We start from the raw sequence: 57,671 nt of genomic DNA on the forward strand, positions 1-57,671 counted from the left end.
GCTTCAGGTACGATGTCCGCAGCATCGATCTCAAATAACTCTTCAAGTGCGTCTTTTACTTGAGAAAATACCTGTTCTTTAGTTACTTCTGTCATTGGGTGTACCTACGGATTATTCACTAACTTGTGAAGAAATATACTTCGCTAAGCTGCTCACTGAGGCAAAGTGCTCGCGAGTATTAGAGTCATCGGCATCAATGACAATGTTGTATTTCTTCTTAATAGCTAAGCCTAGCTCCAATGCGTCGATCGAGTCTAGACCTAGACCATCACCAAATAGTGGAGCTTCTGTCTCAATATCTTCAATCGTTAAATCTTCTAGATTGAGTGCATCAATTATAAGTTGTTTTATTTCGTTGTGTAGTTTTTCCACTGGGGCCTACTTGTTCACTATCAATTTTAGGAAAAATCGTCTCTGATAAATGCTGCTGCAAACGGCGAGCTGCAATTGTTGGGGACGTAGTTTGCTCTATAAATGGCTTAACCTCAACTTTATCCTTAACTTCGACAAGGAAAAAAGGTTTAGTTGGAGGTACTTGATACCACTTTTTCTCTTTTGTGAGAAAGCTCGGAGATACAGTAATATGAATAACGCGCAAATCTCGCTCAGTTCGTACGGCGATTTGTGCCGAGCCTCTTTGCAGTTTTGATTGAATACCTGGTGTTGTGCGGGTACCTTCAGGGAAAACCAACAGCACGTTACCCTGTTCAAAGCGCGTTTCGCATAATGCCAATAGATCATCAGGTGTCTCATTGGGAATATAGCCTGCAGCTTTGACAATGTGCTTCATAAACGGATTTGCCCAGATGGCAGACTTGACTAAGCAATCACAGCGTTTTAATTGTGAAGCGATCAGTACATAGTCAATGAGACTAGGGTGGTTGGCGACGATCAAACAGTCCCTATCTTGCTGCAAGATCTCACTACCAATTATTTTGTAGTCAATAGCGCCAGTGAGTCTCATCAGTTCGCAAAATAAATTAAACGATCGCTGGATTGCGCCTTGGACTCTATACTCCCTAACGGTTTGACTTTTAGTAAAAAGGTGTATGGCTGGAATCACAACAAAACTGAGCGTGAGCCCCCCAAGTCCAAAAACAGAAAAACAAAAGCCTGTTGCGAAAACACGCCAATATTGATCGATTGTTTTCATTACTTTCTTCGCCAGCTCCATGTGTTCCTAGGAGATTCAATAGACCACTGGCTACGATTAGATAAGAAGTGACGGATAAATTCTAGCCCTTGGGGAAGAGTTGTGGGTGATGTCTCTTTTGCCTCTCGTTGTGACAGCGAGAAATCTTCTCCATTGGAGAGCACTAGTCCAAATCCATAACCTTGGTAGTGTTGTGCTTCATATTTCGCGTAAGCTTCTGGTACGGGTTCATCGAAGTCGATGACCAATACTTTGTGCTGTGGATTAGCGTCTAGGTATAGCCATGCTTCAACGATGGCACTTTGGAACGTATTCTCTGAGGCCGCGATAGAGGTTAATGGAATCGGCTTTTTTGTTGCGATTGTTGCTAAACCAGCAGCGGTATTGTGAACAGATTGAGAAAACGCCATAGGTGAGGCTTCTTCACCATGTAAGATGTCATCGATTATCTGTGTGCTACGGTGTAGCTCACCGTGGCGACTAGCAAAGACGAGATAGTCAATCTCATGTTCACTCAATAACTCAATGGTGGTTTGAACAGCAAGCTTACTTAAATTGCTCATTCTACGGCGCATCATTGGGGGAATGGCTGTGGTAATCAGCTTACCTTCTTCAGGCCATTGCAGGTTATTTGCCCAGTTTTCCCATTCATGAGACAGCGATAAGCCGTTAGAATGCGCACGCCACGCGTCGATGTTAAATGAGATGTTGATATCTGAATTTAGCATAAGATATTGAATTGTCGTTTTTTTAGCGAAATACTAATAGAGTCTGTTGACTCTATAGACTTAAACACCTAATAAGGAACTCTTAATATGTCACCATTAAAGTTACTCAGCTCGCTATTGCTAGCTTTATTACTCGTTGGTTGTGGTCGTGTTCAGCCAGTTATGAATGTTGAGGATACTCCAGTTGTTTATGATCTTCAAAATAAACAAGTTAAGATGGCGATCATACAAGCAGCCATGGATCGTGGCTGGGTTGTGGAAGAAGTCGCTCCGAATGAGTTGAATGCGAAATTGCATGTTCGTACACACTTTGCGGAAATAAAAATCCCATACAATGATAAGTTTTATTCAATTATTTATCTCAACTCAGAAAATTTAAAAGCGAGTGATGGCAAAATTCACCGCAACTACAATCGTTGGATTAACAACTTAAATGTAGACATTAAAAAGCAGCTTGCTTTAACCGCTTCTGCACAGTAATTCATTTTAAATAACTTATAGTTAGGTTTTTCGTGGTACAAAAAAATAAAGATCCGTTTAATGCTCTAGAAGCAAAATCGGAAGCTCAAAAGCTATCATTTGCTCCAATTGTGTTCCAAACTGCACGAACTTTGCGTGACTTAGGCATTTTGTCTGCTCTTGATAAAGCCGGAGAAAAAGGCTTAAGTGCAGTAGAGTTGGCTCAGCAAACTCAGGTTTCTGAGTATGGTGTTAAGGTATTGCTTGACATGGCAATCAGCGCCAATATCGTGCTGTGGGAAAAACCTAACTATTCTTTAGCTAACTTAGGTTTCTTTATCCTCCATGATGGAATGACAAATGCCAACATGGATTTCACTGCTGATGTTTGTTATGCCGCGATGATGCATCTGACGGAGGCTATCGTTGAAGGTAAGCCAGCAGGTTTAAAAGAGCTGGGGGAATGGGAAACTATCTACCAAGGTTTATCTACTCTACCTGAGCAAGCGAAAGAGAGCTGGTTCAAGTTTGATCATTTTTATTCTGATCGCTCGTTCCCAGTTTTGCTTGAAGAAGTATTCAAAAGCCAACCCAAGACACTTGTCGACATTGGTGGCAATACGGGCAAGTGGGCAATGCAATGTTGTAACCACAACCCAAATGTAGAAGTGACGATTGTTGACTTGCCTCAGCAACTTGAAATGGCAATGAAAAACGCCCAAGAACAAGGCTTTGCAGAGCGTGTTCATCCTCACCCTGCCAATATGTTAGATAAGCAGCAATTGTTACCCAAACAGGCCGATGTTTGGTGGATGAGCCAGTTCTTAGACTGTTTTTCTCCGATGGAGATCTTAAACATTCTTAAGAAAGTGAAGGCTCAGCTGCGCGAAGGTGATGCGATTTATATTCTTGAGTTGTTCTGGGATGCACAAAAATACGATGCGGCATCTTATAGTTTGAACGCGACATCGCTTTACTTTACCTGCCTAGCAAATGGCAATAGCCGTTTCTATCGTAGCGATGATTTCCTAGAGATTATTGAGGCGGCAGGTTTAACAGTAGAACAAAGAACAGACAATATTGGCCTTGGTCATACGTTACTTAAACTAAAATCACAATAACCCTTAAAAGTTGCCAGACAGTCAGGAATTATGATTAAAGAGTCAACTCAAGTTGTCATTGTCGGGGCCGGGCCATCGGGTTCTACGGCTTCTGCATTGCTTCATGCGCAAGGTATTGAGGTGATCGTTATCGAGAAGGCGCGATTCCCGCGCTTCTCAATCGGTGAGAGTTTACTTCCTGCTTGTATGGAGATAATTGAGCAAGCGGGTATGCTTGATGCAGTTAATCACTATGGCTTTCAGTACAAAGATGGCGCAGCGTTTCGGTGTAATGGGGTATATACCGAGTTTGAGTTTACCGATAAGTTTAGCGCAGGGCCTGGAACGACGTTCCAGGTACAACGTGGCAACTTTGATAAGGTACTGGCTGATAGTGCGCAACAACAAGGCGTGGAGATTCGTTATCAGCATGAGCTAGCCGAGTTGAAATTTGTTGGCAAACGCTCTTTATTGACAGTCAAAGATCAAGCCGATGATAGTTACCAGATTGAGGCGGACTATATACTAGATGCGAGCGGATTTGGTCGAGTGTTGCCGAAAATGCTGGATCTAGAACAACCTTCTTGCTTACCTCCGCGCAATGCTATCTTCACCCATATAGTTGATAATATAGACTCGCAAGATATCGAATATGATCGCAACAAGATTCTAATTTCTGTTCACCCAGACAATCATGATGTTTGGTATTGGTTGATTCCATTTTCAAATGGCGTGTGTTCTTTTGGTGTGGTGGGAGAACCAGAGTTCTTCGAACGTTACCCTGAGGATAAGATTGCAGCGATCAAACAGCTTGCTAGTGAAGAAGCAGGCCTAGCTAAGCTACTGGTAAATGCCGAGTACCCTAACCCTGCTGGGGAGTTGGGCGGTTATTCGGCAAATGTAAAGCAGCTTGCCACTCAGCACTACGCGTTGTTGGGCAATGCTGGTGAATTCTTGGATCCGGTGTTTTCTTCTGGCGTAACCATTGCGATGAAATCAGCTCAGTATGCTACCGAGTGCGTTGTTAAACAGCTTAGCGGCGAAGAGGTTGACTGGGACAAACAATACGCTGAGCCACTGATGGTTGGTGTCAACACTTTTCGTACCTATGTAGAAGGTTGGTATAACGGCGATTTACAGGATGTTATTTTCTATCAGAGCCCGACCCCACGCATTAAACAGATGATCAGTTCTATCTTAGCGGGATACGCCTGGGATCAAGACAACCCATACGTTAGAAATAGTGAGCAACGTCTTCGAACTTTAGCCGAATTGGTACGCGAGAATACAAACGCTTAGAGTTTGATTTATCTCAAGGGTTTAGTTGGCGAAAACCTCCAAGTTTGCTCATACTTCTAAGAGTGAAGTCGGTGCCCATCTAAACGTCACGATCCTTGTTTGGATGGTAACAGGAGGTTAGCGTATGAAAAATGAACTCGACCCAACCAAAGTTTTACAAGCTTATGAAACCGTTATGGAGAATGGTTCCCCAACAGAACATGGTAAGATCTATGAAGGGGTAGAAGCTTTCTCTGATTACGATGGTTATAACGTTTATATGCGAGGTAACGGTGTGGAACTTAAAATTGGTTTCCACAATACCTATCATTTGGAGTACGACCAAGAACACCTTCGAGATAGTTTTCTGAAAAAGGTCGCCATGCTAGCTAAATAAGAAAAGCCCAGAAAGCGAAACGCTCAGGGCTTTTCTGTTTGACAACGGCTATCGAGTCAACTCGAGCAATTACCTGTACTTATGATTAATGGGGTTAGCTTTCTTCAGCTAAGCTAACTTCATCTGAATAGTCCTCAATGCTATTGGTATCAATTCTGTTGCGACCATTAAGTGTGTGGAAGCGTTTTCGGCCACGAGCCAGTTGAACGTATTTCAGCCACACGCGTTCTAACTTAGATTTGGCTTTACCTGGGTTAATCAAGACTTTGACGAAGTGTTTTTCTTCTGCATTCTCGGGTTGAAGAGCGCCAGACTCCAAACCAAGCATGGTATCCCCATAAAGGGTTAAGATATCTTCTTCGCCGATCGTAAAATCACCAGACTTAGCAAAACCGCGTGGAAACTTAGCGTTGTCGTAAAAACGTTTTTTGCCATGACGAAATTGAGTGTCAGACATTTTGGTAGCCTCTATAAAAACCTACATGGGTGAACTAAAGCGAAAAGTAGGCGCAAAATTCATAAAAGAAAAACAAAACATTTCTATCGTAACTATCGAATAGTTTTATGAAATCTAGATAACAGTTTCGTGACTTGAAGATGATTAATATTTATTGTTCTTTCTAAACTTCCAAGATTGTCGGTAGAGGAAATCCAATGGACGTAAAAGTCTTTAGAACGTTTTTAGAACTGGCTCAAGTTCGGCACTTTGGCAAAGCGGCAGAAAATTTATATATCACCCAAGCAGCAGTGAGTGCACGGATCAAGCAGCTAGAGAGCTACTTTGACACACAACTGTTTATTCGTGACCGCAATAACATCAAGCTCACCTCGGCAGGTGAGCGACTCATTGGTTACGCAGACGTCATGGTGAGCACCTTACAGCAAGCGAAACTGGAATTGTCGTTGGAAAGCGGTAAGGCGTTGCAATTGACACTTGGCGGTACGCCTAGTGTTTGGGATGCATACTTGCAAAACTGTTTAAGCTTGGTGACAGATGAATTCGACGGCTATGGTTTTATGGCTGAAATCATGGGGCGCGAAGTGTTATCCCGTAGCTTGCAAGAGCGTACCCTTGATATGGCGTTTGCTTTTGATCAAATCAAAGCGGACGAGCTTACCTGTAAGAAAGTGGCCGACGTGATGTTAATTTTGGTCTCTACCCAACAACACGGACTTGATACCGTATTCCAAGACAAATATGTCTATGTGGATTGGGGCACTAAATTTGCTTCGGAGTACGTTGAGCGTCATCCCAAGATATCAGCGCCTTACCTAAGAACATCAACTGCTCGTATTGCTTTGGACTTTATTCTAGAAAAAGGTGGTAGTGCATATTTACCGGTGTCTTTGGTGGAACCTTTTCTTGCTACCAGTCAGTTATTTAAGGTTGACGGTGTGGAAGGTTGGCAGCGTCCAATTTATTTGAGCTACCGTAAAGCGAGCACTTCGATAGAAGCGATCGAGCAAGTCGAAGAGCTAGTCAAAACCATCGACCCCGTAACTGCATTCAGTCTTCAACAGATGGCTGAGTGTCCTGTAGAGAATGAATAGCTAATCAGTTTTTATGTAGCACGCCTCGATTGTGTCGAGGCGTTAATATTTCGACCACTCCAAATCGATTGATACCATGTAATCACGTAACCCAACGTAGCTTTGACACTTTATTTGGGTGACAGCGATCGCCTCTAGGCCTTTCTCAAAGACTCATTAAACTTTCTATGGATTCTTCAATACTGAGTTCATGATAGCTCTGGATGGACCGTCCATCATGAGCATCGATCAAGATGCGTTGTATGTTGGTGGGGCCGTGATGATCAATGAGACCTAATGTTTGTTCCACATTGTCACACGTCATGGTGAGCTCATCATTGAGTACAATGGTGCAAGAGTGCAGGTTCATAGCCAACTTCCTTATTATTTTTTGGGTCTGCATAAATAACTTTAGAAGAAGAAAAACAGTTGGCAAATTCGATTGAGTTCCGAAAATGGCTAGTAATTGTTGTGTCACGAATTAGACTGTAGATAACAGTTTGAACAATATTGGAAAACCGCATGGAAAGTGGCTTTGCTATCTTGACACAAAAAGATTGTCACAATGCCAGAATCGCGCGTGATAGCCGATTTGATGGGCGTTTTTATGTGGCAGTTAAGACGACGGGGATTTTCTGTCGACCTATTTGCCCGGCCAATCTGCCAAAGGAAGAAAACGTTGAATATTACTTCGACAAGGCACAAGCGTTGCAAGCTGGTTATCGTCCTTGCTTGCGCTGTAGGCCCGATAGTGCGCCAAGCTCTTGGGCGTGGAAAGGGGTCGAAGTGACTTTTCAGCGTGCTGTAAAGCTTATTGAACAAGGGGCTTTGCACCATTCCTCTTTAGTTGAACTCTCGGAGAGACTTGGCATTAGTGATCGCTATTTGCGCAAATTGTTTAATCAGTATCTTGGTATGTCTCCCAAACAATATTCGCTTTATTACCAGCTGATGTTTGCTAAACAACTGCTACATACTAGCCGTTTGTCGATTACTGATGTCGCTTTGGCAAGCGGTTTCAATAGTGTTCGCCGCTTTAATGATGCCTTTAAACAGGTAATGAAAATGCCACCTTCTCAGATAAGGAAAAACTCCGCAGTGCGAATTGAATCAAATCATATCGACCTTGCATTTCGTGGCCCGCTAGATTGGCAGCACATGTTAGATTTCTACCGACTAAGAGCGATTGATGGATTAGAAATAGTGACGGATGATAGTTACCAAAGACACTTCGAGTTTGATGATCACTCCGGATGGTTTTCTATATCAAATCCCAAAGCTGGTGTTATGCGAGTGGAATTTAGGTTGGATGATATGGCATTACTACGCAGCTTGGTCAATCAGGTAAGGCGTATGTTTGATTTAGACAGTGATATCTTACAAATTGAGCAACACTTATCTCAGATCGAACCGCAACTGGTCACGCATTCTGGGATTCGGATTCCGGGTGTTTGGAGTACCTGGGAGGCAGGCGTTAGGGCAGTTTTAGGCCAACAAGTGTCTATCAAAGCCGCGATTGGTCAATTAAACTTACTCGTCCGCACCATGCAACCTGAAGGAATCACACATTTCCCCACTCCTTCGGAAGTTGCAGGTGCCGATCTGAGTTTTCTGCGTATGCCAAAAAGTCGTAAAGAGACCTTAGCGCGTTTTGCTCAGTTTATGATTACGCACAGACAAGCTCCGCTTGAAGAGTGGCTAGAACTAAAAGGCATTGGCAGTTGGACAGTCAATTACGTCCGTTTGCGAGGTGCCTCAGAGCCCAATTGTTTTTTAGACGGTGATCTTGTGGTTAAAAAAGCCCTTATGCAGTTTCCCAATTTATCGACGACGAATGTGTCTCCTTGGGGAAGCTACGCGACCTTTCATTGTTGGAGCCATGCATGAATAAAAGATACACGACCTATACATCACCACTTGGCATTATGACATTACAAGCTGATGATGACGGATTGCTTGGAGCCTGGTTTGAGACTCAGACTACACAACCTAACAACTTAGGTGCATATAAGGAAAACGATCCTATACTTACTAAAACAATCAAACAGTTAGAAGAATATTTTTCCGGATTTCGTACCGAGTTTGAACTTCCTATTTCAGCCAAGGGAACAGTATTTCAACAGAAAGTCTGGCAAGTGCTCACCACAATTCCTTTTGGTGAAACGTGCAGCTATCAGGATCTTGCCAACGCGATTGGTAATCCCAAAGCAGTGAGAGCCGTAGGACTAGCAAATGGTAAAAATCCTGTATCGGTAATTGTTCCATGTCATCGAGTGATAGGAAAAAGTGGTAAGCTAACAGGATATGCTGGTGGCGTTGAGATAAAAGCGAAGCTTTTGGAGCTTGAAAAAAGAGGTAGTTAGATGACAAAGCAGCGGCAAGCAATATTAGTAATGATTGGCAGTTTAATGTCTACTGTACTGCTTGGCTGCTCGGAAGAAAAAACCGAGCGTATGCTGAATCAAGAAACTTACTCTTTTACAGGTGTGTTCGAAAATGAATTTAATGGTGATTTGCTTGAATTTAAAGACGCCAAAGTCACCATCATTAAGGAGGAAGGGCTCGATTATACTAAGCCCTTTGAGGTGGAAGATAACTACCTAACTATTCAGATGCGCAATAGCTCTAAAGAAAAGCGCGAAGACATTGTGATGCGCATCCATGGTCAGCAAGAACTTCTTACTTGTAGTATTTGTGCCAAGTACCAGCTATCTAGTACTTGGCAAAAACGAGATTTTGTCCCGTTGCCACGTAATTAATTTAGGTGAATAGGCCACCATTCAGCATCATATGGACGGCGATACTCGCGGCATACCCTATTGAGATAACGGGCATCCATTTTAAGTGACCGAAGAAGGTGTATTTACCATGGGCAGCTCCCATCAGTGCTACCCCCGCGGCTGAACCAATAGACAGTAAGCTACCCCCAACCCCTGCCGTTAAAGTGACAAGTAGCCAATTGCCCATACTCATGGTTGGTTCCATGGTAAGTACGGCAAACATCACAGGAATGTTATCGACAATCGCAGAAAGAATACCCACCATGATGTTGGCCCATACTGGATCCCATTGGGTATACATAACTTCAGAAATCATTCCAAGGTATCCGAGCAAACTCAAACCGCCGACACACATTACTACGCCATAGAAGAACAATAGCGTGTCCCACTCGGCATGTGAAACACGGCGAAAAACATCAAATGGCACCACCGAACCTAAACGTTTTAGCGCGTTATCATCGCGGTTTTCAATGGCAATCAGGGACTTCTTGTGTAACGAAGCTTTAAGTGTTCTGCGGAGGAAAAAACCGAAGAATTGAAGATAGGCTAACCCCATCATCATACCGATCACAGGAGGGAAGTGAAGCACAGCGTGGAAGGCAACCGCTGTAGCAATAGTAAGAATAAATAACCCGACAATACGTCTTGCGCCGCGCTTCAGTTCAACATGTTGGTGAACAACATTTGGACTCGCATCCGGTACAAACATCGACATAATAATCGCCGGCAGAACGTAGTTAACCACTGATGGAACAAACAGCGGCATAAATTCGGCAAAAGAGACATGGCCTGCCTGCCAAACCATTAGGGTGGTGATATCTCCAAATGGGCTGAATGCGCCACCAGCGTTGGCTGCGATAACGATATTAATACAAGCAAGGTTAATAAATTTGGTGTTGTCGCCTGCAACTTTCATCACCACGGCACACATCAGTAGCGCTGTCGTCAGGTTATCGGCAATGGGGGAGATGAAAAACGCTAAAATACCGGTTAGCCAGAAAAGGGTTTTAAAGTTAAATCCTTTGCCCACCATCCAGGCTTGCAAAGCATCGAACAGCCGACGTTCTTCCATCGCGCTAATGTAGGTCATGGCAACGAGCAAGAACAACAATAGCTCTGCGTACTCTAACAAATTGTGTTCAAGGGCGGCCTTGGCAACCTCAATTTGCTCATGTTGAGAGTAGACATAACCGATCATCGCCCAAATCACGCCTGCAGCGAGTAATACGGGCTTAGATTTTCTGAGCTGTAGATACTCTTCAAGCATGACTAAGGTATAGGCGATAGCGAAAATGACTATCGCGGCATAACCAATCGTCGATTGGGTAAGAGGAATAATTTGGTCAGAAGATGGTGCTGCGAATGCTGAAAAGGGCAGAAAAAAGAGTGTTACAAAGATCGACCACTGTAATTTCATACTTTCACTCCTTTGAAAGCTGATTGTTGTTTTATGTTTTGTGGATACATTCTAAAGACGAATTGATTTTCGGTATGTGAGGTAGGTTTGATCTGCTTGAATTGTCAGGGATAAATTAACAGATTATGAATCTTTATGATATGCAATGTTGATTTTATTGGTTGGTTGTATCTTCTATCTATGCGAGTAATCACAAAATATGATCGTGACCAACAGTTAAAAGTTTGTTCGAATTACTACTTGATACGGATCATCATACTGCGGGTAACTTTAAGTCAAGATCTTATGTGTTCTGTTCCACATATGAATACATAGGTGACTTATGTCTAATCCAACTCAAAAAGAGCGTAAGGTGACATGGGGTTGTTACGCCGCATTAGCCTTCGCAGTAGTGTTTTTCTCTGGCTTGATGAAGTCAAACGAATGGTATGGTGTACTTGACTTTACCACTCTGAACGGCTCGTTTGGTTCAGTGGCTTACGATGTTAAAGAGACAGCGGAAGGCGTTGCAGCAGCAACCACTTCGTTGCGTGGTAAAGGTGGTAGCGGAGCTCGTGACGGCTTTATTTTTGCTTTGACTTTGATTCCAACCGTCATGTTTGCGCTTGGAGTAATAAACGTACTTGAACATTACGGCGCACTGGACGCTGCTCGTAAACTTCTATCTCCTCTACTACGTCCTTTGATGGGCATTCCTGGCAGCTCAGGTCTTGCATTAATCGCTTCTTTGCAAAGTACCGATGCGGGTGCAGCCATGACTCGTCAGCTTAAAGATGAGGGCCGCTTGACCAAGCGTGAAACCGATGTCTTTACCATGTTCCAGTTCACCGCTGGTGCTACGATTGTGAATTTCTTCTCATCGGGCGCGGTACTTTTCACACTCACCATGACAGACGGCTCACTCGCCGTAACTTCGTCTATCGGTTTGGCGGTCGCCATTATGTTTATCTTTAAGTTTATCGGTGCGAACTTGTTCCGTATTTATCTAAACATTACGGAAGGTAAAGAAGACAAACAAGATAAAGACAATGCGCAAAACCTAAAACAGGAGACAGCATAATGAGCGAAGTCAAAGCGAAAAAGCCGATGGTGACAGATATCTTCGTTGAAGGTGCAAAAAAAGGCTGGGTTATTGCGACAACCTCAACGGTTCCCAATGTTTTGATGGCATTTGTGATTATCAAAGCGCTGCAAATTACAGGTGCACTTGATTTAATGGGGACCGTGTTCTCACCCATTATGGCGGTATTTGGCCTGCCGGGAGAGGCGGCGGCAGTACTTATCGGTGCGTGGATGTCGATGGGTGGCGCTGTGGGTGTGGTCATCACGCTATTTGATCAAGGTATTCTTAACGGCGCTCATATTGCAATTCTTGCCCCTGCGATATACCTAATGGGCTCTCAGGTGCAGTACATGGGGCGCATTATGGGCCCCATCGGAACTGAGGGTCGTTATATCCCGGTTATGATTGCGATCTCTGTGCTAAACGCATTCGGTGCAATGCTAGTCATGAACCTATTTGTCTGAGGGTAAGTATGAGATTTTCTTTAACTGACTATTTAGAAGAGTTGCGTACATTAATTGATGTTGACTGCGGTACTTACACAATCAATGGTATTGAGTTTGTGGCATCTCAATTTGAAACTAAATTCACAGCATTGTCCGGTTGGAGCATTAAGCGTGTTGATTGTGGTAAAGCAGGGGTGGGTCTAGAAATTCGCAACCAGCCGCAAGCTGAGCAGATCGACGTGATGCTGATTGGTCATATGGACACTGTATTCCCAGTTGGCACAGCGGAACTAAGACCGATGACATGGGATGCTAAGAAAGCCTATGGCCCTGGGGTTTCAGACATGAAGTCTGGGTTGCTTAACATTGTTTATGCAATGCGCAATCTTGAAAAAGCAGTTCTAGATAAGCTTTCTATTTGTATCTGTATGAACCCTGACGAAGAGACAGGCTCATTAGACTCTGTTGAGTGGATTCAGTCGGTCGCCAAACAGGCAAAAAACGTTTTGGTAGCTGAAGCGGCGCGTGCTGATGGTGGTTTAGTCAAAGCCCGTAAGGGTATGGCGCGGTACAAGATTAGTTTTAGTGGTGTGGCTGCACATGCAGGTAACGAGCCAGAGAAAGGTCGCAGTGCAGTTACTGAAATGGCTAACTGGATCCTAGCCATCAATGGTATGACGAACTATGAGTCGGGTACGACGCTCAATGTTGGAATTGTTTCTGGGGGCGCAGGCGCGAACATTGTACCAGAGCACGCGGAAGCGATTGTTGACGTCCGTTTCTGGAATAATGTGGAATACGATGACGTGGATACGCAGCTTCATGGTTTGGTGAAAACGCCGTTTGTCGATGGCGTGAAGATTGAACTAGATAGAGAAGCGTATAAACCTTCGATGGTGCCAAGTGCTGCGACTGAGTCTTTAATGACTTTGGTCGAGCAGTCAGCGCAAGAGCTGTCGATTGATATCAACTGGAAAGAAGTCGGTGGCGGCTCTGATGCTAACAACGCGGCTATTCTGGGTGTCCCAACATTAGACGGCCTTGGCCCGATTGGAGCAGGTTTTCATAGCGACCAAGAGTACTTGCTTTTAGAGTCGATTGAGCCACGAATCAAGATGTTAATGCGAGTGATTGAAAAGCTAGCAAACTAAGATCGATTCAAAGCCTACTCAATCCCCAGAAATTACTCTGGGGATTCGTTGGTTTGGTGGCAGAGTCGATTTTCATAGTTGTGTGCGAGCGTTGAACTGGGTTGATTCAATAATCTTGACTGTTACACCCTCGATAATTTCTGGTATCTCTTCTAGTAGATAAGCTGGCCGCGAGCTATATATCACCAAGCACGCTTCTCCATTAGTTTGACCAATAGCGACACCAGTGACTCCGTCTATTTTCATCCACTCACTTTGCCACTTCTTTTGTAGCCTTTCTAGCTCAGACATGTCAGTTGAAGTTAAAGCCCAGCCAGTGCTGGGCTTTCTGTCATTAGAAATGAGTCGATGTGGTATTTGAACATGTACTGGTGCCAGTTTCACAGACCTTGTGGCTATAGCTAGCTCCGCCTTTACTATTAATATGATCGGTATAGAAACCAGAATTACTAACCGTATCGATAATTGCATCATCTCGGTAAATATCCACGATTGCAGCTTCACTACCAGACCAATCCAAGTTCACCTTGTGTAGCCCTTTCACCTTGTATCCTGAGGCCGTTAAGGAAAAGTCACCGCCCGGAGGTGGTGGAGCTGAGTCAACCGTTACTCCAAACCGAGTCAATACAGGTTGAATAGGTGAGGCAATAGTGTATGAGGAGGAACCCGCAAACAGCAATCCGACAGGATCATCACTACTCGTTACGATCAAGGAACCAGAGTCACCACCTGCGCTAAATGTCCCAGGGGTAACAACAATTTGGCCAACAAACAGAGCCAATTTGGTACAGGTCGACGAGCCTTCATAACAAACATTAACCGACGCATTAACAGCATCAACAGTCCCTTGGGTAAAGCCCGTAGTCCGACCATACTTTTTAACTGCTAAACCAACAAAAGCGGTCGCTACTGAGCTATTAGGAATACCATAGCCATCTTCTGGTGTGGAAGTGGTTAACTCTCCTGGGCTTGTTATTGCGATAGCCGCATCCATGATGTTACTGGAGCCGTCAAACCATATCGGCTCGTAATCTATCAATGTGGCAAAAGTATCATTTTCTTCTGTGCCGCCATCAAAAGGTCCTGGCTGGAGCATGTTTTCAGGAATGTTGGTGTCATTTGAGTTAGCAAACACATGATTGTTACTTAGTGCAAAAACATTTGTACCGTCTGTGACGCGAGCGCCTATGGTGCCCGCAGTAATGGCTGGATGGCCAGTAGAGACCCCAATAGGCACCGGTCGTTCAAAACGTGCCGTTGGGTCGACGGGATCAGGATCAGGGTCTGAAAAACACTCAGGTGGGCGTTGCGACGGCGGACCTCCACATGTGGGTGGAGCTAAGGAATAGAATTTTCCTGTATAGATTTCTTTAACTGCGACGCCATCTAACCACTTAGGGGTACCTCTTGGGCTGGGACTATCGGTAAATACAACAATGATTCCCTGCCCATTTTCATTAATGGAAAGACCGTGTCCAACGACACCAGATGTCTCAAGGAGTGAGTTACCGTGCTTGGCTTGGGCTTGTGCGGCAACCGCTAATCCAGGAGGCACGTCAAATGGTGGGGAGGCTACTGTGGTTAGCGACCACAAAACACTAGTGATTAGGGCAACTAGCGATATAAACCAATGATTGGATTTCATGAAGCGTACTCCCCAATTAGTTTAATTGATTCATTTATCAATTATGGTATTAATTGAGAGTTTTTGCCTTTGAATACGCAAAGAAATGAAGGAATCCAGAAGGGGGGGGGAGAACTGTTTGAGTAGAAAGAGAAAACCCGAGAAACAAATCTCTCGGGTTTATAGTAATGAAAGTGCGGTTAAGCTTGAGAATGTTTCAGATGAACTTCTTCTTCTTTTACGCCCGCCATAGGGTCGTTAAATCGAGCCTCATCCAGCGCACCTTCAGACTTAGCCACAATTACAGTAACTGCGCTGTCACCTGTGATGTTTACTGCAGTACGAATCATATCCAGTAAGCGGTCAACACCCATGATAAGTGCGATCCCTTCAAGTGGTAGACCAACTTGGTTAAGCACCATTGCTAGCATGACTAGACCAACACCTGGGACACCTGCAGTACCAATAGATGCAAGAGTGGCCGTCATGATCACCATCAGGTAATCACCCATGGTAAGATCAATGTTGAATGCTTGTGCGATAAAGGCTGTCGCAACACCTTGCATGATCGCAGTACCATCCATGTTAACTGTGGCACCCAATGGCACTGTGAAGGAGGAGACGCGGTTCTCGACACCCATGCGATTCTTAGCGGTTTCCATGGTTACTGGAATCGTTGCGTTTGAAGAAGCGGTTGAGAAGGCAAACATGACGGCATCTTCCATTTTCTTCAAGAAGGTAATTGGGCTAAGACCAGTAAAGCCTTTTAGCATGACACTGTAGGTCACCAAACCGTGAAGTACCAAAGTTCCCGCAAGTACCAAGAAGTATTCCGCAAGGTTAACGATCGCGCTTAAACCTAACCCAGTGAATAGCTTCGCCATTAGGAAGAACACACCGTAAGGGGCTAGATTCATTAGAATAGCGACGAGCTTCATGATCACTTCATTTAGATCAGTAAAGAATGCAGCAATACGTTCGCCTGGCTTGCCTGCGGCACTGATTGCAACACCGAATAGTACTGCGAATACGATAACCTGTAGCGTTTTACCTTCTGCCATCGCGCTGATCGGGTTAGTCGGGAACATATCAATGATGACCTGACCAAGAGACGGCGCTTCCGCTGATTTAAACGAGCTAGCGGCAGTTAAGTCTGCGCCTGCACCCGGTTGGAAAAGATTACCCATGGTGAGGGCTAGTGTGATTGCAACGGCTGTGGTTGCAACATAGAACGCGAGCGTTTTACCGCCCATACGACCTAGTGTAGAAAGGTCTTTAAGTGAGCTTGTACCGCAAACTAGTGATACAAAAACTAGTGGGACAACAAGCATCTTCAAGCTAGCGACGAAGATCTGGCCGCCGACTTCAAATAATCCATTTACAATGTATGCATCGACAAATCCGTTGTCAGCAAAGAGACTGCGAATCGCAAATCCCGTCAAGATACCTGCAACCATACCTAGAATTACGCGGCTGGTTAGCGACATTGGTTTCTTGGTATTCATAGTGAACACTCCTTATAGTTATGCACCTTGAGTTCACTTCAAGGCGAGCTGGAGGTTATCAGGCAGATCGAAAAATAAAAAAGCAAAATAACTGAGTAGAGTAATAGATGTGACATTTATCACTCGAATTTCGGGTTGTTTAACAATGTCTTAACTGTGCGTGCTGATTGAATTACGATTGATTTACATTCTGTAACAGTTGTGGGTCTGTCTGTTAATAATTGCAGTTTTCTCATTACTTGAGAGCCTAAGTGCATATGCTGGTATGAGGGGTTTTCAAGTGCATACATAATCGACATCTATGCAGTTTTGTACTTGAAATCAATGAACTAAAGCTGGTCTTCTATCGGCAGTAATCCCTCGATCCTTCCTATAGTGGTCTAGCCATTAACCTAGATGAGCAAGCTCCGCAACCTTCAAGTGATTGGGATTTGGTGGTGCAAGGCTTTGTCACTGCGATCGCTAACCCTAAGGGCTGGGCGTTTATGATCTCTTTACTTCCTCCGTTCATCGACCAGAGTGCTGATTTAGCCCCTCAGCTTATCGTGTTGGTCTCGATAATCTTGGTATTCGAGTTTATCTGTATGACCTTGTACGCAACTGGTGGGAAAGGGCTGAAACGCCTACTTGGACAATCGCAAAACGTTCGACTTCTTAATCGTATTGCTGGAACGCTAATGATGGGTGTTGGTGTTTGGTTGTTTATGAGTTAGCTATGAATTTGTTGAAACGAGTTAAGTCACAACTGCTTGAAGTATTAGATTTTCAATCTTGCGTCTGGGTTGTCAGTGTGTATCAAGGAGTGCATAAAGGCTAGTCTTACGTGGTGAACGAAGATAGCTTTTCTGAGCCAATGCAGTGGATGAAACGCAAAGGCTATTCCACAGCAATGATAGAGCAAGTAGATCAGATGCGACGCTCGCAAGTCGAAGAGTTTGAGTTAGAGGATGTTAAGCATCGCCTTATGCGCGTGAAATAACACTCAGCCCGTATGGCATGGGCTGAGTATTGGTTTAATTATACTTGTTGTAACCTCAGTGAACGCTTATCCAGTGTTCCGCTTATGCGAGTGAGGACGAGGGCGCCCAACACGATCATTGCACCAACCCAAGGTGTGTTCATTAATCCCGCTTGCTCAACAATAATGCCACCTCCCCAAGAGCCCAGCGCAATACCTACATTAAATGCGGCGATATTTAAACCAGAGGCAACATCGACTGCATCAGGTGCGTATTTCTCCGCTAGCTTGACCACATAAACTTGTAAGCCGGGAACATTGCCAAAAGCAAAGGCGCCCCAAACGAGAATGGTCATTACTGCGGCGATTGAGTTGTATGCAGTGAAGTTAAACACCAATAGAACCAGAGCGAGACCGACAAAGATAACCGTTAAGGCTTTAATCGGTCCCAGGGTGTCGGCCATTTTTCCACCCCAAATATTGCCAATGGCGACTGATACACCATACACCAACATGATTAGGCCGATTGCGCTTGAGTTAAACCCCGACACCTCTTCTAGAATTGGCGCTAAGAAAGTAAACGCGGTAAACGTACCGCCGTATCCCAGTGCCGTGATCGCATAGACGAGTAGCAGTCTCGGTTGAGTAAGCACTTTAAGTTGAGCAGACAACTTGGTTGCTGGTGGCTGCTTCAGATTACTTGGTATCAAGGCCGCACTGCCAATAAGAGCAATCAATCCTAGCAAGGCTACGATGAGAAATGTCGCCTGCCAGCTAAAGGTTTGCCCAATGTATGTGCCAAGCGGCACACCTGTAACCAAAGCAACTGTTAGACCAGTGAACATTATCGCTATCGCGCTGGCTGCCTTTTCTTTCGACACTAAGCCTGTCGCAACGGTGGAGCCAATTGAGAAAAATACGCCATGGGCAAGGCCGGTCAGTATACGTGCCATAACAAGCGTGTTATAGCCGGGAGCTTGCCAAGCTAACAAGTTACCTAAGACAAACAAACTCACCACGGTCAGGAGCACTTTTTTACGTGGCCAATTGCCAGTTAAAGCGGTTAATACAGGCGCACCGATCGCAACGCCCAAAGCATATAAACTCACCAGGAGTCCGGCGGAAGGGAGCGAAACGGATAAATCGGCAGCCATGGTTGGAATCAACCCAACGATGACAAATTCAGTTGTGCCGATAGCAAAGGCACTGAGTGTTAATGCGAATAGAGCGATTGGCATTGTTGTTCTCATTAGTTGTGTATTAGATGGCGAGCATTATTAAAGAAAAGTTATTTGCGAAAAATAGTGCTTTTATCAAATTACTTTTGCTATAAATGAAGGTAATGGCATTGTTGGAGAGATTGGATGCTGACCCGTTCAGATGATTTGGATATATTGCTTACGGTCGTGGATAGCGGTGGATTCTCTGCGGCCGCGGATGTGCTTGATATTCAGGTTGCTAGGGTATCGCGAGCAGTAAGCAAAGTAGAAAAGCAGCTTGGTGTTTCTATTTTGAACCGGACGACTCGACGTATTGAGCTCACTTTTGAAGGGAAGCAGTTTATCGAATCGGTTCGACGCGGACTTGATATTATCAAACAAGCTGAAGAAGAAATCGTAACGCGAGGTGAGCTACCCAAAGGTCATCTTCGTGTAGATGCTGCAAGCCCGTTCGTTTTCCATCAGTTGGTTCCTCTCATTCAAGAGTTCAAACAAGCCTTTCCAGATATTGAGTTGGAGCTGACTTCTAATGAAGGCTTTGTTGATCTGTTAGAAAAAAGAACGGACGTGGCAATTCGAATCGGACAGCTAAAAGATTCCACATTACATGCAAGACTGCTTGGTAAAAGCCCACTCTACATTGTGGCGTCACCAGAATATCTCGCCCAATATGGTGTACCTAAAACAGCTTTGGAATTGTCTCAGCATCAAGTGATTGGTTTTACTACACCAAAAGTATTGAACCAATGGCCTTTAAAAGGGTTCCAACCTTTGAAACCACTGATTACTTCAGGAAATGGTGAAACCATACGTCAGTTAGCCCTCAATGCAAATGGTGTGGCTTGCTTGTCTGGTTTTATGGTTCAAAAAGATATTGAAGAAGGTCGACTCGTCTCTTTACTAGAGGATCAAAAACTTCACAACACAGAGCGAGAGTTGGTCAATGCGGTTTACTACAAGTCATCGACGGTGGCTCGTCGTATCTCGGCATTCATTGACTTTATAAAGCCGAGGCTAACCTTGTAAGGCCTTCTATACCACACACTAATAAGGAAAGAATGATGATCAAAACCACGACTTCAGTAGTAGAAGGTCGCCCGGTCCAAGACTATCTGGGTGTTGTTGTTGGCGAGGCAATATTAGGTGCCAACATCTTCAAAGATATGTTTGGTGCCATTCGCGATGTTGTTGGCGGTCGTTCCGGTGCCTACGAGCGAGAGATGGGGCGCGCGCGTGAAATCGCCTTCCAAGAGATGGAGTCCAGAGCTAGTGAGTTGGGTGCAGACGGTATTGTCGGTATTGATATCGACTACGAAGTGATAGGTAGCGGCGGTAGCATGATGATGGTGAGTGTTAGCGGAACGGCGGTTAAGTTTAAATAACGCTATTAAGTCCTTATTAATTACGGTCTAATAGCGTCAGTAGACCGTTTTTAGGAATTATGAATAATGAAAATTTGGGTAGATGCGGACGCTTGTCCTGTGGTTGTACGAGACATCTTGTTTCGCGCTTCTGAGCGAACTGGGGTCGAAGTGACCTTGGTGGCTAACCAGTTTATCCGCACGCCAGCCTCACCAAAGGTAACCATGCTGCAAGTTCAGGCGGGGTTCGATGTCGCAGATAATGAGATAGTAAAACGTTGCCAAACGGGTGACTTGGTGATCACCAGTGATATTCCGCTTGCGGACGAAATCATCACCAAAGGCGGCCATGCACTGAGCTCGCGCGGTGAGCTGTTTACCAAAGAGAACATCAAATCACGTTTGAATATTCGTGACTTTATGGAGACCATGCGTAGCAGCGGTATCCAAACAGGAGGGCCTGCGCCATTAAGTCAGGCTGATCGCCAGCAGTTTGCGAACCATCTTGATAAGTGGCTGGTACAATGGCAGCGAGCTCAAAAGTAAGGTTGTAATATGGCGTTAGTGAATCAACTCTCTCTATTTATCGATGTCGTCCAGCAAGGCTCTTTTACTAAGGCAGCCGCTCTGCATGATATGGACAACTCCTCTCTCTCAAAACAGATAAAAAAACTAGAGTCTGATTTAGGCGTTCAGCTTCTTAACCGTTCGACGCGCTCATTCTCACTAACGCCTGCAGGAGAAGAAATTCTCGAACAAGCTCATAACCTTGTGGGGACTTTGACTCACGTTCAATCAATCGCTGACTCTTATCATGCTCAGCCTAAAGGGCGAATTAGAGTGACTGCTCCGTACCATGTGGGTCAAAACTATCTTCGCCCAGTGATCAGTCAGTTTATGCAGGCGTATCCAGATGTTGAGATTGAACTGCTACTGGATGATAAACGTTCAGATATAATTTCTGACCACTTTGACGTCGCTTTTCGTTTAGGGCGCTTAGATGATTCGAGCTTAATTGCGAAAAAGATTGCTGATATTAGGGCGGTGGTCCTTGCTTCACACAGTTTTATCGAAAAGTATGGAGAGCCGTTAACCCCTGAAGAGCTAGTGAAGCTTCCTTCTGTGGTGTACAGCAACCGCTCCTTGACTGTCGATACAATGAGACTTAGCGAGCAACCAAACTCCAGTAATATCATCAACTACAAGATGAGAGGCAAGCTCAAAGTGAATGATGTCCCGACATTGATTGCATCGGTACAAGACGGGCTGGGCTATGTAACACTCTCTTCTTCCAATCTAAATTGCTCTATCGAAGCGTTAGGGCTTAAGCCACTTCTTACTGATTACACCCTATGCAATCAAGGCTTAGCACTGTATGCACTCTACCCACATCGCAAACAGACTGCACTGGTAAGAGAGTTTATTGCTGCGGTACAACAACACATTGGTACCCCTCCCATTTGGGAGCAGCACGTACCGAATTTTGACAATCTCTATCGAGCTAAAAAACTCTAGATGCAACGAATGCTAACAGTGACAGGACGCTCATAACAGAGAAACAGATGAAGGATTAGGCAGGGACGTTTATTTTAAGTAAGTGCACAAGCGCACACTTCATTGAGTTATTCGTTGCTATGGTTGAAAAGTGTACAGTTATTTTTTGCCATGGAGGACCACATATGCTCGGTGAAGACCACTCTCTAATTAAAGAATTTCCTCAATACAGAGATGCCATTCTCGCGCTTGTAGAAACCAATGATGACTTTGCTCGGATGATGAGAAACTACAACTCTTTGGATAAAGAAATTCGAACACTTGAATTACGCGACTCTCCAATTAGTGATGGGGAAATGCATCAAATGAAACATGACCGGGCAGAGATGAAAGATGCTTTACATAGCTGGGCTAAAGCATTTTAGTCAGCATACTTCGATTCAGAATCCATTTCATAAAAGCGTCACTCGGCGCTTTTTTCTTTATGTTCAATTAATTAGATGGAAATAAATCAATTTTTTGCATGGGCAATCCGTGTGATGCGCTCCAATTCGTGAGTTTTTTCCTCTACGCTGTAAACCAGTACCTCCCCCTTTTCCGCTGAATAACGGGCAAGCTTATATTCTGAATCTGAGCGTCTTACAAAGTGAGACTCAAAAAATGATTGTTAATGATTTGTTTCAAAGTAAAAAGTTTCGGGTCTAGATTAGTGAGTGATTTCGCAACATGCGAGAGCCGATAACGGTGATGCCGTTTGTATAAAATATTCAAAGGTAGAAGGGCGAAGATGGAACTTAATAAACTAACAATTGCAGTGGCAGGTGTTTTATTTTCTGTGAATGTGTATGCGGTGAGTGAGCCGCTACCTCAATTTGTCGACCGAAGCACTCTTCACGACCATGAACATCATGGTGTTGAAGATCATGAACCAGACAACGCACCGAAAAAAACGCTAATTCAAAAACCAGAACCAACTTTTAAGATGTTTTCTGCTGCTAAAGATGAAGCAGCGGTAACATGTGATGTAGAGACATTTGCCACCTCAAATAGTACGGCACTTATTTCTGCGATTACAACGCAAGGAGCAAGTTGCGTAAACAAGCTTTTTTCAGCCGAAAGCCGTGTTCAGGAGACAGCGTTTGAGTCTAGTAACATGTTCAATGTCGCCAAACATACGGTGAATGCTGCAAAAGCGTATCAGGGTGGTGGGAGTGATGAGTTGGAGGCGTTATTCCTCTTCCTGCGCGCAGGTTACTACGCTGAATTTTATAACGACAAGGTCAGCTTCCTACCTTCAGTCACACCAGCAGTGAAAGATGCGGTTGATGCCTTTGTAAACAATGCAAGCTTCTATGAAGGTAGTGATGCTCACGGCAGAGTATTACGTGAAGTGATTACTACGATGGACAGCGCAAGTCTTGAGCATGCCTACCTTGACGTGGTCACTCAATGGTTGAACCGCTGGAATGCAGACTATGCACAGCATTGGTATATGCGTGATGCAGTCAATGGCGTTTTCTCAGTTCTTTTCGGTGGCCAATGGAATGACCAATATGTTCAAGCGATTGGATCGCAGACCGCTTTGGTCGATGCACTGGCGAAAATGGCACTGAATCGAGACTCCATTGCACGAGCCGATGAGTTTATGACCGCTAATGCGGGACGTGAGATGGCAAGGTTGCTTAAGTACAGTGGTACGGCGATTGAAGCTAAGGTGAAAGCTAAGGTCACTGAAGTTTTCAGTCAATACGAGATGTATGGCTATGGAGATACAGTTTGGTTAGCAACGGCTGATACGGCCTCTTATCATTCTGATTGTTCACAATTTGGTATCTGTAATTTTGAGCAGCAACTGAAATCACAAGTCTTGGCGCAAAACTACACTTGTAGTCCAACCGTTCGTATTCTCTCGCAAAATATGACTCAGGCTCAACACCAAGCTGCTTGTGACAAAATGGGTTTTGAAGAAGGCTATTTCCATACGCGTTTAGAAACAGGCAACCAACCCGTCGCTGACGACCACAATACCCAATTGCAAGTGAACATTTTTGATAGCAGCGATGACTATGGAAAATATGCTGGTCCAATCTTTGATATTAATACCGATAATGGTGGCATGTATCTAGAAGGTGACCCGTCTAAGCCGGGAAATATTCCCAATTTCATTGCCTATGAAGCATCTTATGCCAACCCAGATCATTTCGTTTGGAATCTTGAGCACGAATATGTCCATTATTTAGATGGCCGATTCGATATGTATGGCGATTTTAGTCATCCAACTGAAAAGGTTGTGTGGTGGAGTGAAGGTGTTGCCGAGTATGTTGCTAATGAAGACAACAACCCTAAAGCAATAGAGACAATTAAAGATGGTTCTACGTACACCCTTAGTGAAATCTTCGAAACCACTTACGATGGCTTTGACGTAGATCGAATTTATCGTTGGGGGTATCTAGCAGTGCGATTTATGTTTGAGCGTCATATGGATGAAGTTAATCGTATGTTGGTCGAAACGCGCAGCGGAAACTGGTCGCAATATAAAGTTATCATCAGTCAGTGGGCAACTCAGTATCAGCCTGAGTTCGAACAATGGCAACAACAATTGGTCAGTGGTGGTACAGAATCACCGACCGCTGTAATCAACGCAAGTAGTGAGGGTAAAGTTGGTGAATCCATATCATTCAGTAGTGCAGGTAGCTCAGACGAAGACGGTCAAATCACAAAATACCTCTGGGACTTCGGTGATGGCTCGACAAGTTCAGAGGCCAATCCGTCGCACCAGTTCAGTAGCGAGGGTAGTTTCGCGGTCCGCTTAACGGTGACCGACAACGATGGCAATACAGGGACGACGTCCACTTCGATTGCTATATCACAACAAGGAGGCAACCCGTCTCTACCCACTGATTGTGAAGTCCAAAACAAAGTGTCTGGTGGACGTTTAGTCGCTGGTGAGCCTGTATGTCTCGCTAATCAGTCAGTGATTTGGTTGAGTATCGAGGGGGTCAACCAGCATCAGTCTATGGCAATCACTTCAGGTAATGGTACAGGTGATCTCAAGCTGGAATACAGTAACTTTGGCTGGCCGAATGATGAAGGGTCTAACCTGCATGGCTGGTCAGACAATGAAGGCAATGGTGAATGTATTACTATCGCGGGCCAAGCTAACTATTGGGGCTATTTGAAAGTCTCGGGCACTTTTGAAAACGCGGCAATAGTGGTCGATTTCGACACTTCGAAATGCCGTCAGTAGTTCTCTCAGACAAAAAAGCTCAGCATCCGCTGAGCTTTTTTAGTTTTACATATTCAGTATTTAAGCAACGTAACTTAGTTTAAGGCCACACCGCCATTTTCAAACGTTATCGTCACTTAGTTATGATTTTTGCTTAATTCGATCTAGATTGAATTCAGTTACTTCGTATGCTTTTTGTGCCACACAGTAAGCATCTGGGTAGGCGTTGGGCTCATCGACTTCTGGTATCCAGAACTTACGCCGAGTAAGGCGTAAACCTTGGTCAAATGCACCTACAGCATTAAAAATCTCGACAGAAACGGGGCCCTGATAGTGTTCCAAAATCGGGGTAAACATAGCGTCCCAAGGAAGCCAGCAGTGCTGAAGGTCACCTCTGTCGGGTGGTGAGGCTTGTGCGTAGTGCAGCCTGTGCTGATTAGCTAAATACTGCACTTGCTGTTTAAATACTTCTGGCCCATCACCATCGAGGACTTCTTGAGCGCTATCGATAACGACACCAACGGTGGGGTCAGCTATACCGTCTAAGAACTTGATCAACTGAGTTAGTTTATTTGGTCCGGGTGTTTCCCAATGGCTAATGGGTTCAATGGCAAGTTTTACTCCTCTTTCTTTTGCGTACTGGCCAAGTTGATGAAAGCTTTGTTGGGCAGTTAAGTAGCGCTGGTCGAGTGCATTTTGCAGGTCATCACTCCACACTGGCTCACCATTAGGCGCATTGTACACGAAGCCACCATAAGGGATTACCATCGGGCCCATCATGATCTCTCCCCCCATCGCTGCAGTAATATCGATTCTAGATTTGAGATATTCGATACCAGCCTGACGAATGTTTGGGTCTGACGAGCTAGGATCGCAATCAGTGGTGGCGCCCACATTGGTGGCGAACTTGATATGACCGAGCCCCTCATCATCTAAGCGCTGCTTAAAACGGGTGTAAGCTGCCAGTTCTTTGGTATAGGTTGGAAAAGCATAAACGGTAGCGTCTTCTCGACCTGGATGAATTTCAAATCCGGTATAGCCCATATTGGCTAGGTGGCGAATATGAATCATCGCTTGGTCTAGGAAGGTCTCATCTTCGATTGGAAAATTGGAATCGAACATGAAAAAGCTAAAGTACAACTCTGTCTGCTGTGACATAGTTTTCACTCCATAATATCGAGGTCAGATTACTGTCCGGTAATCTCTTTCAGGTACTTACGAGCCATTTGTGCATACAAAAGCGGTGTTGCTTTGGCGGGGTCTTGTTCGGCTTCTACTATTAGCCAGCCAGCGTAGTTCTTGTCTGCAAGCGCTTGGAAAATCGCTTCAAAATCTATGCAGCCCGCAGGATCGCCTGGCACAGTGAATACGCCTTGAAGTATCGATTCTTTGAACGACAACTTGTTGGCTAAGCAGTATTCCATCACGTCTTGGCGGATATTTTTCAAATGTATATGGCGAATTCGGTCACCATAAAGCTTGATGAATTCAAGGTTGTCTCCACCCGCGAAATGCAAATGGCCGGTATCTAAGCACAGATTCACTAGGTTTGGGTCGGTCATCTCCGCCAAGCGCGCAATCTGTGGCATAGTCATTACACCCGTGCCCATATGGTGGTGATAACACATGGTGATACCTTGTTTATTGGCCTTGTGTCCGAGTTCGTTCAATCCGTCTGCGAGTTGCTTCCACTGATCTTCGTTGAAGTCTGGTGCGTTAGGCACCAGTGCAATAGGCTGCTGGTGTGATGAGTGCCCAAGCTCCGCCAACACCATATCGCCGCTCTTCATCGCTTGGATGAATTTGATTTCATCTTCAAAGTTGCTGACCGTTTTTTGGTGCATGTCTTTGATGGTGAAATAGGTGCTGACCCAAGGCTCGGACATTTGAAGGCCGCGCATGTCTAGCTCACGTTTCAACACCGTAGGATCGGAAGGGTATTTGTGTCCGCGACTGCAGCCACAGAATCCAGCAAGTGCCATTTCACTAACGATCTGCCCAAAGGGAATACCGATATCAATATCAGGGAAGTCGTCGTTAACCCACCCAGTTGGAGTGATACCGAATTTGACACTTCCTTCTGGAAACATTGTTTGTCTACTCATTTTATTTTTCCTCTAGCCAATTGAGATCGTGGTTACCAAGCAATACTTCTTTGCTTATGCGTTACTCGAAGTTAAAGCTTGGCTTGTAAGCCCATCTGTTATCGAAATTAATATTGGGTGGACTTTGCCAAGAGCCATATCCCGGCCCTTTGGCTCCGGATGGATTGGCACCTATGGCGAGCCATAGTAAACCTTCCATGTATGAAGAGGGGCTGACAAAAAAAGTCCGGTCTTGCTCGCTTTTTCCATAAGCTTCTCGCCATGTATTCGGCAACTGATACCAAGTACCTGTATACCAAAGTTTGATAATGTTACGCGCGACGGGACCAAGCTTAGGATCGCCAAGGATGTTCTTTCTTACCGCGTCGTTGAAGTCGGCTTCTGTATTGGTTGATTGGTGTATTTTTTTAAACGTCTCTAGCAGGTGTTTAGTGATGTCAGAGCCAGCAATAGTTTGCAAAGTGTGAAGATAATCTTCTACCTGCCCAGTGCCATTGAGTGTAAAGGCATTAAAATCAGTTAACGCCCCTGATAACTCAGTAAACAGAATAATTTGCTTGGTAGTTAAGCTCATGAGACGGCCTCTTTAACATTGGTTTTCATACTGATGTTTTCCGCAGGAGTAAGGCTCATTTCAAACGTTGGTGCGCCGTTAAAGTGCGTGTGTCCTGGGATTGGGTTTCGAATCAATTGGGTGGCGTGTTCTTTGAGCCTGAACATGTCGCAAACCGCGCCTAGTAGAAGTGATTGTTCAGAGTTGAACGCTCTGGTTACTAAGACTAAAAACTCTTGGTAGTTTTGGTTAAATTGTTGAGCGGCCTGATGAAGTTCAGATGTTTGAGGGAAATCGGTCATTTTGGGGTTGCTTTTAACCGGGTATACCTTGTCATAGTCGACGTTAAATGCCTCTCCCGTTGGTTTTCCGGGTTGGTCTCCCGGTTGATAATACTGCCCTAGCTTTAGCTGCTCAAAGCGGTAGTAGTGGGAGATTTCCCCCTCTGAGTCAAAAATAGATCCGCCGTGACCTTCTCCCTGCTCTTTTATCAATTCGAGAGCTTGATGCGCAGATGCCAGGTCAACGACTTCTATGACTTCACCGCCACCAGAGTAGTAATACTGATTGGAAACTTGCACAGCTGGGTCACCAGTAAATATGGTGCTGTTTGTTTGCTGGGCTTGGGCTTCAAGGAAGTCGATGCCTTCCAAAATAGCATCGTAGAAATCGCCAATACTGTAGAAGCGATAGCTAGGTACTTCGGGGGGAGTAATGGCTTTTAAATTGAACTTGCTGATGTTCTCGCATTGGTAGCAACCCTTGAGATGGGAAGTGTCGGCTATATCCGCCGGGCGTTTTGAAGGGCGCTCTATATTAAGAAATGTTTCTAGCGTTTCAGGTGAGAACTTAGCGATAGACACTTGAAAGTCATCTTCTCCATCTGGCAGATAAGTGGGAAAGTCAGGTACAAAGCCTTGTTCGGTTAAATTGGGCCTTTTCCCAACCGCATTGAGCACATTCGCAGCCAGAGTCATATGCAGCATCTCTTCAACCAGTACAGCGCGAATTGTCGCAGTTGCTTCGATGTTCGTATTTGGGTAAATGCTATACAGAGCGGTTAAATACGGCGGTATGGTTGCGTGCTCAAGTTGAATGGCAGCTTCTAGCATCGCGTGAAGATCGTCTATGGTATTGATAATGCGCTTATTCATAACAACCATCCTTAGTCAGTTGGAATTCTGAATCCGAGACAATGTCAATGTTGTATTGGCTCAGTTGGCCGATGATATGCTCGGTGGTTTTGTAGCAAAGGGCGGCGAGCGTTAGCGTAGTATTGGAGGTGCCAATACTAGGCATACTGCCTGAACCTATAAGATAGAGGTTGTTGTGATCCCATGACTTTTGGTTTGCATCAACGACAGAATTTGTCGAATCTGTGCCCATTATATGTGTGCCAGAGAAGTGGTTGCCTCCTCTGAAGTAGTAGTCTTCACCTTGATAGTTGAAGTAGCCGTAGTCCAATGGAGAGTAGCTAGAGTAGTCTTCGGCTCCCAAACGTTGAAAGAATACCTTTGAGGTCTGCCTAGCGTAAGCAATGCCAGCTTTGGAGTAATCAGACAAGTTGTAGTTAACGATAGGTCTCATGTTGCCTATTGCATCTTTATAAGCAGGATCAACGGTTACACGGTTACTCTCATCGGCAACTTGCTCAACCATATAGGCAAACAGGAGCTGGTTAGAAATACGTTTTACAACACTTTCGCGTAGGTCATGGCCAAACTTGTTTTGGTCGTCAACCAATTGTTCGATATCAGTGAATGGAGCGCCAGTTGCCCAACCCCAGCCATCGTTGTGAATATCAATGCCAAATGGCGCTTGTTTGTGGCGAGCGTTACCGTGACGAAAATCAGCGACTCCAGACGTACATTTGGTTCCGCGCATTGTGCCGGCTGCTTCCGGTAACAAACCCCATGTCAGCAAGTAAGTATGATCCATCAGGTTTTTTCCGATCAAGTTACTAGAACTTGGCAAACCAGAGGCGAGCATTAAACGCGCATTTTCGATCGCATTAGTCGCTAGAATAAAGAGTTTGCCGCTAACTCTCGCTACCGTATGTTCTGGATTTTTTGTTGATAGATAATGTTTGAATTCGATGTGACTGATTGCGTCGTTGTTGCCGACCACTACTTTACTTGCGACCGCTTGAGGTAAGAAGTCTAGTCGACCTGTTTGGGCAGCGTCGAGCAGTGTTTTGCGCGCATCATACTTAGCTTGCACCGGACAAATCGGCACACAGTTATTATTGCCCTGGCAACGTCCTCCTTGCTCAACTTGATAACCACTGACTGACCCTTTGGGTTTGAAGCCAGCGTCATTGTTGTAGTTTTTGTTAGGTATCCCATTACGCCCCTGTGGAAAAGGTCTAACTTGGACGCGATGGGTCTCACCATACAGATCAAATTCGCTACCATCGATCCCTTTCGCGACGACCTGATCGAGGTAAGAGGGAGGTAATCCATGCATCGGATAGACATAGCCAGGCTCATACTTAATGCCATAGAAGCTTTGCTCCTCAACATTCGCCGATACCCCGATTTCTCGCTCGGCGATACGGTAATAAGGCATCAGATCGTCATAACTGATGGGCCAGTCTAAGCCGACACCATAGGTACTTTTGAGCGAGAAATCTTCCGGTAACATGCGCAAAATTTTGGCTTCCCAATGCATTGTTGTGCCACCGGCAACGCGCGTATAAGTGCTATCGAGTGCCAACGGTCCGTTTTGAACCATATAGCCTTTTTCGTCGGGTACGCCGGGCTTGAGTTTGCTGACGTCTGTCGAGCGAGGCATACGGGCATTCGGATTGTCTGGATAAGGGGCGTTGTTGTCTTTGGAAGCGTTAGAGTAGTAGTTGCTTAAGTACTGTTGGAAGCCATGATAGGTGAAATCCTTAGCGGGTCCGGCTTCGAGCATCAGTACCGATAAGCCTTTTCTAGTGAGTTCTTTTGCCGCGATGGCACCGCTGATACCTGATCCGACTATCACCGCATCATAACGTCCTTCTGTGGACTTTATTACGGCTTGCTCTGGTGTTATTGCTTGGACTTTCGTTGTTGGGTCATGCATACAAAACCTCGAATTTTATTTAGCCAACTTGCCATCAGTGTGTGTGGCAAAAATCAGTGTAGCAGCTAAATCATTGGGCCAAGGCTAAAATAAGCAACTATATGCATAATTTGTTTTGATGCAATAATATTAAAAAAATTATACCAATAAAATCATGTAGATAAAAAATAGTTATTTTTTGAATGAGCAGAAAAATAATTTGCGCATATACTTCGGTATGCATCTAGGTGCTTAATTGAGGGTTTGCTAGTGTGGGCTTAACTTTCGCTAATATCGTAAGTTCTAGTAGTCCAAATATAGGCATATCCAAACAACTAATCTAAACATTATTCGTGGAATTTTTATGTCAGTTTACAGCAACAACTTAGCTAAGTTAGATAGCGGCTTAACGGCTCCAGAGCCAGTCAAACCTTTGGAAGAATGGATTGTGACGGCTAGGTCGAACATTCTGAAAAACATGATGGCTAATATCTCTCCAGAAGACGGAGAGCGTGGCTCGGTATTAGCGTCTCCTTCGCGCACTAACCCTGATTATTACTACCACTGGATTCGAGATTCGGCGCGAACCATGGCTGAAATAGTCAAACTCAATGGGAGTGATAAAAACCAGTTAAAAGATCGTTACTATCAAATGATGGTTGATTATGTCGAGTTTTCTAAGATCAACCAAACGACCCCAACACCGAGCAATAGTCCAGGAGAGCCCAAGTTTTATGTCACTGGGCAAGCATTCACTGGTCCATGGGGCCGACCGCAAAATGATGGGCCTGCACAACGCGCTTTAACCTTGACCCGTTGGGCAAGCATACTCTTAGAAAACAACGAGAAGGGTTACGTATCAAATGTGCTATATGATGGCCAAGAGCCATCATTTAGTCTCATCAAGTGTGATCTCGACTTTGTCGCTAACCACTGGCGAGACGCTTGCTTTGACTTATGGGAAGAGGTGGAAGGAAGCCATTTTTATACACGAATGTTGCAGCGTACTGCTTTAAGAGAAGGAGCGGATCACGCCAATCTATTAAGTGATCCTGGTGCGGCTGACTTCTACAACCAGCAAGCCGAGCTTATTGAGCAAGCAATGGAGGAGTTCTGGAGTGAAGAAAAGGGTTATTACCAAGCTACGCTCAATCGAGTCGGCGGATTAGATGGCAAAATATCTAACCTTGATGTGGCAGTCATCCTCGGCTCTTTCCAGTCTCAATCAGCCAGTCATCCATTTTTAGATCCTGACAATGATAAAGTTCTGGCAACTGCCTTCGCGCTGCATCAAGCGTTTGAACCTCTTTATCCGATTAATGCGATTGGAAAAACCGCCAATGGTGACCCTGTCGCACCTGGAATAGGTCGCTACCCTGAAGATAAATATACAGGTAGTGGTCCTTTGGGAGAAGCAAACCCTTGGTTCCTGTGTACCGCCGCTCTTGCTGGTACCAGTTATAAAGCTGCTGCACTATTTTCAAAACAAAAGTGCATTTCGATATCTCAATACAACCTTGAGCAACTGCAACTGGCGGTATCGTATGTTGACCCTAACTTGATCCTAAAAACAGGTGATGAATATGGAGCGAAAACTAAAGCGTTTAAGACCATTGTCAGTGGCCTTAAAGCATTGGGTGACGCCTATCTAAGACGAGTTCAAATTCATGCAGGTGAGAACGACTCGCTTTCAGAGCAGTTCAGTCGTTATGACGGCTACATGACTAGTGCGTGTGACTTAACTTGGAGTTATGTGTCCGTTGCTATCACTCTGGACATACGCGACGAGCTTTAATCTGGCCTAGATTCATTTACCCACCTTGTAAATTGGGTGGGTAAATGATCGATAGATGAATTCAGAACTTTTCCTTAAGCGAATTAATGTGAGTCAATATTATGAGTACCCCGATTACCAGTCCGATAAAAATAATGGTGAAAAATACGGGAGAGGTAAAAGTGCATACTTTTATCTCTTCTTACGAAGGCAACAATATTGCTAATGCTACCCACATCATTGAAAGCACCAATATGCTGGTGGTGATTGACGGACAATTTCTGCGACCTTATGCAAAAATGTTCCGTGAATATGCCGATAGTCTAGGTAAGCCTATCGGGCGTGTTTATTTGTCGCACCGCCATCCAGACCATTGGTTTGGGCTAGGGGATGCATTTGATGATGTTGAAATATATGCTCTTCCCGAAACTATCGAGTTCTTAAAAGAACATGGTGAAGCCTCGCGCGAAGACCATATCTCTAAGTTAGGTGCAGATTTAGCACCAGAAAAAGTGGTGATACCCCAAAATGCTGTCTATCCAGGTTTGCAGGTCGTCGATGGTGTTGAATACGTCATTGAACGTGTGGTTGACACAGAAATCGATTATGCGCTGACGATTAAATTGCCACAGTATGGTGTCTATATTGTTCAAGATTTGTTGTACAGCGGTACGCATCTATATCTCACTCAATACATAGATCATTGGTTAGAGATTTTGCAGCAAATGTTGATCTCGGATTACGAAGTATTTCTCCCTGGGCACGGATTTCCAGCGGATAAGAAAGAAGTGACAGAGAATGCTAAGTACTTGCTTGCTGCCAAACAGGCCATTGATAACGGCCTGAAAGATGAAGCATTTAAAACCTTTATGCTTTCAAGATTCCCCGAACGAGAGTGCCCTGCCATCTTTGATATCTATATTCCGAGATTATTCGATGGTGCGCGTGAGTATTAAAAGTAAAAGCGAAGCAACAGACGTCAGCAATAGGTGAAATAGTATGGAAACGAATTATACCGTCGGTCAGTATTTGGCAGACAGACTAGAAGAACTGGGTTTGGGGCATTTGTTCTCCATCGCCGGTGATTATACGATCGAGTGGATCAATAATTATATTGAACCAGGTAATATTGAGTTGATAGAAGAGGTTAATGAACTCAATGCAGGATACGCAGCAGATGGCTACGCGCGTCTCAAAGGAATAGGAGCCATGTGCTTCACCTATTCGGCGGGAACATTAAGCGCAGTGAATGCGGTTGCGGCTTCCTATGCTGAACGGGTACCTGTTGTGGTGATTAACGGCTCACCAAGTATTGAAAAACGACTTACTGCGCAGCAAACAGGATTTGTTTTTCACCATATGATTAATGGTGAAACGGATTTAAATATTTATCAAAACATAACTGCTGCAGCGGTTAAGATTGATAATCCTAGTTCAGCGCCAGGGCTGATTGACTACGCGCTCACACAATGTATTTCTGAGAAACGCCCCGCTTATATTGAACTGCTAGAAGACATGGTTCAGTTACCGTGTACCCCACCCGTTGGCAAGCTAATGCCAAATAAACCTGTCGCATTGCAAGCGAATGTAGACAATTCGGTTGCTAAAATTCAGCAGCAGTTAGTAAGCGCCGCCAAGCCAATTGTCTGGTTAGGAGCTGAAATTGATCGCATGGGACTCCATCAGCAGGCAAGTCAGTTGATAAAGCAACTTAACCTCCCGTATGTGACAGAGCTGGTGAGTAAAGCAGTCGTTTCTGAAGAAGACCCATTATTTGTTGGTGTATTTGATGGCAAAGCGTCATCACAAGTTACGCAAGATCTGGTCGAGCAATCGGACTTTGTTTTAGCACTTGGGGTATGGTTGTCAGATATCAACTCGCTAGGTGAAAGCGTTGATTACGAAAAAACTGCGTTGATCTCCTATGATACGGTTAAGTATGCGACTTACTTTATGCCGCAAGTCCCGTTGGGCTTCTTTATTGATGGTTTACTTGAGAATAAAACTAGTTGCTCATTTACTGGTGGCATTCCGAAACCTGCTATTGTTGAGGAAAATCAGTTTGTAGGCGCCATTTCTTACCAAGGCTTCTATGAGTTCATTAAAGCCAAACAGTACATCAATAACAATACCATTGTCGGCAGCGATGCCAGTCTCAACTTTTTCGGTAGCATGCTACTTGAAGTGGGCGCACCACGTGGTTTCATTGCGCAACCGACGTATTCATCAATTGGCTATATAGGACCAGCCGCGACGGGGTTGAGCTTGGCAAAAGAAGACCAGCAAAGAGTCATTGTCTTTACTGGAGATGGTGGTTTTCAAATGACGCCGCAGTGCCTTTCAACTCAAAGCCGATTTAGTCTTAATCCGATCATCTTTGTCATGGATAATGGCGTGTATGGCGTAGAACAGTGGCTGTACGATGCTGAGGTCTTCTCGGGAGATAGAGACTTCTACGATTCATGTATATTGCATCGGTGGGATTACAGCAAGCTAGCGGAGGTGTTCGGGTGTAGGGGTTGGCAAGTCGAAACATACGCGGAGCTTGAGTCTGCTATCCTAGGAGCGTTGGAAAATTCAAACGGCCCATCACTGATACAAGTGAGAGTTCCTGCCAAATCTATTCCTGACAATGCTAAGTGGAAACAAAAATAGCGCTATTCCAAACAGCAAACCAATAGAATGAATTAATAGCTTTCTCAAATGAGGAGGCTATTTTTCATCAGTAACTTTGTTGTCCTAAGACCTACAATTGATTATTAAACTTTGATCTGTTGTCAGATTTGTAGTTATGAAATTTCCACTTGTTACACGGAAATGGCGTGTAATTCACGATTTTGTATCGACAACCCCTACTATTTTTAATGTCACATATTCATAACATTTATGTAAAGCATATGCTCTAGATTCAAGCCTTCAAAACAAAACAAGGATAACGTAATGAATTTAAAGCAGTGTTCCGTCGCCTTAGTCGCACTGATGGCAAGCTCGGCTTTCGCTGACACAGATGTTTACCTAACCAACAATTCTCCTCAATCTTTGACTATTCAGGTTAGCCATGATGGAACTGACCAACTCAAACATGGTGAAGAGTGGCAACAGCATGTTGAGACTATAGGCCCTTGGGAGACCAAGCAGGTGATGAGCTTTAACCGTTGGGAAGGTGTCAAATCCGGTAAAACCTACCGATTTAATACGGTCGTTTCTAACCCAGTGGGTGAAAGCGTGACGTTAAACCAAGTGATGAAAGGGCATTGGTACAACTCAACGATTGAGTATGGTGTCTCTGCGTCTGACGTTGCACTGAGCTTGAAAGATGATCGCAATATTCACCGCTACAATAGTCTGTCATTTGGTCAGCGAAGCGCAGAGCTTGCTTTTAAATCAGCCAAAACAGCTCGTTATGATGATCTTTACTACACCATCACCCCGCAAAAGGTGGAAGAGCAAGTAGAGAACGATGAAAACACACTTAAAATGATGACCTACAACATTTGGGCCCTGCCAGTTATCGCCTCTCACATCGGTGATCGCTATGACCTTATTCCTGACTATGTGAAAGGATATGACGTTTTGGCTTTACAAGAAGTGTTTGCCAGTGGGCGCGAAGCTTTTTTAAGAGAGCTTGCTAAAGAATACCCGTACCAGACCAAGATGCTCGACAAAGAAGGTATCAATATTTACGATGGTGGCGTAATGATTGTGAGTCGCTATCCTATTGTTAATCAGGCGCAATATGTTTTCCCTGATTGTACCGGTACGGATTGCTTTGCGGATAAAGGCGTAAACTACGCAGAAGTGATCAAAGGTGGTAAGGCTTACCATGTGTTTGCCACGCATACCGCTTCCTTTGATACCGATACTGCTAGGGACTACCGTCAGCGTCAGTTTAAGCAGATTCGCCAGCTAGCGACTTCACTTAACATTCCAAAGACAGAGACTGTCGTGTATAGCGGTGACTTCAACGTAAACAAGCTGAAGTTCCCGGGTGATTATCAACAGATGATTGCAAACTTGAGCGCTATTGAGCCAACTTACTCAGGTTACACGGCATCAACTTTTGATCCTCGTATCAACGATTTTGCTGGAGAAGCCATGTCAGGTGGAGAAAATGTTGAGTATCTAGATTACGTTATGGTGAGTAACGAGTATCAGGTGAAATCACATAACGATAACCGTGTGGATGTTCCTCGCTCCACTGACGAGCGATTATGGAAACACTATAATCTGTCGGATCACTTCCCTGTTACTGCGGTCGTTAAATAATGCTGCGTTTGTTGTCACTTATCATGCTCGTCGCTTCGGCGAGCATTATTGGTTGGTTCGTCATTGAGGACCAGTCGCCGATATTGATGAGCCATAGTGGTAACCCCATTAATTCAGCAGTTGAGGCGACCGTAACGTCTATTGACGGTGATTCTCAAGCTCCTGCAGACACAGCAGAAGCTGAGGCGTCACCGACTCAACCAAGTAAGCCCAATGCTAATGAGTGGCTAGAACGTTTTTCTACTCTTGAAGGAATGGCGCTAAACCAAGAACTCGAAGCATTCTGGCTCAATTGCCAATTGGTAATAAATTGTGAAGAACAGTTGGCAGAGCTGAAGCCGTTGATGGCAGACTCTGGCTATTTCTTATTGGCAAACTACCTACAATTAAAGCAGCAGTGGCAGGATAGCTTGGGTTCTCTGGAGTTAAACCAATTGGCTACATTGGCAGAAAAGGTGGCTGAGTTTCAACGTCAAGCTAACGCTGTCTGGGGTCAGAAAGCTGAAACGCTACTCGCTGACCAGTTTGCTGCTTATGATTTTGTTCTAGAGTCCCAATCACTCGCTGATAGCTCCCCAAATGATTACCTAGCTGAGTTTCAATCGCTAGCGCAGCGTTGGCAAAAAGATGCGTCTTCGGTGGGGTTAGACGGTGGCGTTGAAACATTTGAAACGGCGGTTTCTCTCATTCCCGCTAGTTACAGCCAGCAGCAAAGAGAGTTGGTCATTGGTCAGCTTTCTGTCACGTATCTTACTCATGAGCAGGCCGGAGATATCTTGGCTCGCCAGCAGCAGGTGCAGGTTCAGCAGCAAGAAGTGCTCGACTACCAAAGCCAGCTTTCTGCATTGAAGTCCTCACTGAGTCAACAGCGAACTTCCACTTACGGTGCGATGACTGATTTAGATTGGATAGCCTATTACAACGAGCAAATTCGCCAGTTCCGTATTGAGTTTTTTAAATCTAAGTAATTGTTAAATAAGTGTTTAATGAAAACGATTGCTATTTATCTGGAGAGCGAAATTTTTGAATGGGAGTCTAAAAGGCTCCTGATATGTTTTTAGTCATTATATTGATGTTTGTTATAACGCGCAGGCCAATTATTAATAAAAACAGGGTGTTGCGAATGAAACAACGTCAATGGGCTCTCGGCAAGTTAGCGGGAGCATGTTTACTAGCGGGTTTGAGTGGTTATGCTCAAGCCTCTCCACAATGCGAATTTAACGATCTCTCTCAAGGCAACTTATTGGTTGAGAGTATCGCTTCTGCACAATCGTCTTGTTATCAGTCCTGGTTTAATGCGCCGACTGAAGCCGCTGTTTCACTTTATAGTGAAGCTTCATTAAACCAAGTTGTTCGTACGTTAAGTGCTGAAGTGAATCAGTATAGAGGCGAAGATGCGCAGGCTATTCGTATCGCCAATTTAAGTGAGTTTATCAAAGCGGCGTATTTCGCTCGCTATGGTACGCAGGAGCAATATGGTTACTTTTCTGATGAATTTAGCCGTACGATTGCACAAATCTCAGATCGTTTTATTCGTTCAAAGTACGCGATAGATTTAGGACGCGAGCAAGTTCAGGCTATGTCCTCTATGACTCTATTGGTTGATAGTGTCAAACAACTGCAATTGACGATGGATTCCATGCTGACTTTACTTGAGTCGTTTGACCGTGAAAACAGTAAGAACCTTCAATATGTTGATGGCTTAAACAATCTCTTCCGAGCCATGAATGGTCATATTGTTCGAGATGCTTTCTATGACGAGTTGGTACTCCATCCCCAGTACTTGCAAAGATTAAAACAATTTGTCGATAGCAACTTATGGGCGTTAGGGACGGACTCTGAGTTTCTTATTTACAACGCTGTTCGTGAAACAGGCCGCCTGCTGGCTGGCAGAAACGATGCGCTTAACCAGCAAGTGATGCCGTTCTTAGAAAACATTATGGCTCAGCATAAAGTAGGGACTGAAGGTGAAAAACTTTGGCTGGCATCCGCTGAAATGCTGCTGTTCTACGCACCTGAAAAGGCGAAAGAGCTCAATATTGAGGGGAAAAAGCAGCAATTAGAGCGACGCTTGCTAGTGAATCGCTATGAGTGTAGTGGTCCGGCCATCATTCGCTCTCAGAATCTTACTCAGCAGCAATCGCAGCAAGCATGTGAAATATTGAGTTCGACTGAGGCTGATTTTCATCGAGTTGCCAATACAGGGCAAGATCCCGTTAAAGACGATCACAACAGCAAGGTTGAGGTTGTTGTTTGGCAAGACAATGATTCGTATACCACTTACTCGAACTTCCTATTTGGCAACAGTACCGACAATGGCGGTCAGTATTTAGAAGGCAATCCATCGGACGAGAACAACGTAGCGCGATTTTTAGCTTATCGATACGCATCAGAAGAACTCTCAATCCTGAACTTAGAGCATGAATACATTCACTATCTTGACGGTCGATTTAACTTATATGGTGGATTTAGTAAGACATTAAGTGAAGGAAACATCGTTTGGTGGCTAGAAGGTTTTGCTGAGTACATGCATTACAAAAAGGGCTATCAGGCTGCGGTGGATCTTACTGGTGATGAACACTACTCCTTAGCCGAAATATTCGCCACCACGTACGATCACGATCTAAACCGAGTCTACCGCTGGGGTTATCTAGCCGTTCGATTTTTGTTAGAGCAACACCCAAGTGAGGTTGATCGTATTCTTCAGTACGCTCGATCTGGCGATTACTCAGCTTGGAGTCGAGAAGTAAAGTTGTTGGGATCAGAACTAAGCACTGAGTTTGCGACTTGGTTGGACAGTGTGTCGGTGGAATCTCACACCGGAGACGGCAGTGAAGGAGACTCAGGCCCAGTCGAAACACCTCAGTCTCAAACGTTTGAAAGCATTGGCTTAAACCGATTGCATAGTTTTAGTGCAGAGGATTACCAAGAGCGCTTATTCTATGTCGATGTTCCCAATGGTGTGTCTGAGTTTAGCGTGTCGATCACAGGTGATGGAGATGCCGATCTTTATGCTAGCTACGAAAAAGTTGCTCACTATTATGACTACCAAATGTCTGAGTTTCAGCGTGGAAGTGAAGAAACGATTGAATTTGCAGCCCAATCAAATGGATTGATTGCCCCTGGGCGGTACTACTTTAGTTTGGCGGCGCGCGAAGCATTTCAAAATGTTGAAGTCGTTACGTTTGCCAAAAAGCAAATTCAAACTCACAAACCTAAAGATGATCTGTCGCCACTATTGATTGAAAACAACAAGGCGAAATCACTAACGGTTAATGAGCGCCGTTATATTGGCTTATACGTTGAGCAGCCAGGTACTGTTCGTGTTTGGTTGACACCTAAACAGCAAGATCAAGGAAAAGTGGATATGTACGTTGGGCTTGAGGCTTGGGCATCTGAAAGTCAATATGATTTGTCCACAACTTCGCAAGGTAAATACCAGTATCTAGAGTTCAATGTCGATAAAACGGGCTATATTCACTTCACGCTCGCTACTTCTCATGCAGACAGTGAAATAGAGCTATTTGCAAGCTACTAAAACTAAACATAAAAGAGTGCTTATGCGCTCTTTTTAGTTAATGATTTTACAAATGTGTCAATAGGTGGGTGTTAAATTCGCTGTTGCTAAATTAGACAAAATTAAATATTGATATTTTATGTAATAGAGTGATCTTGAGCAGAAAAATTGACCAAAATCTAATCATTTTACTTCCTCTTATCCATCAAGCTGATAGGTTGTAGTTGTAGATTAATTACTCTACTACTGATAATTATTACAATGAGGATCATTTATGAGACCGAATATTTCTATCAGCTTAATGCTTGCAACGGCAGTGGTTGGATTCCAAACCAACGCAAAACCTCTAATTGCACAAGACATGACTTCCTTGTCTAAAGCAGAAGAAATTTCCAAACAGAAACAAGAGCTCGCACTTCAGTTCAGTGAAAGGTATCAATCGCTGGAAACTAACCTGAAAGCGCAAATCACTGAGAAGAATCTATCTGCTTCGGTCAGTCAGATTCAGTCAGCACAACCTTATTCTGCGTTTAGTCGTCAGTTACAACAAGCTGACCAAAACTATCGCACCATGAAAGGGGTCGAAGACTTTACCGATTCTTTGATTGAGCTTCGCATTGCGGATGCCTCGATGGTAGAGCAGTGGAAGCAGGGTGAAAGTCCACTCTTTGCATTTGAACCATCGGGTGATGACTCAAACTGGCAATACGTTGAGGCTTATGATGTTTATGGTCAGCTTCACCAGTTAGATGTGTATGAAATGCCTGACGTGCCTGTATTCGTCGTCGACAGTAACGGTGCTGAAGAGTTACGAGCGGGTCTTGAGGCGATGCAAGCAGAGATGCAGCGTCTAGGGCAGCCAACTAAGTTAACCACAGACGAACCGGTGGCTAAACCAAAAGCTCAACGGGTTAGACGCTCTGTCATGACAGCGGATGTTCAGCCTCTTAGCACAACCCAACTAACTAAGATTCGCCTAAACGATGACCAAGAACCTTGGATTTCTGGTAAAGCAGAGATTTACGCCATCATTACTGGGGTCGATCCAAGCCGCGATGCGCCGCAGATCGATTTGGTTGAAATGCCGTATTTAGATTACGACGGTCAAGATTATTATCCTGGTCAAACAATGATCATCTGGCCTCGTTACCGTTGGGGAGCCGTTGATATGGTTCTGATGGAGCAAGATGACGGTACAGATTACAAGGAACTGGCAAAACTACTGGTGAAAGCCGCAGAAGAAATCTTGAAAATGATTCCAGATCCAGAAGTACAAGGCTATGCCATTATTGCTCAAATCACAGGTAAAATTATCGATGTCATCCCCGATGGATTGCTGACAAACGATGATGACTACGTTGATGTTTACTACACCTTAATGCAAAACACACCGTACGTTGATCGACCAGGGGCGGGGGGCAATGCGACGGCAACCTTTACGCCAGTAACCATAAACCCTACCGAGTAAACCTTAAACGCAAAATGGGACTGATTAGTCCCATTTTTGCGTTACAGTATATTCCTAAGCTAACAAAGTTTGCAAAACTTGCACTGAAACGAAACTAATCAGCTTAGAGATTAATACGATCCAGATACAACCCTCTAAAGGCGTTTCAGTCACGTAATAGAGGAGGCTCACAAACAGCACAAGGCTTGCAATCCACCCAACAACAGGGACTAAGGAAACGAGCGCAACGGCGACGACAATCCCAGCTAACGAGGCTAAATGAACGTTTTCAAGCGCAATTTGAGCCGCGACATACAGGCAACAAGCAGAAATAAAAACTTCAAATGCAAAAGCAATGGCTTCTGACACCATGAGTTCTCCTCATAAATGCGTTTATGGTGTTTGCAGCCATTGACGTCAATTAAGTTATGATTATTGTTATCACTACCAGTTTAGTCGAACTTGTAGCTTTTAAATTTATTCCGATTATGGCTTGGTTAAAACAGGTGAACTAAACGTATCGGGTTTGAGCGTGATCACCGAGCAATCTAGTTGATTGATCATTGCTTCCGCAGTATTACCCAATACAAAACCAGATATTCCAGAACGAGACATAGAACCCAAGATAACGAGATCCATCTTGTAGTCGGCAACGTATTTTGGGAATACTTCACGAGTCTCCCCTTCTAGCACTTTAGGCTCTATTTTTATTGGGTTATCTTTATGCACCTCTAATAGTGCATTTAAACGGGATAGCCGTTCTTTGCGCATTTCTTTGGCTAGTAGAGCAATCTCAATGTCACTATAACCACTCCAATCACGTAAGAAACCTTCTGACTCAAATTTCCACACATGGCAAAGAGTGAGCGAAGCGCCAACGCTTGAACAAAAATCTATTGCCATAGATAGAAGCTGGGCATTGAAATCTTGATATTCATCGTTAGTTAGGTCGACGGCGACAACAACATTGCGAATGGAGCTAGGGACTCTGCTTAGAGACCAGATGGGGGCTTCTGACTTACGCATTAGATTTAAAGTATTGCTGCCTCTTTCGCAGGCATCTTTTTTAGATTGCCGATAGGAGTTAATGATGATCATGGAGGCATCTGATTCATCAGCCTCTTTTATGATTTCAATGAATGGAGTGCCAACACGTACCTTGGTACTAAAACGTATATTGGAATATTGGTCTGATAGGGTACGTGCTTGTTTTTCTAAATCGTTTTTTAAGTGATGGGTCGCTTTGTCAAGAACGTTTAATGATGATCCTGATAGGTGATAAATTTCCTTGAACTCGGCCAGTTCTTTAATAACAAGTAGCAAGGTCACGTTTGCTGAGCACTTATTGGCGAACTGAAATGCTTGATGGTGGGAATCATCAATCTCTTGACCAGGAGCAATCGGTACCAAAAGTTGAGTGAATGTCATATACCTTCCTCCAAATTAATATGAAATCGATCATTTAACTCTTCTAACTATAGGTAATGTGTCCTAGATTATCATTTTGGTTTCGTACTGTTTTTGAGATTTTTGTCGAGCTACAGAGATAAAAAAGGAGAACAACTGTTCTCCTCTGCTTTATTCAGCTTATTGGGTGAGTTACGCCACTTGTCTGCTGTCTAGTTCAATTACAGCCAGCATATCGTCGTGCTCTATATCGATGCCAGTTTCAACGAAACCAAATGTATTATAAAAATCTTTGGCGACAGGGTTGGAAGGGTTGTAACGGATTTCAATCTCGCGAACGCCTTGTCTTAGTTTCATTTCATCGAGTGCAAGATTTAACGCCGCTCTACCGAAGCCTTGAGCCTGATATTCTGCTGCAATCATAAAGCGCCATATTGATGATTTGGTTTCTGTTTCGTGCACCCACATCAAGAACCCAACCAATGTATCGCCTGCGTAAATCGCCCGAGTGATATAGCCTTCATTGAATGCCGCCTCTACCAACGACAACGTATTTGGTGCAAGGAAGTGTTCTTGCTCTTGTGACACTTGCAAGTGGCAGACTTGCATATAGTTACTCTTATCTATTTTTTGTAGTGAGCATTTCATTGTTTTCTCCTAGATAACCGACTTGTTAATCTTTAAACCAAGACTGATAAACAGGGTTTAAATCCTTAGTATCTTGATAAATCCATACCATGCGATCGACAAACCAAGCCTTGGTCGCCATAAGCCAAAGCATGCCAAAAAGCATGGACTCAATGTGGAGCGAGTAGACACCATAAATCCAAACGGGCAACCCTAATATTTGTAATATCATCAATAGATTACACATAGATAGATGATGCTGAGGGATGATAGCTTCTTTACTGCGGTTTAGATAGATACGCTCACCAAATGTGCCCATTGAAGCCCAGTTGTTGGTTGATTCAGGAGCAGGGAATAGGCGTGGATTCAGCCATACCCAAGTTAACACCAATAACGTTGGGATCAGTGAGTACCACCCTAGCCAGTCGCGCGAGGCCAGCGCTAGTGTGAGCAATGGCAAAATTGTAAACCGAGAATAGACACTCCAAGGGCTAGAGTGTTTTGCCCAAGCACTGTCATCCATCGACATGGCTTTTTCAGCGAATTTTAAGATATCCATTTCAATCCTTTAGGAAGTGGCATACCGGCTACGATAAAGTTTCGCATGTGACAAACAATATTCATCAGTTAACTCAGCTCGAATATCAGCGTCTACCAGCATTTCTGGCGGTTTACCATAAGCATACACGGTCAGTGATTCCCCGGTTTCCACGCACTCCACTTCAAGTGAGATTCTCCGATAACCGTCCTTCGCATCAATACGTTCAAGCTTGTCCATCGCCGACAAAGCTTGGTCAGTAACGCTAAAAATTTGGCCTTTAACTGGGTAGCCTTCTCCGTGTTGTAAGACTAGCCAAGGGGAATGGCGTTCACCAATCAGGTAAAGAGGGAATCGCTGTTTGGTTTGGAACGTATTGCCATAGCGAATCCCTTTATTAGTTTTAAAATTAGGAAAACCTTCCTTTAGCGTTCCAAAAACAAATACCTTGTACACCCAACTCTCCCTAGTTTGATGGCGAATACTAGCTATCTAATATGCCATTAATATACTATGCCGGCAATGGTGCTCTATAATACGGTATTGATTTCAAAGCGTATGTTTAATAACCTCCGACCAACTTATCTAGAGACTTAAAGACGACCATGACACTTATTCGTTGACGATCTTTACCTAACTTCAAACACATAGACACTCACTCTTTCTTAGCGGAGAGGGAATAAACTTGAATTGAAAAAGGTAATTCTCAATGAATACACTTATTATTGAATCTGGAGATTATAGCCTTAAGGTTATTATTAAAGGTGCTGGTAAACCCCTGCTGATTATTGGAAGCGCTGATTATTATTACCGCGTTATGCCAGAGTCCATTTACTCTCGTATTAAATGCATTTATGTCGACCACCGAGGCTTTTCACCGTGTCAGCGCAAGCCACACACAGATGACGTTTCGCTTGATATTATCGCGGATGATATTGATCTTATTTGCCAATCTTTAGAGTTAGACACAGTTGCTATATTTGGTCACTCTGGCCATGGATATATGGCAGCGTACTTTGCTATTCGCTATCCAACACGTATAAGCAGCCTAGTGTTAAGCAACATTTCTCCCAGTCTGTCACCCGAGATGCAAACGAAGCAATACGACCGCTGGGAATCTCAAGCCGATGAGACCCGAAAGTCTTACTTTGCTGAAAATATCGTAAAACTAAATGACGATATTCAAGCGCAACCAGAACGTAAATTTGTTCATATGTGTCATCGTTTGGGAGCTATGCGCTGGTTCGACTTTGTCTTTAACGAATTGCCGTTGTGGGAAGGTTTCCCGGCACATACGGTTCTTTTAGATAAGTTATGGGGTCAAGTTTTCACTGAGATAAGTGGAGATTTCTATCAAGCACTACCTGCGATACCACTATTGATCATAGGATCCGATCATGATTTTAGTATTGCGCCATTGGAGTGCTGGCAATCCGTTGATTTTGGACCCGCTAAGGCAGAGTTTGCAATGATCAACCACGCGGCACATACACCAATGCTAGAGCAGCCCGAACAGTTTCTTGAGGCTCTAGAAAGGTTTATGAGTCGTAGCGGCAACTACGCTGGTTAGAGAAAAGCTAAGTTTTGAATAACCAAAGAGCATAGCTACTGGTGTGCTCTTTTTAGCCACATCATTTTCAGCTTGACGGATTATGCACCATACATACAATAAATATACGGATCATATATAAAATGTATTTTATGGGTATTGTTAAGATTTCTGATGAGCTACATGAAGAACTGAGAAAAGCGAGCTCTGTGATGGCGCGTTCGATTAACTCGCAGGCAGAATTCTGGATCAAGATTGGTATGCTTGCTGAGCTGCATCCTCAGCTCTCTTTCAATGACTTGGTGGCAGATTTAATGAAATCGGCAGAAGTGTCAGTGAGCAATGTTTCTGCGACAGAAGGCGTTGCTAATGAACAGTAATGTAGCGATCAAGTCAGAAAGCGAGATTGAATTGATGCGCACCTCCGGCAAGTTGTTGGCTAAGGTGTTTCATATGCTGGATCACTACGTGAAGCCGGGTATTTCAACCATGGACATTAATAACCGAGTTGAAGATTTTATTGTCAATGATCTACAGGCGAGACCCGCCAGCAAAGGACAGTATGATTACCAGTACGTACTCAATACTTCGTTGAATGAAGTGGTTTGTCATGGTGTGCCTAAAGTTAGCCAAATCTTAAAGAGTACCGACATTATCAATTTGGATATTACGCTAGAGAAAGGTGGCTTTATCACTGACTCAAGCAAAATGTATGTGATGCCCGATGCAAACCCACTGGCGCGAAAGTTAGTGAAAGTCACTTATGAAGCGATGTGGCAGGGAATCAAGCAAGTCAAACCAAGAGCGCGTCTTGGTGATATTGGGCATGCCATTCAGAGCTATGCAGAGACTTACGGCTACAGCATAGTAAGAGAGTATTGTGGTCACGGCATTGGTCTAGAAATGCATGAAGAGCCGCAAGTGCTTCATTATGGTATTCGCGATACCGGTTTGCTGCTAAAAGAAGGCATGGTGTTTACCATTGAGCCTATGGTTAACCAAGGGACCGAGAAAACCAAGACCAAGAAAGATGGCTGGACGGTGATAACCCGAGATAAAAAGTTGTCTGCTCAATCAGAGCATACTGTGTTGGTCACAAGTAGTGGATATGAAGTGCTGACGTTACGAGAAGAAGAAAGCTTACCTAGTTGATAATAAGGATAGGGAAGCTAGATTAACTCTGTTAGAATCCGCGCCACCAAGTGTTGCTGTCCTTACTATTTGGACACTTATCCATCAGGGTATGAGCAATACTGGCTATTTAACTCGCTGCAATTAGTAAGACACCTAGGATCTCAATATGATGACCGATGAAGAAAGAATTGAACTACAACAAAATAACCCTCTACACGGCCTGAAACTAGAGACTTTACTACAAGAGTTAGTAGACTTTTATGGTTGGGATATTTTAGATACAGCAATGCGCTTCAACTGCTTCCACACCAATCCTTCGATTGCCAGCAGCGTAAAATACTTAAAGAAAACCGACTGGGCGAGAGAGAAAGTAGAAAACTTTTATCTGTACCGTTTTAAGCGTATGCCAAGAGCATCTAGTGAAGAGTATGACTTACCTCCGCGCGCGCGCACTTTCCCACATGGCCTTAAACCTAAAGAGCCAATGGAACTGACCGTTGAATCAATATTGAATTCACAAGCAAAGGCGGCCTCGGCGCATAAAGCGCGTTCTTCGCGCGGCGGTCGTTCACGAAAATAACGGTTCAACAAAACCTATTGATTCTGCCAGATACATCATGGTGTATCTGGCAGAGTGACTGGATCAGGTTAGATCGCCTGCGTGGCTTTCTCTAACCAAACTTTTCCTTGCTCATCGAGGTCTGGTGAGAGCTTGCACCAACACTGCCGATGGTAGTTGTTGAGCCATTCAATCTCACTGCTATCAAGCATCGATTTATCTATCATCTTGGTCGCGATTGGCGCGAGGGTTATGGTCTCAAAGCCATAAAAAGTGCCAAATTCGTTCTCTTCTAACTCGATCACCTTCATGATGTTTTCAATCCGAACTCCATGCACACCTTCGCGGTAAACACCGGGCTCATTAGTTATTACCATACCCGGTCTAAGGGCGACTTCGGCAGGATTTTGCGAAAAGTTTTGCGGCCCTTCATGAACATTCAAACATATGCCGACACCATGACCAGTACCACATTTATAGTCGATGCCATGTTGCCACAACACGCCGCGCGCCATGATATCGAGATTGGCTCCAGTCGAACCTTTCATAAAGCGAGTTTGTGTTAGGCGGATGACAGCCTTTAGCACTAAGGTGTAGTCCTTTCTTTCTTGTGCTGAAGGGTTGCCAAAGTGGAAGGTGCGAGTGATGTCTGTTGTGCCACCTGGATATTGCCCACCCGAATCGACAAGGAAGAAATGGCTCTCATCGACTTGGTAGCAGCTCGTTTCGTCTGCTGCGTAGTGCATCTTAGCGCCATGCTCAGCAAAACCCGCGATGGTTCTAAAGCTTTCGCCTAAATAGCCGTCAATCTGTTTGCGGTAGTCCATCAATTGTTGTTCAGCATTTAACTCGGTGACTTTGCCACTGGGTACTTGTTCATCCAGCCATTGCATGAATTTAACGACCGCCACGCCATCTTGGCGCAAGGTCTCTTCCATACTTGCAAGTTCGGTTGAATTCTTTAGGGCTTTCATTAGCGTGACAGAGCATGGGCGGTCAACTAGACATAACTCAGATTTAATCAGGCTTGCTAACAGGCTGTCACAGTTTTTAGCGGTATAAATGACCCTAGCGCCTTTTTCGATAAGGTTTAACGCTGTGCTAAGGTGTTCGTAATCATGGATATGAACCTGAGATTCTTCAAGTGCGGCGACAACTTGCTGAGTGAGCTTTCGATTATCAATAAACAAACGACAACTTTGCTTATCGACGAGTAGGTAGCCCTCAGATATCGGGCAATAGGCGGTATCGCCTCCACGAATGTTGAGCGTCCACATCACGTCGTCTAGCGTTGAAATCAATAGTGCATCGGCTTTCTCATCATTGAGGTATTGATGAATCTGAGCGACTTTTTCGCCACATGTAAGCCCTGCAATCTCTATTGGATGGTTAAAAACAGGTGCAGTCGGTCGCGACGGTCGATCATGCCAAATAGGGGAAATAAGATCGTGCTCTAGTACCACTCGAATCGATTTGTCTTCGAATGCGCGAGTAAGCTCATCGAAAAACTGCTTGCTGATACTGCGACCATCGACACCTACCGTTGCGTTTTGTGGCAAGGTTTGAGCTAACCATTGCGCAATTGTTGGCGTCTCGGCTAGGCGTGCTTTAAACAGCGATAAACCAGAGCCTTCGATTTGCTCGGCTCCTTGAATGTAGTAGCGTCCATCGGTCCAAAGTCCGCCGCCATCTTTGGTCACTACCACATCGCCAGCAGAGCCAGTAAAGCCGGATATCCACTGCCTTGCCAGCCAATAATCGGCCGAGTATTCACTGGCATGCGGGTCATTATTGGTGACGATATAGGCATCAAAGTTATGTTTTTGCATGCCATCACGTAAAGCGTTAAGTCGTTGTGGAACAGTGGTTAAAGTCATAATGGTTGGCTTCCTAGCAAAGTATGGGTACAGAAAATGTGGTGGTCTGGCAGACCACTTCGAGTCGGTTTTTGTTGACCACACAAATCAGTGGCACTTGGACAACGGGTGCGAAACACGCATCCGCTTGGTGGATTGAGCGGCGAAGGAAGATCGCCAGGCAATAGTTGAATATTGCGATTGCGAGCGAGTGTTGGGTGAGCGATAGGAACTGCAGATAATAAGGCTTTCGTGTAAGGGTGCTGGGCGTCATCGAAAACCTTATCGTAACGCCCAACTTCCATCGGCTTACCTAAATACATCACCATGACACGATCGCTTATGTGTCTTACTACACTTAGGTCGTGGGCGATCATGACCAGTGTTAAACCCATCTCTTGTTTTAAATCATCAAGAAGATTAATCACCTGCGCTTGTATCGATACATCAAGGGCACTTACAGGTTCATCGCACACCACTAAGTCGGGTTTGAGGATCAGAGCACGCGCGATGCCCACGCGTTGACATTGACCGCCCGAGAACTCGTGCGGATAGCGATTTCGCTGGCTTGCAAGTAGGCCCACTTTGTCCATCATCGCGATAACGCGACTCTCTACCTCTTGGCGGCTTAAGTGGGGTTCATGAGTCAGTAAGGGTTCAGCGATACATTCGGAGATCGTCAAACGAGGATTCAAACAAGCAGAAGGATCTTGAAACACCATTTGAAACTCACGGCGTTTTTTCGCTAGCTCTTGTTTACCAAACCCACGCATATCTTGCCCCTTCCATGAGAGCTCGCCACCTGTCGGTTCTATCAAGCGAAGCAGTGCTCGTGCTAGGGTCGATTTTCCGCACCCAGACTCACCGACAATGCCTAAAGTTTCTCCACGGAACACTTCTAAGTCGATACCATCGACGGCTTTCACCACTTTTCGTTTACTTGGCAATATGTGTTTATTGATTGCGAAGTGAACTTTTAGATCACGCGCTGAAAGTAAAACTTCTGCTTGGTTCATGTTACCTCCTAAGCTGAACGCGCAATGGATGTGATGGAAGCGGGGGCATTGACATGGCAAGCTAACCCTTGGCTCGGAGAGAGCGCTCTAAATGGCGGCATTTGCGCACTGCACTCTGCCCGATACTCGTTGCAACGTTCTTTAAAAGGGCAGCCTTTGTTGTGAATCAGTGCACTAGGGGGATTGCCGGGAATGGTAGGCAGGCGATCCATATCTTCACTGATTGAAGGAATCGCTTTGAGAAGACCTTGCGTGTACGGGTGAGAAGGAGTCGCGAATATTGACTCCGTATCCGCTTCTTCCATTTTGCGCCCGCCATACATGACTAAGACTCGATCACACATTTCCGCAACCACGCCCATATCATGGGTAATAAGCAGAATGGCGGTGTTAAACTCGGCTTGCAGCTCACGCAATAGAGTCAAAATTTGCGCTTGTACCGTTACATCCAATGCGGTGGTCGGTTCATCCGCGATCAGTAGCTCAGGTTTACACAATAGTGCCATTGCTATCATTACTCGCTGGCGCATGCCGCCGGACATTTCATGCGGATACTGCGCCATCCTTGTGGCAGCTGATGGAATCCTTACCGCATCAAGCATCGCAATGACTTCTTTATCGGCTTCTTTGCGTGACATGCCTTTGTGAATCATCAAAACTTCGGCAAGTTGTTTACCAATTTTCATAAACGGGTTAAGTGAGGTCATCGGATCTTGGAAGATCATGCCAATCTTTTCTGCACGAATATGATTGAGTTGGCTCTTTGACATCGAAAGTAGGTTTTCACCGTGGAAATTGGCTTCACCGCTGACCAAACCGTTGTCAGCAGTTAAGCCCATCAGCGCAAAAACCGATTGGCTTTTGCCCGAGCCAGACTCACCGACAATGCCCAAGGTTTCGCCCTTGTTTATGCTATAGGACAAATCACTGACCGCTTGCACTAAGCCATCAGGGGTTTGGAAGCGCACATTCATCTGGTTAATCGAGAGAATACTCATCACTACTCCTTAGCGATCTTTTGGATCGAGTGCGTCACGCAGACCATCACCGATAAAGTTAAAACAGAACAAGGTGGCAACAAGGAAAATTGAAGGGAACACCAATTGCCAAAGGGCAACATCTATTGTTTTCGCACCCTCAGCAATTAAGATGCCCCAACTGGTATCGGGTGGTTGAACGCCCAGCCCCAAAAAGCTTAAGAAGGATTCAAACATAATAAATCCCGGCACCATTAATGAGGAGTAAATCATCACAATGCCCAGTACATTGGGTAACACGTGACGGCGCACTATGGTCAACCGAGATACACCGATAGAATGGGCTGCTTCGATAAACTCTCTTTTCTTGATACTGAATGTGACACCGCGTACGACCCTAGCAATTCCGAGCCAAGAGACCATGCCGATCACAACAAAGATAAGGTAGATATTATTACCAAATAGGGTAACGAACAGAATGACCAGAAACATAAATGGGACAGAGTCGAGCACTTCGATAATGCGCATCATAGTGCCGTCAACGATGCCACCAAGGTAACCAGATAAGGCTCCCCAAGCGGTTCCAATCACTACCGCAACCAGTGCGCCCATAAAGCCAACCATGATCGAAAGCCTGCCTCCCTGCATGGTTCGGGCGAAGATATCTTGGCCTAAGTCATCGGTACCAAAGTAGTGACCAGAACTGATTGAAGGTTTGCCCAACTCATAAGGGTCAGCGACCACGTTCCAGTCAATTTCATCGTGACCGAAGGCAGCGAGCTGCGGGCCGAACGTGATGCACAAGACGATAAACATCAACACATAAATGGATGTCATCGCGGCACGGTTTTTACGAAAGCGAGTCCAAGCGTCTTGCCATAAGCTACGCCCTTCAACCGCTTCGACTTGAGAGCTTACTTGATCCGCTAGCTCCTTGGCGTCAATACGTTTGGTTAACATTGGTTACCTCCTAAACACGAATGCGCGGGTCGATGACGGTGTAGAGAATATCGACCACCAAGTTAAACAAGATGGTAAGAGAGGCGACAATCAGGGTTATGCCCATGACTAAGCCGTAATCTCTATTAAGTGCGCCAGAGACGAAGTGTTGCCCCATGCCTCCGGTACTAAAGAATATATCGATAATCACCGAACCAGTGACAACGGCAACAAAGCTCGGGCCTAGCATAGCGATAATCGGTATTAATGACGGGCGAAGCGCGTGATGAAACAGGATGTAGCTGGTGGACAGTCCCTTTGCTTTTGCGGTGCGTATATAAGGTTGATTGAGTGTCTCAATCATTGCGCCGCGCATGACCCTAGCGATACTTGCTACAGAGCCAATCGCCAAGCTAAGTACCGGTAAAATCAAAAACGAAGCTTGTCCGCCTTCCCATCCGCCTGCGGGTAGCCAGCCTAAATGAATAGAGAAAATAGTCACAAGCACGGGCGCCAAGACAAACGCTGGAATCACAACACCTGTCATTGAGAGTGACATAAGTAAGTAGTCTAGTTTTCCATTGCGATTTAGCGCAGCTATGGTGCCTAGAACCATTCCTAGTGGGACGGAAATACAAAAAGAAATCACGCCTAATACAGCCGAAACTGGCCATGATTGAGCGACAAGCTCGGTGACACTAAAGTCTTGGTAAACGAAGCTGGGGCCAAGGTCGCCCTGAATGAAGTTACCAACGTAGATAAAAAACTGAACAATAAAAGGTTCATTAAGGTGAAATTTCGCTTCAATATTGGCGCGTACCACTTCTGGCATCGGCCTTTCCATATCAAATGGGCCCCCTGGGGCAATATGCATTAGCCAAAATGAAACCAAGGCGATAAACAGTAATGTGGGCACTGCGATAAGCAAGCGACGGAGAATATACAGCAACATGACGCATCCTTTCGTTTAAAAAATCCCGCTACCGATGAGTAGCGGGCAAACCGTCCCAATTAGTGGGCCTTTACGTAAACATTCTTGCGATAGTATGAAGACTCAGGATTGGTGCGCTCGTAACCACCGATATGCTCCTTAACAAGGTATTGGTCGTTTCCGTTGCGGTACATTGGGATGATCGCCATATCCTCAATCAGAAGTTTTTCTGCGGCAATGTACTCAGCCGAAGGGTCACTGAGGCTCTTAGACTCTGCCATCAAACGATCGTATTCAGGGTTGTTGTATTTAGAGTCATTGTACTCGCCAGTCGAGACGAAAATATCTAACCAAGTCGATGCTTCATTGTAGTCAGCGGTCCAGCCGCCGCGACTGATGTTGCCTGGATCTTTTAGTGCATAGAAGACTTTAGGCTCTAGCTGTTTGAGCTCGATTTGTGCACCTAGCTTGCTCTTCCACATACCAGCCATTGCAGTCGCCATCTTCACATCTTTAGAGAAGGTAGGGACAGTGAAGGTCAGCTTAAGTGGGTTACTCTTGCTGTATCCCGCTTCTGCAAGTAGCGCTTTTGCTTGAGAATCTCGCTTAGCTTGCTCCCAAGTCGCGAATGTTGGTGTGTGAGTTTTAAAGCCATCGGTTTGCGGTGGTACCAAAGTGAACATAGGGATGCCACCATTCTTAGCAATCGCTTTGGTAATGATGTTACGGTCAATCGCAAACGACAGAGCCTGACGAACGCGAAGGTCTTTGGTTGGGCCTTTTTGCGTGTTCAAGTAGTAGAACGTCGATCCTAAAGAGGCACTGGTGTCAGCGACTTGCTCAGGATATTTTTTAAGTAGCTTGTTCTTCTGCGCAGCTGGAATTGAAAGGGCTTGATCTATTTCTCCTGCAAGATAGCGGTTAAGCGACACGTTTGCATCACCTATTGGTAACCAAGTGATCTGTTCTAGTACGACATTGTCAGCATCCCAATAGTTGTCGTTCTTAGCCATGACCATTTTCTCGTTGACTTTCCAGCTTGAAACTGTGAATGCGCCGTTGGTCACGATGTTTTCGGGTTGTGTCCAGGCATTGCCATGTTTTTCTACTGTCGCTTGATGAACCGGAGCTAGAACGGGGTGACTCAGCAGTTTGATGAAAAATGGAACCGGCTTTTCTAACGTTACCTCAAAGGTATAGTCGTCAACGGCACGCACACCTAAGGTATCTGCCAGCGCTTCGCCTTGCATAATCTTATGTGAGTTTTTTATGCCTGGAATTGCCGCAAACCATGCGTATGGAGAAGCTGTCTCAGGGGTGATTAGGCGTTTCCAGCTATATACGAAATCATGTGCTGTTAGAGGCTCGCCATTTGACCACTTAGATTGGCGAAGCTTAAAGGTATAGACAGTGTTGTTATCATTGGCCTGCCAACTCTCAGCAATTCCCGGAATCGTCTTGCCTTGTTTGTCTTGGATTGTTAGGCCCTCAAACAGGTCGCGGCCTAAGTTAAATGCAGGCTCTGCTGCTTGTTTTGCGGGATCTATGGAGGTGACTTCTGCTCCGTTGTTTAACACGATCTCTTGTTTATCTGCGAGCTGCGTTCCAACAGGAAAGGGTTTAGCTATCGCATTGCTAGTCAATAGCGCAGCAGCGATGGTACTCAGTGCGATTAGTTTTTTGGCTTTCATAGCTTCCTCGTTATGTCCATATAGAAGTACCCCTTTGGCCTAACACTGCGGGGGAGGCTTACTGTGTAAACGGTATAGGCGTAAGCTTTTAACCAAAGGGATAAGAGAAATGTATATTGTATAAAATAATCCAACAAACAATAATTAACATGTTTGTAACAAGGTGGCAGAAAGAGAGACTAGCAGTCTTAGAAATTGAGACTGAACAATAAATGAGCGGTCAATATACAGATTACTCGTGTTTGGTCACAGTAAGTTTTGAACAAAAATAGATCACTGGCGACGGAAACGAGCGGAAACTTCTTTCAATAACCCCCCATCTATGTTGGGTATATCATCAGAGAAGAATATCTGCTGTCCTGGAATGTTTCGAAACAGAACATTGGTTAGCTCTCCTGTCCCATTAGCGCTGTTCGCTGCGTGCATCTCGCCGATTTTTTGATCGACTTCTTTTTCAAGTTGTAGCCGTTGTTCTGCGGTTAATCGCACGCGAGCATGGCACACTTGTGATAGGGTTTCATGCGCCATAGAAACTTGCTCGAAGCGTCTTTTAAATAGAGTATCGAGCGCAGTTCCTTCTTCCATAATGAAGCGTCGACCAGATCGATAGAAAATCTTATCTCCAAGGTTTTCTATGTATCCGAGCATCTCTGCGATACTGAGATAAAAACGCACACTGGTATCAGATAGCTGGTACTCCTCGGCGATTTCTTCTGGGGTTTTATTGCATGAAGTAACCAGATAGATAAAGTCGAGCAGGTAAGGATGTTCGACAAACAAGGCGTTTTGCTCATCTGATAGAAACTGCTCGTTATCGCGTTGAATTTGGATAGCAATATCTGATAAGCCTTGCAAATCGGTGTTAAGGTGAGTGGTATACAGCAAGATTTTGTCTAACCCCAGAGACGGGTTGTGCAAGTGGCGCTTAATCGTCGATAACGGTATACCTGTCTTCTCGGATAATTCGCTGTAACACAAACCTTCGTCTTTAATCTTGTGGCGGATCGCCGCCAATAAGAACTCTGGACCTAGATGCATGGTTTTTACTCACTCTATTGATTGTTATTACGCTCAAGCAGTAAGTCACGAATCGCAGCGCCAGCCTCTAAAATATGCTTTTTCAGCATATACTTAGCGCCGTCGATATCGCGATTCTGGCACATTTCGAGTAGCGCCTGATGCTCTTTATCTGCTTTTGCGGTCCCTTCAGTGAAAAGAAGCTGCATACGAATGTAGCGGTCACATTTAGTGTTAAGGTTATAAATTACATCCATGGTTTCAGGCATGTTAGCCGGAGCATAAAGCGCTTTGTGCAGCTCATAGTTGTAGTTGCTCCACTCTTCGACTTCGTCTCCACGATTAACAACATCATCAAAGCGCTGTCGAATTTCATTAGCTCTTGCTAAGTCTTCATCGGTCATGTTCTGAATCGCGCGTTCCAATATGTGGCACTCAACCACAGCGCGCAGCTCAAACAGTTCGTCGATTTTGTCTGGCGAAAGCTCGGTTACCGTTGCACCTTTATGGGCTTCGAAACTCACTAGCCCTTGCGCTTCAAGCTGCATCAAGGCTTCCCGTACAGGAATTCGGCTAACATTAAACTCTTTTGCCAACGCATCTTGTCGTAATGGCTGACCAGTTTTTAACTCACCTTTTAGAATTTTACTGCGGATAGCTTCTTCCACTAACTGGGTTCGAGTCTTAAAAACAGGTTGTTGCGACATCCAAGTCTCCGGTATTTCTTTTTGGCAATATTGTATTCAATATACCATTTGAGTGATGCAATGCGACTTTCTGCTCCAAAAACAGTTTCTTTTTGGGGGATTGGTCAATAGATGAGAACAGTGGCTGTCAAATTTTTCCGATAACAGCATTGTGATTTGATTTAGTTACTGTTTTTGGAATCAAATACTTTGTGTATTTCATTTCATTGTTAATATTGAAGTTTACTTTAGTTGTATATGGAATTTTTATGAAAAACATTAGCGTGTTGTTGGTGCTATTCTCTTTCGTTTTTCTCTCGGGTTGTCAATCTAATGCTCTTAATAGAGTAGATAACGTTGTAACTTCTGACTCTATGAACCTAAAGATATTTATAGATAGTCAATATCGATATATAGGAGAGTTTGAGTCTAGCGAGTTCTATAAATATAGCGACGGAGTGGGTGGCTCAGTTCACGATCTAAACACTATGCTATTCGTAAATGATATTGATCACTCTTATATCTTGCTAGAAAAGAAGACTTGTCGAGATTGTTACTTTACTCCTACCTCCAGAGTTACTGATGGTGACGGCGAAGCTAGCTTTTTTGTGGGTAGTACTCGAATTTACCGTAGAGAAAATGGCTATGTCACTTTAGTTCCGGAGAATGACACTCAAGTTCAAACCCTAAAACTTTTAATGCAAGTAAATAACGATGGTGTGTATGAAGGAAACTTTTGTGACAGCACCTATGTGACTGGCATAAACAATTCATATTTCCAGATAGGTGTTTTTGCGTCTTGTGAAAATGAATCGCTACCGAAGATTGCGGATCTTGTTAGCTTTGAAGCATTGTAGCCTTCTGTTTACTGCCGGTTTTTATCTTTCCTGCAAATAATCTCTTCAGCATAAAGATTTGAGCCCCATATATTGGGGCTACTTTTGTGTCTCCTGAACAGTGAGAAAGCGTTGAGATCTATTTGTAAGTACTGATTTTTCCGTATTCCATTTGCACTTAATATCTATATCGTTACTATATTCAACTGATCTATAAACTTTAGTTTCAGGTTGGCTACTCAGACTGTGATTGCTCAGGGCTTGAGCACTGTTTCATTGAGTGCAGAAACAGAAAGTAATAAGTATAA

58 protein-coding genes and 2 pseudogenes (1 of these 60 only partly in view) are annotated in these 57,671 nt (G+C 44.5%); 31 read left to right on the plus strand and 29 right to left on the minus strand.

From position 1 onward, the window contains the following. The 4 genes in view from ZX61_RS11005 to ZX61_RS11020 are tightly spaced (at most 16 nt apart) and all read right to left on the minus strand, a layout consistent with a single transcriptional unit that may run on beyond the window. On the minus strand, positions 1-95 hold the start of the coding sequence (locus ZX61_RS11005; RefSeq protein ID WP_049844675.1) for an acyl carrier protein. It extends 163 nt beyond the left edge of the window; only the first 95 of its 258 coding nucleotides appear in the window; it begins with the start codon at positions 93-95; its stop codon lies off the left edge, out of view. 16 nt (positions 96-111) lie between these two features. Further along, complete coding sequence (locus ZX61_RS11010) at positions 112-372, minus strand: phosphopantetheine-binding protein (RefSeq protein WP_049844676.1); 261 nt, start codon at positions 370-372, stop codon at positions 112-114. Further along, positions 332-1,153, minus strand: coding sequence for a lysophospholipid acyltransferase family protein (locus ZX61_RS11015; RefSeq protein WP_049844917.1), 822 nt, complete (start codon positions 1,151-1,153; stop codon positions 332-334). Before ZX61_RS11015 ends, ZX61_RS11010 begins: the two co-directional genes overlap by 41 nt. Continuing rightward, entirely contained in the window at positions 1,153-1,881 is a 729-nt protein-coding gene (locus tag ZX61_RS11020; protein WP_049844677.1) for a beta-ketoacyl synthase chain length factor, read from the minus strand. The genes ZX61_RS11015 and ZX61_RS11020 overlap by 1 nt, the downstream gene beginning before the upstream one ends. An 87-nt stretch (positions 1,882-1,968) precedes the next feature. Between ZX61_RS11020 and ZX61_RS11025 the strand changes: the two genes are divergently transcribed. The 4 genes from ZX61_RS11025 to ZX61_RS11040 all read left to right on the plus strand — a co-directional run bounded on the left by ZX61_RS11025 (position 1,969) and on the right by ZX61_RS11040 (position 5,115). Next, on the plus strand, positions 1,969-2,361 hold the full coding sequence (locus ZX61_RS11025; protein ID WP_049844678.1) for a hypothetical protein: 393 nt from the start codon (positions 1,969-1,971) through the stop codon (positions 2,359-2,361). Positions 2,362-2,393: 32 nt separating this feature from the next. Beyond that, positions 2,394-3,461, plus strand: a complete 1,068-nt coding sequence (locus ZX61_RS11030; protein WP_049844679.1) for a methyltransferase — start codon at positions 2,394-2,396, stop codon at positions 3,459-3,461. A gap of 30 nt (positions 3,462-3,491) precedes the next feature. Continuing rightward, a complete protein-coding gene (locus tag ZX61_RS11035) occupies positions 3,492-4,739 on the plus strand; it encodes an NAD(P)/FAD-dependent oxidoreductase (protein WP_049844680.1) in 1,248 nt (415 codons plus the stop codon). Between the two features lie 124 nt (positions 4,740-4,863). Beyond that, positions 4,864-5,115, plus strand: a complete 252-nt coding sequence (locus ZX61_RS11040) for a DUF3081 domain-containing protein (RefSeq protein WP_049844681.1) — start codon at positions 4,864-4,866, stop codon at positions 5,113-5,115. Between the two features lie 94 nt (positions 5,116-5,209). Here ZX61_RS11040 and ZX61_RS11045 read toward each other — a convergent pair whose 3' ends face one another. After that, positions 5,210-5,572, minus strand: coding sequence for a DUF413 domain-containing protein (locus tag ZX61_RS11045; protein ID WP_049844682.1), 363 nt, complete (start codon positions 5,570-5,572; stop codon positions 5,210-5,212). Between the two features lie 197 nt (positions 5,573-5,769). Here ZX61_RS11045 and ZX61_RS11050 point away from each other — a divergent pair, with 197 nt between their 5' ends. Continuing rightward, positions 5,770-6,666, plus strand: a complete 897-nt coding sequence (locus ZX61_RS11050) for a LysR family transcriptional regulator (protein ID WP_049844683.1) — start codon at positions 5,770-5,772, stop codon at positions 6,664-6,666. A 145-nt stretch (positions 6,667-6,811) separates the two neighbouring features. On the opposite strand, the gene ZX61_RS11055 is transcribed toward ZX61_RS11050, so the two are convergent. After that, entirely contained in the window at positions 6,812-7,015 is a 204-nt protein-coding gene (locus ZX61_RS11055) for a hypothetical protein (RefSeq protein ID WP_049844684.1), read from the minus strand. 152 nt (positions 7,016-7,167) lie between these two features. Between ZX61_RS11055 and ZX61_RS11060 the strand changes: the two genes are divergently transcribed. The 3 genes from ZX61_RS11060 to ZX61_RS11070 are packed head-to-tail and all read left to right on the plus strand — an operon-like array spanning position 7,168 to position 9,404. Next, positions 7,168-8,532, plus strand: coding sequence for a DNA-3-methyladenine glycosylase 2 family protein (locus ZX61_RS11060; protein ID WP_049844685.1), 1,365 nt, complete (start codon positions 7,168-7,170; stop codon positions 8,530-8,532). Next, positions 8,529-9,008 (plus strand): methylated-DNA--[protein]-cysteine S-methyltransferase, encoded by a 480-nt coding sequence (locus tag ZX61_RS11065; RefSeq protein WP_049844686.1) that lies wholly within the window; start codon positions 8,529-8,531, stop codon positions 9,006-9,008. The genes ZX61_RS11060 and ZX61_RS11065 overlap by 4 nt, the downstream gene beginning before the upstream one ends. Next, positions 9,009-9,404, plus strand: a complete 396-nt coding sequence (locus ZX61_RS11070) for a hypothetical protein (protein WP_049844687.1) — start codon at positions 9,009-9,011, stop codon at positions 9,402-9,404. A 1-nt stretch (position 9,405) separates the two neighbouring features. On the opposite strand, the gene nhaD is transcribed toward ZX61_RS11070, so the two are convergent. Further along, positions 9,406-10,842, minus strand: a complete 1,437-nt coding sequence (nhaD, locus tag ZX61_RS11075) for a sodium:proton antiporter NhaD (protein WP_049844688.1) — start codon at positions 10,840-10,842, stop codon at positions 9,406-9,408. A gap of 322 nt (positions 10,843-11,164) precedes the next feature. Between nhaD and ZX61_RS11080 the strand changes: the two genes are divergently transcribed. Genes ZX61_RS11080 through ZX61_RS11090 form a run of 3 tightly spaced genes read left to right on the plus strand, consistent with a single transcriptional unit; the run spans position 11,165 to position 13,502 of the window. Further along, entirely contained in the window at positions 11,165-11,902 is a 738-nt protein-coding gene (locus tag ZX61_RS11080; RefSeq protein WP_049844689.1) for a nucleoside recognition domain-containing protein, read from the plus strand. Continuing rightward, positions 11,902-12,369: a YjiG family protein gene (locus tag ZX61_RS11085; protein WP_049844690.1), complete on the plus strand. Its 468-nt coding sequence runs from the start codon at positions 11,902-11,904 to the stop codon at positions 12,367-12,369. Before ZX61_RS11080 ends, ZX61_RS11085 begins: the two co-directional genes overlap by 1 nt. An 8-nt stretch (positions 12,370-12,377) precedes the next feature. Next, entirely contained in the window at positions 12,378-13,502 is a 1,125-nt protein-coding gene (locus tag ZX61_RS11090) for a M20 family metallopeptidase (RefSeq protein ID WP_049844691.1), read from the plus strand. A gap of 72 nt (positions 13,503-13,574) precedes the next feature. Here ZX61_RS11090 and ZX61_RS11095 read toward each other — a convergent pair whose 3' ends face one another. The 3 genes from ZX61_RS11095 to ZX61_RS11105 form a co-directional block, all read right to left on the minus strand. Then, positions 13,575-13,748, minus strand: coding sequence for a hypothetical protein (locus ZX61_RS11095; protein WP_235431329.1), 174 nt, complete (start codon positions 13,746-13,748; stop codon positions 13,575-13,577). Positions 13,749-13,836: 88 nt separating this feature from the next. After that, positions 13,837-15,147, minus strand: coding sequence for a hypothetical protein (locus ZX61_RS11100; protein WP_049844693.1), 1,311 nt, complete (start codon positions 15,145-15,147; stop codon positions 13,837-13,839). Between the two features lie 179 nt (positions 15,148-15,326). Beyond that, on the minus strand, positions 15,327-16,631 hold the full coding sequence (locus ZX61_RS11105) for a dicarboxylate/amino acid:cation symporter (RefSeq protein WP_049844694.1): 1,305 nt from the start codon (positions 16,629-16,631) through the stop codon (positions 15,327-15,329). Between the two features lie 380 nt (positions 16,632-17,011). On the opposite strand from ZX61_RS11105, the pseudogene ZX61_RS11110 reads away from it, so the two are divergent. Beyond that, positions 17,012-17,344, plus strand: a pseudogene (locus tag ZX61_RS11110) (LysE family translocator); the annotation flags it as partial. 2 nt (positions 17,345-17,346) lie between these two features. Further along, a pseudogene (locus tag ZX61_RS11115) lies at positions 17,347-17,610 on the plus strand (hypothetical protein). A gap of 38 nt (positions 17,611-17,648) precedes the next feature. Here ZX61_RS11115 and ZX61_RS11120 read toward each other — a convergent pair. Then, positions 17,649-18,827 carry an MFS transporter gene (locus tag ZX61_RS11120; protein ID WP_049844695.1) on the minus strand — a complete coding sequence of 393 codons (1,179 nt, stop codon included), beginning with the start codon at positions 18,825-18,827 and terminating at the stop codon, positions 17,649-17,651. 126 nt (positions 18,828-18,953) lie between these two features. On the opposite strand from ZX61_RS11120, the gene ZX61_RS11125 reads away from it, so the two are divergent. From ZX61_RS11125 to ZX61_RS11150, 6 genes are all read left to right on the plus strand, one after another. Further along, entirely contained in the window at positions 18,954-19,835 is an 882-nt protein-coding gene (locus tag ZX61_RS11125; protein WP_049844696.1) for a LysR family transcriptional regulator, read from the plus strand. A gap of 35 nt (positions 19,836-19,870) precedes the next feature. Then, complete coding sequence (locus ZX61_RS11130; RefSeq protein WP_049844697.1) at positions 19,871-20,191, plus strand: heavy metal-binding domain-containing protein; 321 nt, start codon at positions 19,871-19,873, stop codon at positions 20,189-20,191. 66 nt (positions 20,192-20,257) lie between these two features. Next, positions 20,258-20,716 (plus strand): YaiI/YqxD family protein, encoded by a 459-nt coding sequence (locus ZX61_RS11135; RefSeq protein WP_049844698.1) that lies wholly within the window; start codon positions 20,258-20,260, stop codon positions 20,714-20,716. Between the two features lie 9 nt (positions 20,717-20,725). Then, complete coding sequence (locus ZX61_RS11140) at positions 20,726-21,685, plus strand: LysR family transcriptional regulator (protein ID WP_049844699.1); 960 nt, start codon at positions 20,726-20,728, stop codon at positions 21,683-21,685. 164 nt (positions 21,686-21,849) lie between these two features. Continuing rightward, on the plus strand, positions 21,850-22,089 hold the full coding sequence (locus ZX61_RS11145; RefSeq protein WP_049844700.1) for a YdcH family protein: 240 nt from the start codon (positions 21,850-21,852) through the stop codon (positions 22,087-22,089). 362 nt (positions 22,090-22,451) lie between these two features. Beyond that, entirely contained in the window at positions 22,452-24,911 is a 2,460-nt protein-coding gene (locus ZX61_RS11150; RefSeq protein WP_049844701.1) for a collagenase, read from the plus strand. Positions 24,912-25,031: 120 nt separating this feature from the next. On the opposite strand, the gene ZX61_RS11155 is transcribed toward ZX61_RS11150, so the two are convergent. From ZX61_RS11155 to ZX61_RS11175, 5 genes are all read right to left on the minus strand, one after another. Further along, complete coding sequence (locus tag ZX61_RS11155; RefSeq protein WP_049844702.1) at positions 25,032-26,048, minus strand: sugar phosphate isomerase/epimerase family protein; 1,017 nt, start codon at positions 26,046-26,048, stop codon at positions 25,032-25,034. Between the two features lie 29 nt (positions 26,049-26,077). Continuing rightward, the gene (gene iolE, locus ZX61_RS11160; protein WP_049844703.1) at positions 26,078-26,995 is read right to left on the minus strand and encodes a myo-inosose-2 dehydratase; all 918 of its coding nucleotides are present in this window, start codon (positions 26,993-26,995) and stop codon (positions 26,078-26,080) included. A 61-nt stretch (positions 26,996-27,056) separates the two neighbouring features. Next, positions 27,057-27,569: a hypothetical protein gene (locus ZX61_RS11165; RefSeq protein WP_049844704.1), complete on the minus strand. Its 513-nt coding sequence runs from the start codon at positions 27,567-27,569 to the stop codon at positions 27,057-27,059. Further along, positions 27,566-28,702: a ferritin-like domain-containing protein gene (locus tag ZX61_RS11170; RefSeq protein ID WP_049844705.1), complete on the minus strand. Its 1,137-nt coding sequence runs from the start codon at positions 28,700-28,702 to the stop codon at positions 27,566-27,568. Before ZX61_RS11170 ends, ZX61_RS11165 begins: the two co-directional genes overlap by 4 nt. Continuing rightward, a complete protein-coding gene (locus ZX61_RS11175; protein ID WP_082173461.1) occupies positions 28,695-30,617 on the minus strand; it encodes a GMC family oxidoreductase in 1,923 nt (640 codons plus the stop codon). Before ZX61_RS11175 ends, ZX61_RS11170 begins: the two co-directional genes overlap by 8 nt. A 343-nt stretch (positions 30,618-30,960) precedes the next feature. Here ZX61_RS11175 and ZX61_RS11180 point away from each other — a divergent pair, with 343 nt between their 5' ends. From ZX61_RS11180 to ZX61_RS11210, 7 genes are all read left to right on the plus strand, one after another. Beyond that, on the plus strand, positions 30,961-32,391 hold the full coding sequence (locus tag ZX61_RS11180; protein ID WP_049844706.1) for a glycoside hydrolase family 15 protein: 1,431 nt from the start codon (positions 30,961-30,963) through the stop codon (positions 32,389-32,391). Positions 32,392-32,492: 101 nt separating this feature from the next. Beyond that, complete coding sequence (locus ZX61_RS11185) at positions 32,493-33,326, plus strand: hypothetical protein (protein WP_049844707.1); 834 nt, start codon at positions 32,493-32,495, stop codon at positions 33,324-33,326. Positions 33,327-33,369: 43 nt separating this feature from the next. Beyond that, on the plus strand, positions 33,370-35,025 hold the full coding sequence (locus ZX61_RS11190) for an alpha-keto acid decarboxylase family protein (RefSeq protein ID WP_049844708.1): 1,656 nt from the start codon (positions 33,370-33,372) through the stop codon (positions 35,023-35,025). 285 nt (positions 35,026-35,310) lie between these two features. Continuing rightward, positions 35,311-36,636 (plus strand): sphingomyelin phosphodiesterase, encoded by a 1,326-nt coding sequence (locus ZX61_RS11195; protein WP_049844709.1) that lies wholly within the window; start codon positions 35,311-35,313, stop codon positions 36,634-36,636. Beyond that, a complete protein-coding gene (locus ZX61_RS11200) occupies positions 36,636-37,604 on the plus strand; it encodes a hypothetical protein (RefSeq protein WP_049844710.1) in 969 nt (322 codons plus the stop codon). Before ZX61_RS11195 ends, ZX61_RS11200 begins: the two co-directional genes overlap by 1 nt. A 155-nt stretch (positions 37,605-37,759) precedes the next feature. Continuing rightward, positions 37,760-40,174: a M9 family metallopeptidase gene (locus tag ZX61_RS11205; protein ID WP_082173463.1), complete on the plus strand. Its 2,415-nt coding sequence runs from the start codon at positions 37,760-37,762 to the stop codon at positions 40,172-40,174. A gap of 253 nt (positions 40,175-40,427) precedes the next feature. Further along, positions 40,428-41,621 (plus strand): DUF3103 domain-containing protein, encoded by a 1,194-nt coding sequence (locus ZX61_RS11210; protein ID WP_049844711.1) that lies wholly within the window; start codon positions 40,428-40,430, stop codon positions 41,619-41,621. Between the two features lie 54 nt (positions 41,622-41,675). Here the strand turns inward: ZX61_RS11210 and ZX61_RS11215 are convergent, their stop codons facing one another. The 5 genes from ZX61_RS11215 to ZX61_RS11235 all read right to left on the minus strand — a co-directional run bounded on the left by ZX61_RS11215 (position 41,676) and on the right by ZX61_RS11235 (position 44,628). Beyond that, positions 41,676-41,972 (minus strand): hypothetical protein, encoded by a 297-nt coding sequence (locus ZX61_RS11215; protein ID WP_049844712.1) that lies wholly within the window; start codon positions 41,970-41,972, stop codon positions 41,676-41,678. Between the two features lie 114 nt (positions 41,973-42,086). Then, complete coding sequence (locus ZX61_RS11220; protein ID WP_049844713.1) at positions 42,087-43,028, minus strand: universal stress protein; 942 nt, start codon at positions 43,026-43,028, stop codon at positions 42,087-42,089. Between the two features lie 171 nt (positions 43,029-43,199). After that, positions 43,200-43,655: a GNAT family N-acetyltransferase gene (locus tag ZX61_RS11225; protein WP_049844714.1), complete on the minus strand. Its 456-nt coding sequence runs from the start codon at positions 43,653-43,655 to the stop codon at positions 43,200-43,202. 25 nt (positions 43,656-43,680) lie between these two features. Continuing rightward, positions 43,681-44,193: a DUF6653 family protein gene (locus ZX61_RS11230; RefSeq protein ID WP_049844715.1), complete on the minus strand. Its 513-nt coding sequence runs from the start codon at positions 44,191-44,193 to the stop codon at positions 43,681-43,683. 9 nt (positions 44,194-44,202) lie between these two features. Continuing rightward, on the minus strand, positions 44,203-44,628 hold the full coding sequence (locus ZX61_RS11235; protein WP_049844716.1) for a gamma-glutamylcyclotransferase family protein: 426 nt from the start codon (positions 44,626-44,628) through the stop codon (positions 44,203-44,205). A gap of 253 nt (positions 44,629-44,881) precedes the next feature. Here ZX61_RS11235 and ZX61_RS11240 point away from each other — a divergent pair, with 253 nt between their 5' ends. The 4 genes from ZX61_RS11240 (at position 44,882) to ZX61_RS11255 (ending at position 47,435) form a co-directional block, all read left to right on the plus strand. After that, a complete protein-coding gene (locus ZX61_RS11240; RefSeq protein WP_049844717.1) occupies positions 44,882-45,742 on the plus strand; it encodes an alpha/beta fold hydrolase in 861 nt (286 codons plus the stop codon). Positions 45,743-45,873: 131 nt separating this feature from the next. Further along, positions 45,874-46,101 (plus strand): ParD-like family protein, encoded by a 228-nt coding sequence (locus tag ZX61_RS11245; protein WP_049844920.1) that lies wholly within the window; start codon positions 45,874-45,876, stop codon positions 46,099-46,101. Further along, positions 46,091-46,873: a type I methionyl aminopeptidase gene (gene map / locus ZX61_RS11250; RefSeq protein WP_049844718.1), complete on the plus strand. Its 783-nt coding sequence runs from the start codon at positions 46,091-46,093 to the stop codon at positions 46,871-46,873. Before ZX61_RS11245 ends, map begins: the two co-directional genes overlap by 11 nt. 148 nt (positions 46,874-47,021) lie before the next feature. Continuing rightward, positions 47,022-47,435, plus strand: a complete 414-nt coding sequence (locus tag ZX61_RS11255) for a VF530 family DNA-binding protein (RefSeq protein WP_004743668.1) — start codon at positions 47,022-47,024, stop codon at positions 47,433-47,435. Positions 47,436-47,503: 68 nt separating this feature from the next. Here ZX61_RS11255 and ZX61_RS11260 read toward each other — a convergent pair whose 3' ends face one another. The 8 genes from ZX61_RS11260 to ZX61_RS11295 form a co-directional block, all read right to left on the minus strand. Beyond that, entirely contained in the window at positions 47,504-49,291 is a 1,788-nt protein-coding gene (locus ZX61_RS11260) for an aminopeptidase P family protein (RefSeq protein ID WP_049844719.1), read from the minus strand. Further along, entirely contained in the window at positions 49,288-50,286 is a 999-nt protein-coding gene (locus tag ZX61_RS11265; protein ID WP_049844720.1) for an ABC transporter ATP-binding protein, read from the minus strand. Before ZX61_RS11265 ends, ZX61_RS11260 begins: the two co-directional genes overlap by 4 nt. A gap of 8 nt (positions 50,287-50,294) precedes the next feature. Beyond that, entirely contained in the window at positions 50,295-51,284 is a 990-nt protein-coding gene (locus ZX61_RS11270; protein ID WP_049844721.1) for an ABC transporter ATP-binding protein, read from the minus strand. A gap of 9 nt (positions 51,285-51,293) precedes the next feature. Then, positions 51,294-52,223: an ABC transporter permease subunit gene (locus ZX61_RS11275; RefSeq protein WP_049844722.1), complete on the minus strand. Its 930-nt coding sequence runs from the start codon at positions 52,221-52,223 to the stop codon at positions 51,294-51,296. Positions 52,224-52,233: 10 nt separating this feature from the next. Beyond that, on the minus strand, positions 52,234-53,154 hold the full coding sequence (gene oppB, locus ZX61_RS11280) for an oligopeptide ABC transporter permease OppB (RefSeq protein ID WP_049844723.1): 921 nt from the start codon (positions 53,152-53,154) through the stop codon (positions 52,234-52,236). 59 nt (positions 53,155-53,213) lie between these two features. Continuing rightward, complete coding sequence (locus ZX61_RS11285) at positions 53,214-54,824, minus strand: peptide ABC transporter substrate-binding protein (protein ID WP_049844724.1); 1,611 nt, start codon at positions 54,822-54,824, stop codon at positions 53,214-53,216. Between the two features lie 273 nt (positions 54,825-55,097). After that, positions 55,098-55,862: a hypothetical protein gene (locus ZX61_RS11290; protein WP_049844725.1), complete on the minus strand. Its 765-nt coding sequence runs from the start codon at positions 55,860-55,862 to the stop codon at positions 55,098-55,100. A 14-nt stretch (positions 55,863-55,876) separates the two neighbouring features. Further along, on the minus strand, positions 55,877-56,548 hold the full coding sequence (locus ZX61_RS11295) for a GntR family transcriptional regulator (protein ID WP_049844726.1): 672 nt from the start codon (positions 56,546-56,548) through the stop codon (positions 55,877-55,879). A 248-nt stretch (positions 56,549-56,796) separates the two neighbouring features. Here ZX61_RS11295 and ZX61_RS11300 point away from each other — a divergent pair, with 248 nt between their 5' ends. Beyond that, a complete protein-coding gene (locus ZX61_RS11300) occupies positions 56,797-57,384 on the plus strand; it encodes a hypothetical protein (RefSeq protein WP_049844727.1) in 588 nt (195 codons plus the stop codon). The last annotated feature ends 287 nt before the right edge of the window (positions 57,385-57,671 follow it).

Origin of the sequence: Vibrio sp. VPAP30 (assembly GCF_001188205.1) — a bacterium.
GTDB classification, from domain to species: domain Bacteria; phylum Pseudomonadota; class Gammaproteobacteria; order Enterobacterales; family Vibrionaceae; genus Vibrio; species Vibrio bivalvicida.

Bases quoted from the DNA above. Each gene is read 5' to 3' on its own strand.
- ZX61_RS11140 (WP_049844699.1), top strand. From the start codon at position 20,726: ATGGCGTTAGTGAATCAACTCTCTCTATTTATCGATGTCGTCCAGCAA.
- ZX61_RS11240 (WP_049844717.1), top strand. From the start codon at position 44,882: ATGAATACACTTATTATTGAATCTGGAGATTATAGCCTTAAGGTTATT.
- ZX61_RS11020 (WP_049844677.1), bottom strand. From the start codon at position 1,881: ATGCTAAATTCAGATATCAACATCTCATTTAACATCGACGCGTGGCGT.
- ZX61_RS11060 (WP_049844685.1), top strand. From the start codon at position 7,168: ATGGAAAGTGGCTTTGCTATCTTGACACAAAAAGATTGTCACAATGCC.
- ZX61_RS11015 (WP_049844917.1), bottom strand. From the start codon at position 1,153: ATGAAAACAATCGATCAATATTGGCGTGTTTTCGCAACAGGCTTTTGT.
- ZX61_RS11095 (WP_235431329.1), bottom strand. From the start codon at position 13,748: ATGAAAATAGACGGAGTCACTGGTGTCGCTATTGGTCAAACTAATGGA.
- ZX61_RS11080 (WP_049844689.1), top strand. From the start codon at position 11,165: ATGTCTAATCCAACTCAAAAAGAGCGTAAGGTGACATGGGGTTGTTAC.
- ZX61_RS11040 (WP_049844681.1), top strand. From the start codon at position 4,864: ATGAAAAATGAACTCGACCCAACCAAAGTTTTACAAGCTTATGAAACC.
- ZX61_RS11290 (WP_049844725.1), bottom strand. From the start codon at position 55,862: ATGCATCTAGGTCCAGAGTTCTTATTGGCGGCGATCCGCCACAAGATT.
- ZX61_RS11135 (WP_049844698.1), top strand. From the start codon at position 20,258: ATGAAAATTTGGGTAGATGCGGACGCTTGTCCTGTGGTTGTACGAGAC.
- ZX61_RS11070 (WP_049844687.1), top strand. From the start codon at position 9,009: ATGACAAAGCAGCGGCAAGCAATATTAGTAATGATTGGCAGTTTAATG.
- ZX61_RS11065 (WP_049844686.1), top strand. From the start codon at position 8,529: ATGAATAAAAGATACACGACCTATACATCACCACTTGGCATTATGACA.
- ZX61_RS11230 (WP_049844715.1), bottom strand. From the start codon at position 44,193: ATGGATATCTTAAAATTCGCTGAAAAAGCCATGTCGATGGATGACAGT.
- ZX61_RS11100 (WP_049844693.1), bottom strand. From the start codon at position 15,147: ATGAAATCCAATCATTGGTTTATATCGCTAGTTGCCCTAATCACTAGT.
- ZX61_RS11205 (WP_082173463.1), top strand. From the start codon at position 37,760: ATGAAACAACGTCAATGGGCTCTCGGCAAGTTAGCGGGAGCATGTTTA.
- ZX61_RS11225 (WP_049844714.1), bottom strand. From the start codon at position 43,655: ATGAAATGCTCACTACAAAAAATAGATAAGAGTAACTATATGCAAGTC.
- ZX61_RS11150 (WP_049844701.1), top strand. From the start codon at position 22,452: ATGGAACTTAATAAACTAACAATTGCAGTGGCAGGTGTTTTATTTTCT.
- ZX61_RS11220 (WP_049844713.1), bottom strand. From the start codon at position 43,028: ATGACATTCACTCAACTTTTGGTACCGATTGCTCCTGGTCAAGAGATT.
- ZX61_RS11025 (WP_049844678.1), top strand. From the start codon at position 1,969: ATGTCACCATTAAAGTTACTCAGCTCGCTATTGCTAGCTTTATTACTC.
- ZX61_RS11255 (WP_004743668.1), top strand. From the start codon at position 47,022: ATGATGACCGATGAAGAAAGAATTGAACTACAACAAAATAACCCTCTA.
- ZX61_RS11285 (WP_049844724.1), bottom strand. From the start codon at position 54,824: ATGAAAGCCAAAAAACTAATCGCACTGAGTACCATCGCTGCTGCGCTA.
- ZX61_RS11125 (WP_049844696.1), top strand. From the start codon at position 18,954: ATGCTGACCCGTTCAGATGATTTGGATATATTGCTTACGGTCGTGGAT.
- ZX61_RS11055 (WP_049844684.1), bottom strand. From the start codon at position 7,015: ATGAACCTGCACTCTTGCACCATTGTACTCAATGATGAGCTCACCATG.
- ZX61_RS11035 (WP_049844680.1), top strand. From the start codon at position 3,492: ATGATTAAAGAGTCAACTCAAGTTGTCATTGTCGGGGCCGGGCCATCG.
- ZX61_RS11190 (WP_049844708.1), top strand. From the start codon at position 33,370: ATGGAAACGAATTATACCGTCGGTCAGTATTTGGCAGACAGACTAGAA.
- ZX61_RS11180 (WP_049844706.1), top strand. From the start codon at position 30,961: ATGTCAGTTTACAGCAACAACTTAGCTAAGTTAGATAGCGGCTTAACG.
- oppB (WP_049844723.1), bottom strand. From the start codon at position 53,154: ATGTTGCTGTATATTCTCCGTCGCTTGCTTATCGCAGTGCCCACATTA.
- ZX61_RS11050 (WP_049844683.1), top strand. From the start codon at position 5,770: ATGGACGTAAAAGTCTTTAGAACGTTTTTAGAACTGGCTCAAGTTCGG.
- ZX61_RS11175 (WP_082173461.1), bottom strand. From the start codon at position 30,617: ATGCATGACCCAACAACGAAAGTCCAAGCAATAACACCAGAGCAAGCC.
- ZX61_RS11200 (WP_049844710.1), top strand. From the start codon at position 36,636: ATGCTGCGTTTGTTGTCACTTATCATGCTCGTCGCTTCGGCGAGCATT.
- ZX61_RS11045 (WP_049844682.1), bottom strand. From the start codon at position 5,572: ATGTCTGACACTCAATTTCGTCATGGCAAAAAACGTTTTTACGACAAC.
- ZX61_RS11105 (WP_049844694.1), bottom strand. From the start codon at position 16,631: ATGAATACCAAGAAACCAATGTCGCTAACCAGCCGCGTAATTCTAGGT.
- ZX61_RS11090 (WP_049844691.1), top strand. From the start codon at position 12,378: ATGAGATTTTCTTTAACTGACTATTTAGAAGAGTTGCGTACATTAATT.
- ZX61_RS11145 (WP_049844700.1), top strand. From the start codon at position 21,850: ATGCTCGGTGAAGACCACTCTCTAATTAAAGAATTTCCTCAATACAGA.
- ZX61_RS11120 (WP_049844695.1), bottom strand. From the start codon at position 18,827: ATGCCAATCGCTCTATTCGCATTAACACTCAGTGCCTTTGCTATCGGC.
- ZX61_RS11215 (WP_049844712.1), bottom strand. From the start codon at position 41,972: ATGGTGTCAGAAGCCATTGCTTTTGCATTTGAAGTTTTTATTTCTGCT.
- iolE (WP_049844703.1), bottom strand. From the start codon at position 26,995: ATGAGTAGACAAACAATGTTTCCAGAAGGAAGTGTCAAATTCGGTATC.
- ZX61_RS11265 (WP_049844720.1), bottom strand. From the start codon at position 50,286: ATGAACCAAGCAGAAGTTTTACTTTCAGCGCGTGATCTAAAAGTTCAC.
- ZX61_RS11165 (WP_049844704.1), bottom strand. From the start codon at position 27,569: ATGAGCTTAACTACCAAGCAAATTATTCTGTTTACTGAGTTATCAGGG.
- ZX61_RS11300 (WP_049844727.1), top strand. From the start codon at position 56,797: ATGAAAAACATTAGCGTGTTGTTGGTGCTATTCTCTTTCGTTTTTCTC.
- nhaD (WP_049844688.1), bottom strand. From the start codon at position 10,842: ATGAAATTACAGTGGTCGATCTTTGTAACACTCTTTTTTCTGCCCTTT.
- ZX61_RS11085 (WP_049844690.1), top strand. From the start codon at position 11,902: ATGAGCGAAGTCAAAGCGAAAAAGCCGATGGTGACAGATATCTTCGTT.
- ZX61_RS11195 (WP_049844709.1), top strand. From the start codon at position 35,311: ATGAATTTAAAGCAGTGTTCCGTCGCCTTAGTCGCACTGATGGCAAGC.
- ZX61_RS11155 (WP_049844702.1), bottom strand. From the start codon at position 26,048: ATGTCACAGCAGACAGAGTTGTACTTTAGCTTTTTCATGTTCGATTCC.
- ZX61_RS11275 (WP_049844722.1), bottom strand. From the start codon at position 52,223: ATGTTAACCAAACGTATTGACGCCAAGGAGCTAGCGGATCAAGTAAGC.
- ZX61_RS11270 (WP_049844721.1), bottom strand. From the start codon at position 51,284: ATGAGTATTCTCTCGATTAACCAGATGAATGTGCGCTTCCAAACCCCT.
- map (WP_049844718.1), top strand. From the start codon at position 46,091: ATGAACAGTAATGTAGCGATCAAGTCAGAAAGCGAGATTGAATTGATG.
- ZX61_RS11295 (WP_049844726.1), bottom strand. From the start codon at position 56,548: ATGTCGCAACAACCTGTTTTTAAGACTCGAACCCAGTTAGTGGAAGAA.
- ZX61_RS11130 (WP_049844697.1), top strand. From the start codon at position 19,871: ATGATCAAAACCACGACTTCAGTAGTAGAAGGTCGCCCGGTCCAAGAC.
- ZX61_RS11245 (WP_049844920.1), top strand. From the start codon at position 45,874: ATGGGTATTGTTAAGATTTCTGATGAGCTACATGAAGAACTGAGAAAA.
- ZX61_RS11170 (WP_049844705.1), bottom strand. From the start codon at position 28,702: ATGAATAAGCGCATTATCAATACCATAGACGATCTTCACGCGATGCTA.
- ZX61_RS11210 (WP_049844711.1), top strand. From the start codon at position 40,428: ATGAGACCGAATATTTCTATCAGCTTAATGCTTGCAACGGCAGTGGTT.
- ZX61_RS11260 (WP_049844719.1), bottom strand. From the start codon at position 49,291: ATGACTTTAACCACTGTTCCACAACGACTTAACGCTTTACGTGATGGC.
- ZX61_RS11185 (WP_049844707.1), top strand. From the start codon at position 32,493: ATGAGTACCCCGATTACCAGTCCGATAAAAATAATGGTGAAAAATACG.